This window comes from Kitasatospora sp. NPDC048298, assembly GCF_043201465.1.
GTDB lineage: Bacteria > Actinomycetota > Actinomycetes > Streptomycetales > Streptomycetaceae > Kitasatospora.
The window spans coordinates 277,918-334,944 of the sequence record NZ_JBICYZ010000001.1 but is presented as its reverse complement, the minus strand read 5'-3'; the positions used below and the strand labels follow the sequence as shown (position 1 = coordinate 334,944).

General features: G+C 71.8%; 49 protein-coding genes and 2 pseudogenes (1 of these 51 only partly in view). 27 read left to right on the top strand and 24 right to left on the bottom strand.

Going from position 1 to position 57,027, the window contains the following annotated elements:
* From ACGF0D_RS00800 to ACGF0D_RS00785, 4 genes are all read right to left on the bottom strand, one after another.
* Positions 1-1,063, bottom strand: the 5' portion of a protein-coding gene (locus ACGF0D_RS00800) for a serine hydrolase domain-containing protein (protein ID WP_392913363.1). 125 nt of this gene lie to the left of the window's left edge; only the first 1,063 of its 1,188 coding nucleotides appear in the window; its start codon is at positions 1,061-1,063; its stop codon lies off the left edge, out of view.
* 91 nt (positions 1,064-1,154) lie between these two features.
* The gene (locus tag ACGF0D_RS00795; protein ID WP_392913361.1) at positions 1,155-1,586 is read right to left on the bottom strand and encodes an erythromycin esterase family protein; all 432 of its coding nucleotides are present in this window, start codon (positions 1,584-1,586) and stop codon (positions 1,155-1,157) included.
* Between the two features lie 172 nt (positions 1,587-1,758).
* Positions 1,759-2,325, bottom strand: a complete 567-nt coding sequence (locus ACGF0D_RS00790) for a TetR family transcriptional regulator (RefSeq protein ID WP_392871085.1) — start codon at positions 2,323-2,325, stop codon at positions 1,759-1,761.
* Between the two features lie 316 nt (positions 2,326-2,641).
* Positions 2,642-3,133 carry a hypothetical protein gene (locus ACGF0D_RS00785; RefSeq protein ID WP_392913359.1) on the bottom strand — a complete coding sequence of 164 codons (492 nt, stop codon included), beginning with the start codon at positions 3,131-3,133 and terminating at the stop codon, positions 2,642-2,644.
* Positions 3,134-3,212: 79 nt separating this feature from the next.
* Here ACGF0D_RS00785 and ACGF0D_RS00780 point away from each other — a divergent pair, with 79 nt between their 5' ends.
* Positions 3,213-3,629 (top strand): PPOX class F420-dependent oxidoreductase, encoded by a 417-nt coding sequence (locus ACGF0D_RS00780; protein ID WP_392913357.1) that lies wholly within the window; start codon positions 3,213-3,215, stop codon positions 3,627-3,629.
* A 138-nt stretch (positions 3,630-3,767) separates the two neighbouring features.
* On the top strand, positions 3,768-5,270 hold the full coding sequence (locus tag ACGF0D_RS00775; protein WP_392871093.1) for an MFS transporter: 1,503 nt from the start codon (positions 3,768-3,770) through the stop codon (positions 5,268-5,270).
* A 437-nt stretch (positions 5,271-5,707) separates the two neighbouring features.
* Here the strand turns inward: ACGF0D_RS00775 and ACGF0D_RS00770 are convergent, their stop codons facing one another.
* Complete coding sequence (locus ACGF0D_RS00770) at positions 5,708-6,430, bottom strand: DUF4331 family protein (protein ID WP_392913355.1); 723 nt, start codon at positions 6,428-6,430, stop codon at positions 5,708-5,710.
* Positions 6,431-6,551: 121 nt separating this feature from the next.
* On the opposite strand from ACGF0D_RS00770, the gene ACGF0D_RS00765 reads away from it, so the two are divergent.
* The 13 genes and pseudogenes from ACGF0D_RS00765 (at position 6,552) to ACGF0D_RS00705 (ending at position 19,776) form a co-directional block, all read left to right on the top strand.
* Positions 6,552-7,049, top strand: a complete 498-nt coding sequence (locus tag ACGF0D_RS00765) for a hypothetical protein (protein ID WP_392871097.1) — start codon at positions 6,552-6,554, stop codon at positions 7,047-7,049.
* A gap of 167 nt (positions 7,050-7,216) precedes the next feature.
* Entirely contained in the window at positions 7,217-8,293 is a 1,077-nt protein-coding gene (locus tag ACGF0D_RS00760; protein ID WP_380454473.1) for a terpene synthase family protein, read from the top strand.
* Positions 8,294-8,356: 63 nt separating this feature from the next.
* Positions 8,357-9,748 carry a cytochrome P450 gene (locus tag ACGF0D_RS00755; RefSeq protein WP_224279314.1) on the top strand — a complete coding sequence of 464 codons (1,392 nt, stop codon included), beginning with the start codon at positions 8,357-8,359 and terminating at the stop codon, positions 9,746-9,748.
* Between the two features lie 287 nt (positions 9,749-10,035).
* Positions 10,036-11,112 (top strand): polyprenyl synthetase family protein, encoded by a 1,077-nt coding sequence (locus ACGF0D_RS00750; protein WP_392871103.1) that lies wholly within the window; start codon positions 10,036-10,038, stop codon positions 11,110-11,112.
* 317 nt (positions 11,113-11,429) lie between these two features.
* Positions 11,430-12,461 carry a mevalonate kinase gene (mvk, locus tag ACGF0D_RS00745; protein ID WP_392913353.1) on the top strand — a complete coding sequence of 344 codons (1,032 nt, stop codon included), beginning with the start codon at positions 11,430-11,432 and terminating at the stop codon, positions 12,459-12,461.
* Complete coding sequence (mvaD, locus tag ACGF0D_RS00740; RefSeq protein ID WP_392913350.1) at positions 12,454-13,506, top strand: diphosphomevalonate decarboxylase; 1,053 nt, start codon at positions 12,454-12,456, stop codon at positions 13,504-13,506. Before mvk ends, mvaD begins: the two co-directional genes overlap by 8 nt.
* A complete protein-coding gene (locus ACGF0D_RS00735) occupies positions 13,503-14,630 on the top strand; it encodes a phosphomevalonate kinase (RefSeq protein WP_392871109.1) in 1,128 nt (375 codons plus the stop codon). The genes mvaD and ACGF0D_RS00735 overlap by 4 nt, the downstream gene beginning before the upstream one ends.
* Entirely contained in the window at positions 14,627-15,718 is a 1,092-nt protein-coding gene (gene fni, locus ACGF0D_RS00730) for a type 2 isopentenyl-diphosphate Delta-isomerase (RefSeq protein ID WP_360348582.1), read from the top strand. Before ACGF0D_RS00735 ends, fni begins: the two co-directional genes overlap by 4 nt.
* Positions 15,715-16,776, top strand: coding sequence for a hydroxymethylglutaryl-CoA reductase (locus ACGF0D_RS00725; RefSeq protein ID WP_392913347.1), 1,062 nt, complete (start codon positions 15,715-15,717; stop codon positions 16,774-16,776). Before fni ends, ACGF0D_RS00725 begins: the two co-directional genes overlap by 4 nt.
* A gap of 2 nt (positions 16,777-16,778) precedes the next feature.
* On the top strand, positions 16,779-17,954 hold the full coding sequence (locus ACGF0D_RS00720) for a hydroxymethylglutaryl-CoA synthase (protein WP_392913345.1): 1,176 nt from the start codon (positions 16,779-16,781) through the stop codon (positions 17,952-17,954).
* 137 nt (positions 17,955-18,091) lie between these two features.
* Positions 18,092-19,072, top strand: a complete 981-nt coding sequence (locus ACGF0D_RS00715) for a 3-oxoacyl-ACP synthase III family protein (RefSeq protein WP_224279292.1) — start codon at positions 18,092-18,094, stop codon at positions 19,070-19,072.
* 93 nt (positions 19,073-19,165) lie between these two features.
* A pseudogene (locus tag ACGF0D_RS00710) lies at positions 19,166-19,477 on the top strand (transposase); the annotation flags it as partial.
* Entirely contained in the window at positions 19,474-19,776 is a 303-nt protein-coding gene (locus ACGF0D_RS00705; protein WP_392913343.1) for a hypothetical protein, read from the top strand. The pseudogene ACGF0D_RS00710 and the gene ACGF0D_RS00705, both read left to right, overlap by 4 nt.
* A gap of 129 nt (positions 19,777-19,905) precedes the next feature.
* Here the strand turns inward: ACGF0D_RS00705 and ACGF0D_RS00700 are convergent, their stop codons facing one another.
* Positions 19,906-20,709 carry an exodeoxyribonuclease III gene (locus tag ACGF0D_RS00700; RefSeq protein WP_392871119.1) on the bottom strand — a complete coding sequence of 268 codons (804 nt, stop codon included), beginning with the start codon at positions 20,707-20,709 and terminating at the stop codon, positions 19,906-19,908.
* 343 nt (positions 20,710-21,052) lie between these two features.
* On the opposite strand from ACGF0D_RS00700, the gene ACGF0D_RS00695 reads away from it, so the two are divergent.
* Positions 21,053-21,826, top strand: coding sequence for a GntR family transcriptional regulator (locus tag ACGF0D_RS00695; protein WP_392913341.1), 774 nt, complete (start codon positions 21,053-21,055; stop codon positions 21,824-21,826).
* Positions 21,827-22,033: 207 nt separating this feature from the next.
* On the opposite strand, the gene ACGF0D_RS00690 is transcribed toward ACGF0D_RS00695, so the two are convergent.
* The 3 genes from ACGF0D_RS00690 to ACGF0D_RS00680 all read right to left on the bottom strand — a co-directional run bounded on the left by ACGF0D_RS00690 (position 22,034) and on the right by ACGF0D_RS00680 (position 25,406).
* The gene (locus tag ACGF0D_RS00690) at positions 22,034-23,197 is read right to left on the bottom strand and encodes an ROK family transcriptional regulator (protein ID WP_392871122.1); all 1,164 of its coding nucleotides are present in this window, start codon (positions 23,195-23,197) and stop codon (positions 22,034-22,036) included.
* Positions 23,198-23,443: 246 nt separating this feature from the next.
* A complete protein-coding gene (locus ACGF0D_RS00685; RefSeq protein WP_392871125.1) occupies positions 23,444-23,821 on the bottom strand; it encodes a hypothetical protein in 378 nt (125 codons plus the stop codon).
* Between the two features lie 40 nt (positions 23,822-23,861).
* Entirely contained in the window at positions 23,862-25,406 is a 1,545-nt protein-coding gene (locus tag ACGF0D_RS00680; RefSeq protein ID WP_392913339.1) for a hypothetical protein, read from the bottom strand.
* A gap of 353 nt (positions 25,407-25,759) precedes the next feature.
* On the opposite strand from ACGF0D_RS00680, the gene paaK reads away from it, so the two are divergent.
* Positions 25,760-27,109: a phenylacetate--CoA ligase PaaK gene (paaK, locus tag ACGF0D_RS00675; RefSeq protein ID WP_392871131.1), complete on the top strand. Its 1,350-nt coding sequence runs from the start codon at positions 25,760-25,762 to the stop codon at positions 27,107-27,109.
* Positions 27,110-27,192: 83 nt separating this feature from the next.
* Entirely contained in the window at positions 27,193-27,864 is a 672-nt protein-coding gene (locus ACGF0D_RS00670) for a class I SAM-dependent methyltransferase (RefSeq protein ID WP_392913336.1), read from the top strand.
* Positions 27,865-28,048: 184 nt separating this feature from the next.
* Here ACGF0D_RS00670 and ACGF0D_RS00665 read toward each other — a convergent pair whose 3' ends face one another.
* Complete coding sequence (locus ACGF0D_RS00665; RefSeq protein WP_392913334.1) at positions 28,049-29,485, bottom strand: aminopeptidase P family protein; 1,437 nt, start codon at positions 29,483-29,485, stop codon at positions 28,049-28,051.
* Positions 29,486-29,596: 111 nt separating this feature from the next.
* Between ACGF0D_RS00665 and ACGF0D_RS00660 the strand changes: the two genes are divergently transcribed.
* The 3 genes from ACGF0D_RS00660 (at position 29,597) to ACGF0D_RS00650 (ending at position 31,697) form a co-directional block, all read left to right on the top strand.
* Complete coding sequence (locus ACGF0D_RS00660; protein WP_392913332.1) at positions 29,597-30,217, top strand: helix-turn-helix domain-containing protein; 621 nt, start codon at positions 29,597-29,599, stop codon at positions 30,215-30,217.
* A gap of 78 nt (positions 30,218-30,295) precedes the next feature.
* Positions 30,296-30,934: a DUF6461 domain-containing protein gene (locus tag ACGF0D_RS00655; protein WP_392913330.1), complete on the top strand. Its 639-nt coding sequence runs from the start codon at positions 30,296-30,298 to the stop codon at positions 30,932-30,934.
* A gap of 364 nt (positions 30,935-31,298) precedes the next feature.
* Complete coding sequence (locus tag ACGF0D_RS00650; RefSeq protein WP_392871145.1) at positions 31,299-31,697, top strand: hypothetical protein; 399 nt, start codon at positions 31,299-31,301, stop codon at positions 31,695-31,697.
* Between the two features lie 88 nt (positions 31,698-31,785).
* Here the strand turns inward: ACGF0D_RS00650 and ACGF0D_RS00645 are convergent, their stop codons facing one another.
* The 6 genes from ACGF0D_RS00645 to bioB form a co-directional block, all read right to left on the bottom strand.
* Complete coding sequence (locus tag ACGF0D_RS00645) at positions 31,786-32,439, bottom strand: response regulator (RefSeq protein ID WP_392871148.1); 654 nt, start codon at positions 32,437-32,439, stop codon at positions 31,786-31,788.
* Entirely contained in the window at positions 32,427-33,671 is a 1,245-nt protein-coding gene (locus tag ACGF0D_RS00640; RefSeq protein WP_392913328.1) for a histidine kinase, read from the bottom strand. Before ACGF0D_RS00640 ends, ACGF0D_RS00645 begins: the two co-directional genes overlap by 13 nt.
* A gap of 292 nt (positions 33,672-33,963) precedes the next feature.
* Complete coding sequence (locus tag ACGF0D_RS00635; protein ID WP_392871154.1) at positions 33,964-34,410, bottom strand: hypothetical protein; 447 nt, start codon at positions 34,408-34,410, stop codon at positions 33,964-33,966.
* A gap of 52 nt (positions 34,411-34,462) precedes the next feature.
* Entirely contained in the window at positions 34,463-35,221 is a 759-nt protein-coding gene (gene bioD, locus ACGF0D_RS00630) for a dethiobiotin synthase (protein ID WP_392913326.1), read from the bottom strand.
* Positions 35,218-36,528, bottom strand: coding sequence for an adenosylmethionine--8-amino-7-oxononanoate transaminase (locus tag ACGF0D_RS00625; protein ID WP_392913323.1), 1,311 nt, complete (start codon positions 36,526-36,528; stop codon positions 35,218-35,220). The genes bioD and ACGF0D_RS00625 overlap by 4 nt, the downstream gene beginning before the upstream one ends.
* A 27-nt stretch (positions 36,529-36,555) precedes the next feature.
* The gene (gene bioB, locus ACGF0D_RS00620; RefSeq protein WP_392913321.1) at positions 36,556-37,806 is read right to left on the bottom strand and encodes a biotin synthase BioB; all 1,251 of its coding nucleotides are present in this window, start codon (positions 37,804-37,806) and stop codon (positions 36,556-36,558) included.
* Between the two features lie 329 nt (positions 37,807-38,135).
* Here bioB and ACGF0D_RS00615 point away from each other — a divergent pair, with 329 nt between their 5' ends.
* Complete coding sequence (locus ACGF0D_RS00615) at positions 38,136-38,996, top strand: hypothetical protein (protein ID WP_392913319.1); 861 nt, start codon at positions 38,136-38,138, stop codon at positions 38,994-38,996.
* 71 nt (positions 38,997-39,067) lie between these two features.
* Here ACGF0D_RS00615 and ACGF0D_RS00610 read toward each other — a convergent pair.
* Positions 39,068-39,529, bottom strand: a pseudogene (locus tag ACGF0D_RS00610) (chloramphenicol phosphotransferase); the annotation flags it as partial.
* 291 nt (positions 39,530-39,820) lie between these two features.
* Here ACGF0D_RS00610 and ACGF0D_RS00605 point away from each other — a divergent pair.
* Positions 39,821-42,361 carry a collagenase gene (locus ACGF0D_RS00605; protein ID WP_392913317.1) on the top strand — a complete coding sequence of 847 codons (2,541 nt, stop codon included), beginning with the start codon at positions 39,821-39,823 and terminating at the stop codon, positions 42,359-42,361.
* A 176-nt stretch (positions 42,362-42,537) separates the two neighbouring features.
* On the opposite strand, the gene ACGF0D_RS00600 is transcribed toward ACGF0D_RS00605, so the two are convergent.
* The 5 genes from ACGF0D_RS00600 to ACGF0D_RS00580 form a co-directional block, all read right to left on the bottom strand.
* On the bottom strand, positions 42,538-45,030 hold the full coding sequence (locus ACGF0D_RS00600) for a DEAD/DEAH box helicase (protein ID WP_392871666.1): 2,493 nt from the start codon (positions 45,028-45,030) through the stop codon (positions 42,538-42,540).
* A 185-nt stretch (positions 45,031-45,215) separates the two neighbouring features.
* Positions 45,216-45,395: a hypothetical protein gene (locus ACGF0D_RS00595; RefSeq protein WP_392913315.1), complete on the bottom strand. Its 180-nt coding sequence runs from the start codon at positions 45,393-45,395 to the stop codon at positions 45,216-45,218.
* A gap of 23 nt (positions 45,396-45,418) precedes the next feature.
* Positions 45,419-46,129: a hypothetical protein gene (locus tag ACGF0D_RS00590; protein ID WP_392913313.1), complete on the bottom strand. Its 711-nt coding sequence runs from the start codon at positions 46,127-46,129 to the stop codon at positions 45,419-45,421.
* A gap of 42 nt (positions 46,130-46,171) precedes the next feature.
* Positions 46,172-48,403 carry a hypothetical protein gene (locus ACGF0D_RS00585; protein WP_392913311.1) on the bottom strand — a complete coding sequence of 744 codons (2,232 nt, stop codon included), beginning with the start codon at positions 48,401-48,403 and terminating at the stop codon, positions 46,172-46,174.
* Between the two features lie 32 nt (positions 48,404-48,435).
* Positions 48,436-48,888: a WXG100 family type VII secretion target gene (locus ACGF0D_RS00580; protein ID WP_392913308.1), complete on the bottom strand. Its 453-nt coding sequence runs from the start codon at positions 48,886-48,888 to the stop codon at positions 48,436-48,438.
* Between the two features lie 175 nt (positions 48,889-49,063).
* Between ACGF0D_RS00580 and ACGF0D_RS00575 the strand changes: the two genes are divergently transcribed.
* A complete protein-coding gene (locus ACGF0D_RS00575; protein ID WP_392913306.1) occupies positions 49,064-50,266 on the top strand; it encodes an 8-amino-7-oxononanoate synthase in 1,203 nt (400 codons plus the stop codon).
* Between the two features lie 26 nt (positions 50,267-50,292).
* Here the strand turns inward: ACGF0D_RS00575 and ligD are convergent, their stop codons facing one another.
* Entirely contained in the window at positions 50,293-51,300 is a 1,008-nt protein-coding gene (gene ligD, locus ACGF0D_RS00570) for a non-homologous end-joining DNA ligase (protein ID WP_392913304.1), read from the bottom strand.
* A gap of 66 nt (positions 51,301-51,366) precedes the next feature.
* On the opposite strand from ligD, the gene ACGF0D_RS00565 reads away from it, so the two are divergent.
* Positions 51,367-52,428, top strand: a complete 1,062-nt coding sequence (locus tag ACGF0D_RS00565; RefSeq protein ID WP_392913302.1) for an ATP-dependent DNA ligase — start codon at positions 51,367-51,369, stop codon at positions 52,426-52,428.
* 64 nt (positions 52,429-52,492) lie between these two features.
* On the opposite strand, the gene ACGF0D_RS00560 is transcribed toward ACGF0D_RS00565, so the two are convergent.
* Positions 52,493-53,923, bottom strand: coding sequence for a serine hydrolase domain-containing protein (locus ACGF0D_RS00560; RefSeq protein WP_392913300.1), 1,431 nt, complete (start codon positions 53,921-53,923; stop codon positions 52,493-52,495).
* A 662-nt stretch (positions 53,924-54,585) separates the two neighbouring features.
* On the opposite strand from ACGF0D_RS00560, the gene tdh reads away from it, so the two are divergent.
* Positions 54,586-55,614 (top strand): L-threonine 3-dehydrogenase, encoded by a 1,029-nt coding sequence (gene tdh / locus ACGF0D_RS00555; protein WP_392913298.1) that lies wholly within the window; start codon positions 54,586-54,588, stop codon positions 55,612-55,614.
* Between the two features lie 30 nt (positions 55,615-55,644).
* Positions 55,645-56,838, top strand: a complete 1,194-nt coding sequence (locus ACGF0D_RS00550) for a glycine C-acetyltransferase (protein WP_380704996.1) — start codon at positions 55,645-55,647, stop codon at positions 56,836-56,838.
* The last annotated feature ends 189 nt before the right edge of the window (positions 56,839-57,027 follow it).

Genomic DNA, 57,027 nt, shown 5'->3' with positions numbered 1-57,027 from the left:
CCGGGATGTTGCCGTTGTGGCCCCAGAAGACGCCTCCGCAGGGCAGGGGCATGCTCGACAGGCCCAGTCCGTAGCGGACGCCGGGGCCGGCGTCGTCGGCGGGGACGGTGGTGCGCATCTGGGCGAGCTGGGCCGTCGGAAGGAGGCGTCCGCCCAGCAGGGCGGTGTAAAAGCGGTTGAGGTCGGAGTCGGTGGAGACCAGCTGGCCTGCCGCCCAGGCCCAGGAGGGGTCCAGCTCGGTGAAGTCCCGCGGCGGTGCGCCCGGGGCGTCCCGGTAGTAGCCGTTGGGGTGGGGTTCTCGGATGGTCTGGTCGCCGGGGGCGGGGAAGTAGGTGTGGCGCAGCCCGATGCGCCGGATGACGCGCCGGTCGATCTCCTCGGCGAGGGGGCGGCCGGTGACCTGCTGGACGATCAGCCCGGCCAGCAGGTAATTCGTGTTGCTGTACTGCCATTTCGTGCCGGGGGCGAGGTCGGATTTCTGGGCCAGGGCCAGGTCGAGGACGTCGCGGGGTTCGAAGTAGTGGTGCCGGATGGCGGCGAGGTCGGCCATCCGAGGGGAGAGCATGTACTCGGGGAGTCCGCTGGTGTGTTGGAGGAGTCGGCGGACGGTGATCAGGCGGCCGTCGATCCCCTCGCCGCGGACCAGGCCCGGCAGGTAGGTGTCGACCGGTTCGTCGAGGCCGACCTTTCCTTCGGCGACGAGCTGCAGCATGACCACCGCGGTGAACACCTTGGTGTTGCTGCCGATCCGCACCTGCCCGTCGACCGGCACCTCGGCACCGGTGGCCGGGTCGGCGACGCCCGCGGTGTAGTTGCGGGTACGCCCGTCGTGGTCGGTGACGCTCGCCAGCGCGGCGGGTGCGATGCCGTCGCGCACCAGCGTGTTCAGGCCCTGCTGGACGGCGTCCGGTCGACCGGCGGCGAACGCGCCGGGCGGTGCCGTCGCCCCCGCCGTCAGGACGCCGACGGCCGCCACGGCTGCCACCGCCGCGGCCACTGCCGTCCGGCGGCGACCGCTGCGCCGCCGGTCGGCGCCCCGTCCTTGTCGTGCCTGCCCGTGCATACGTCAACTCCTTTGGAGCGGTGGGGAAATGATCTGACCGTCGGCCGGGTCGGGGCGTCCAGGGCGGCCCGACCCGGCCATCGGTGTGGTGCTACAGCGTGCCCGCCTCGCGGACGCTGTGGAGGTGGACCAGGACGTCGTAGGCCTGGCCGACGGCGAGGTCGTCACCCTTGTCGGCCGGGTATATCGCACCGAAGCTGTACGTCGGGCGCGCGACGTTCAGCCACTCCTTGGCGGCGGGCGGAGCCTTGCGCAGGTCGACGTAGTAGTCGCGGAACCGGATCTGGTCGAGCGTGTACTCGTTGGTGTCGGGAGCGGCCGGGCCGACGGTCCACTTCTTCCAGGGGGTATCGGCGACCGAGCCATCGTTCTTGTCCTTGGAGAGGAAGGAACCCTGGTCGAAGGAGGCGCCGATGACGAGGTAGTCCTTCTTCAGGATGCCGCGGAGGATCGAACCCTGGCTCTCCGGATACATCACGGGGTCGGAGGTCGCGTAGCCGGCGTGATCGTCGTGGGCCGACATCGGGACCACCCGGCGCTGCGGCGCCCGTGAACGCACCGCCCTGACGCCGGCACGGCAATGTAGCGGGTCAGGTGCGCGCATCCCGACCCATCCCCGCCGCGTGACCCGGCAACCCGGCGAACGTGTGCGGTCACCGCGGTACGTGGCGGAGGCGAGTGATGCACGCCGCCCCTCACAGGAGGCGCCGCACGGCCTCCATGATCGCGTTCCGGCAGTCCTCCGGGTCCGACGTCAGGACAGTCGTCGCCGGCATGCTCGCGGCATTCGTCGGGCTCCAGGCCGAGGCGATGGCCAGGACGAGGGTGAGAAGTGTGGCCGGGGTGAAGCCCGGTGTGCCCACTCCGCCCTTCCGAACCGCTTCCAAGGAGGCGAGCTTGTCGTCGTGGGTCTGCTTGGCGACGGCAGGGTCCCGTTCCACGGCAGTGCCGCGTTCCAGCCGGTGCCAGGTCGCCAGGCGGAGCACCTCGGGGTGCTTCTGGTAGAAGTCGAACAGCCGCCCGGCGTAGCCCGGCAGGTCGTCAGGTGTGAAGGGCACCATGTCGAGGCCGCGCCCGAGGTGTGCGTCGAAGACGGCGTCGAAGAGCCCGTCCTTGTTGCAGAAGTAGACGTAGATGAGGTTCTTGTTCGCCGAGGCGACCTTGGCGATCCGGTCGACGCGGGCTCCCGCGATCCCGTACGCCGCGAACTCCTGGGTCGCTGCGTGGAGGATGCGCGCCTTCGTGGCCTCGGCTCGGGACATGGGAGTCATGCTAACAGCGCCTACTGGATCTTGCCGGGGCGTAGGACCCGTTGCCCTCGCCAGGTGAGCGCGTTCGCCGCTGGAACCACGGTGGATTCGTTTGAGACATGAGGCGATTCGTTCGGGAGTCCCGTCGGTGGTCTTGCTCCGGGTGAACCGGTGAGGGGGAGAAGTGCCTCGCCGGAACGGTGAGTTGCCACCGCCCGGCGATGACCGGGCCGACGGTCGGCGCGATGCGCAGACCCACGACGAGGCAGGCCGGGGGACCGCGGCGACGTGCTCCTCGCGATCAGGGACCGGTACGCAGCGTGTGTCGTCACCGCAGTCCGAAGGCGTCGATCACTGCCTCGGAGGCGAGCAGCATGACGGTGCACCACAGGGTGACACCGGCCATCAGCCAGCCGATCAGCCGCCACCGGGGCAGGCCCAGCGCCGTGCCAAGCATGGCCGATCCCCAGGTGCCGAAGAGCGCAGGCCCGATGATGCCGAAGCCGATCACGCCGTACCGGTTCACCAGGCGCCGGGCCCGTCGGCCGGTGGGGCCGTCAAGGCGGTTCCGGCGGTTGCGGCGGTTGCGGCGGTTCTCGGGCGGCGGCCCGGCGGTGACGGGTCGCCGCTTCGAGCGCCAGAGCAGCCAGCGGGTACGCAGCCACCCGGCCGCGAAGACGGCGGACAGCAGGCATCCGGCCGCGCCGAGGAGTACGGCGACGAGCGCGACGGGCGGGGGGAGGGGGATCGAGAGGCCGAAGGGTACGGCCGGGGTGCCCAGGGCGAATCCGGCGAGCACGGCCAAGGCGAAGTTCAGCACGCAGCACTCCTCATCTGGGGGACGGGCGCCACGTCGGTTCGCGGCGACAGTGACTTAACTAACCAGTTATGCTATCGCGGTGACCACCTCACCATCCGCCTCAGCATCCTTGCCGGGCAGTTCGGTTGAACGACTGGCGGCATCCAGGTACGTACTTCTCACGACGTTCCGCCGGGATGGGCGGGCCGTGCCCACTCCGGTGTGGGTGATGGGGGACGGGGACTGCCTGGCCGTGTGGAGCGCGGCCGACGCCGGCAAGGTCAAACGGATCCGCAACAGCGGCCGGGTGACCGTCGCTCCCTGCAACTGGCGGGGAGTCCCGAAGGGGGAATCCGTGCCCGGTGTCGCCGAGTTGCCCGCCGACCGGGACACCGTCCACTACCTCGACCTGATGAAGCGCAAGTACGGCCTCGTCGCGCGGGTCGGCTTGCTGGGCAGCCGACTGAAGGGGTCCGGGTACCGCGCGGTGGGCATCCGGATCCGACTCGCGGAGTGACCCTCGCGGACCTCCGTCGCATCCGGCCATCGCTCTTTGCCCGAAGTCGTGTTGACGGTCCGTCGGATCTCGGGCAGCCTTGCCTCGGAATATTAACCATCCAGTTAGTCAATCTATTTCGAACGGAGTGGCACCGCCATGTCGGCATCCACCACTGAGCTCACCAGCATCCCGCCCGAATCAGGACCCCCGTCCCCGCGGTCCTCGCTGCGGTGGTGGGCGCTGGCCGTGATCGGCCTGGCCCAGTTGATGATCATGCTGGACGCCACCATCGTGAACATCGCGCTGCCGTCCGCCCAGGCCGACCTGGGCTTCTCCGACAACGACAGGCAGTGGGTCGTCACCGCCTACGCACTCACCTTCGGCAGCTTGCTGCTGATCGGCGGGCGTGTCGCCGATCTCTTCGGCCGCAAGCAGGCCTTCCTCGCGGGTGTCATCGGATTCGCCGCCGCCTCGGCGCTCGGCGGAGCCGCCGGCAGCTTCGAACTCCTGGTGCTGGCCAGGGCGATCCAGGGCATCTCGGGTGCCCTGCTGGCCCCGGCGGCCCTCTCCCTGCTGACGACCATCTTCACCGACGTCAAGGAGCGGGGCCGGGCCTTCGCGATCTTCGGTGCCATCGCGGGCGCCGGCGGCGCGCTCGGCAACCTGCTCGGCGGCCTGCTGACCGAGTACCTCAACTGGCGTTGGACCCTCTACATCAACCTGGCGTTCGCGGCGGTGGCGCTCCTGGGCGGTCTGCTGCTGATCGAGCGTCAGTCGCGGGCGGAGCAGCGCCCCAAGCTCGACGTCCCCGGTGCGGTACTCGTCACCCTGGGGCTCTTCGGCCTGGTCTACGGGTTCTCCAACGCCGAGTCGCGCGGGTGGAGTTCTCCCGCCAGCTGGGGTCTGCTGGTCGGAGGCCTCGCCCTGATCGCCCTCTTCGCGTACTGGCAGTCGACGACGGCCGGGCCGCTGCTGCCCCTGCGCATCCTCCTCGACAGGGATCGAGGCGCCTCCCAGATCGCCATTCTGGTCGCCACCGGAGGCATGTACGCGGTCGCGTTGTTCCTCGCCTACTACATGCAGCAGACGCTCAAGTACACCCCGGTCGAGGCGGGGCTCGCCTTCCTGCCCATCCCCGCCGCGCTGGTCGTTGCCTCCGCCCTGGCCGTGGGGGTCCTGATGCCCCGGGTGGGGCCGAAGATCGTGATTCCCCTCGGGATGGCGCTGCTGGGCGTGGGCATGGTCTGGTTCACCCGCCTGGATCTGGACAGCACCTACACGGGAGGCATTCTGCCGCCGCTGCTCGTCCTGGGCCTCGGTCTCGGCCTGGTCTACGCGCCGGCGATCGACCTGGCCACCTACCGGGTTCACGAGGATGACGCCGGGGTGGCCTCCGCGGCGGTCAACACCTCGCAGCAGATCGGTGGTTCGTTGGGGATCGCCGTTCTCAACACGCTCGCGGCGACCGCCGCGGGCAGCTATCTCAGCAGCCGGCAGGCCACGCCCGAGGTGATCGCCGGGGCGGCGTTGCACGGCTACTCCACCGCGTACTGGTGGGCGGCCGGCCTCGCAGCCGTCGGGCTCGTCGTGACCTTCGCGCTGTACCGTCCCGGTGTTCGGGAGAAGTCCCCCGACGCGGTGAAGGCCGTCGCCATGTGACACCTGCTCCACGAAGTCCCTCCATCCTTGAACCGCAAGCAGCCCCCGGGGCCGTGCCGCGCCCCTCGGGGGCCGGTCGCCGCCCCGGGGGCTGCTTGGTCGGGCCGCCCTTGAGCGACTGATGGCGGAAGCCGAGTACGGCACCCGCAGTCCTCCCCGGGCTCCGGGGGCGGCACGGCACGAAGCCGCCTCGGCCCGAAGCCCGGCAGGACGGTGCGTAGGGCCTGTTCGGCGGCCTGCGGGTCGTAGTCCCCGAAGTGCTGGAGGACGGCGGACCAGGGTTCGCGGTAGGTGGCCCAGTCGTCGGCGGGCTCGCCGGCGTTGTAGGCGTCCTTGACCTCTTCCGCGTTGAAGTACGCGGTCAGGGAGGGGTGGGCGCCGCGGTCCACGGACGTCAGCTGCCCGTTCTGGCGCAGGCTGACCCGGCCCCAGATGGGTCAGCCGATCTCGGGGTGTGCGCCGAGTTCGGCGTTCGGCACTTCCAGGACGATGGCGAAGACGTTCTTGTCGGCGCCCCAGTCCACGCCGGTCCACTGGAACTTGGCGACGATGCCGTCGAGGTCGGCGAAGAACGGGTCGCTGCGGAACCCGGCGTAGAACGTGTACGGCCCGGAGTGCGCCGCGGTGGTCTCGGCGCCGAAGTTCACCGGCACGTCGATGAAGAGCTCCTGGCCGAGGGCCTCGTGGGAGCGGGCCTGCTCGTCCGTGGCCCGCAGGACGGTGACGCCCTGCCGGCCGTCCTCAGGCGGGGAGAAGACGAAACTGTACGCCACGTCGGAGCGGTGGTCGCCGTCGGTGTCGACGTTGACGCGGTAGACGGCGTCCGGGTGGAACGCTTGGCCGCCGGTGGGGGCGACCGGGTTGACGTTCAGGATCAGCACGGTCCGGTCGCCAGGCACGGTGAAGGCGAACAGGTCCGTCATGTCGAGGCGGGCGTCGTCCAGGGGGAGCGGAGGTTGGGGCCGCTGAGGTGATGAGACATGCCCACCAGCATGAGCAGCCCTGCCCCTTCGTGCCCGGCTGGCGGGCTCTTCGTGCCGCGGATTCACACCGATGCCGCCCCGCCGCGTCCGTCGGGCCGTGCTGGTGGAGCGGGTCACCGAGCGGGCTCCCCGCCGCCGACGCTGACGGCCGCGCCTTGTTGCCGGCCCGCTGTCCATCGATTGTCTGCCGGGACGCCGGGCCCAGGCGCGACCCGGGGTGCCGCGGCCGTGTTGACCAGGGCGTTGACTGTGCGCCGACGAGGTCGTTGATCGCTCGTCTACCAGTCTCCCCGACGGTATGTCAGGTCCGGTCACGGGCTCGGCGGCTTCCGGGCGGGGCCGCCGGCAGACGACTCAGGAGGACTCGCATGTCCCGTATTCCCCTTCGCGTCCGCGCCGCGGCCGTCGCGGCCCTGGTGACGGCCGTCGCGCTGCCCTCGCGGGCACGGCCACCGCCTCGGCGGCGGTTCCCACCGGTGTCCAGAGCTCGCAGAGCTCGATCCTGGGCGCCGATTCGCCCACGACCTGGGCCGAGAAGAACGGCGGCTACATCCAGATCAACTGGACCCCGCCGAACAACGTCGGCAAGTACGACTGGATCGGCCTCTACAAGCGGGACCCGAACGCCATCGGCATCGACAGCTACGAGACCTGGCAGTGGGCCTACAACCACGGCACCTCGTACCTGACCAGCGTTCCGGCGGTCAGCGGCGACTACTGGACGGCCTACATCTCCTACGACTACGCCTCCGGCCAGTACCGGCTGATGTCCTCGCAGATGAACATCCTCGCCTGAGCGGTGGCCCTGCGCCGCTTTCCCTCAACATGTTCGGTCCGAAAGAAGGAGAAGACCATGAAGGTCTCCCGCCCAAGGCCGTCCAATGCTCCGGGTTGATTCCGAGGGCCACTCCAGAATTACTGTGACATTCCTGCCGCCCAGTCCTGCCCGAAGGGATTTTTGGCATGACAACCGTGCGCCGCACACTTGGCGTTCCGCCATTTTTCTGCCCTTTGCCCGACGCCGTGTACGACAAGCCGGAGGAAATAGATGCCGGCGCCGTCGCCTGGATGTTCCGGCAAGGGTTCCGCAAGGAGGGTGACTGGCTGCCGCGCATGAATGCGGGTTCGTACACCGCACACTGCATGCCGTACGTCCTCGACCGGTGCGCCGAGATCATCACCTATGTCATGTACTGGGGCGGCGCCTGGGACGACGACCTCGACGTGATCCCGGGGCTGGACCAGCCCGCACCGCTGACGGTCCACGTCAGCCGTCTCAAGCACATCCTCGCCTCGCCCAAGTCCGTCGTGCCGCCCGGAGACGCGTACCTCTCCTCTTTCCAGGACTTCTGGAACCACATCTCCACCGTGTCGACCCCGGGCCAGCTCGAGCACCTGCGCCAGGGTTTCTGCAGCTACTTCGACGGCGTGCTGTGGAAATGTGCGAACCAGAGCCTCGGTGAACTCCCCGAACTGGGCGACTACCTGATCATGCGTGGCAACGATGTGGCCGGCCCCTGGCTGACCGCACTCACTCCGATCGGCGGCGGCTACGAACTGACCGCAGCCGAACGCCTCGATCCCCGGGTGCGCGCCGCCTCCGAAGCCGTATCCGTCATCGTCGGTCTCGACAACGACCTGATCTCCATTCACCGGGAGAATCTCCAGGGCTTGTTCGACCAGAACGCCATCAGCATCATGGTGCGCGACCGGCAATGCACGCCCGAGGAAGCGGTCGCCGAGGTCCGCGCGCTGCGCGACCGAATCATGTCCCTTTATCTGAATCTGCGTGACCAGGTCTCCGCGACTGCCCGCCCGGAACTGCGGCGATACGTCCACGAGATCGGCTACTGGATTCGCGGGCACATCATCTGGGCGGACTTCACCACCCGTTACTGCGCGCCTGTCGACCCGGAGACCGGCGAAGAACAGGACTTCGGTGGCTACGGCCTGGTCTGGGCCGACGAGCCGGCTGACGCCAACCCTGCGCCCCTGCCGATTCCACAGATCGCCTGGTGGTGGGACCAGTTGGAGAAGTGACAGCGGCGACGCAAAGTCCGACAGGTCCACAAGTTCGCCACTAACCGCATGGAGGTTTGTTCCGTGACAGGCCAGGAAACCCGCAGTTACACGAAGGGCAGCGCACCGAATGCCCTGCCCGTGCTCGGGCACGCGAATCAGCTGCGCAGCGACCCGCTCACCTTCCTCCGATCACTGCCCGAGCAGGGCGATCTCGTGAAGATCATGGTGGGGCCGACCCCCATGTACATCGCGTGCCACCCTGATCTGGTCCACGAGATGCTGACCGACAAGGTCAAGGACTTCGTCAAGGGCGGTCCCGTGATGGACCGCGTGCGCACGGTCCTCGGAGACGGGCTGGTCACGGTCGACGGCCTCGTCCATCGCAAGCAGCGACGCCTGATCCAGCCGTCCTTCCACCCTGCGCGCATCGCCGAGTACGTCGGCATCATGCAGAAGCAGGCAGCCGTGTCGGCTCATGAATGGCCGGAAGGCAAGAACGTCGACCTCCTGATGCAGATGGGCAACCTCAGCGCCGACGTGGCGTTGAGCTGCCTCTTCTCCGAGCCCGGTGAGGGCGAGGTGCGCCGGGGCGGTCACCACGGTCTCCCGACGGCCCTGAACACCGTGATCGACGGCATGTTCTTCCGCATGCTCAACCCGCTGCCGGCGCTGTCCTTCCTGCCCACTCCCGGCAACCAGCGCTACAAGCGGGCGGAGGCGCAGCTGCACCAGGTGGTGAACGAGACCATTGACCGCTACCGCCGCTCGGGCGACGGCGGCGGTCTGTTGCGCACGATGATGACGGAGGTCGACGAGGAGGGGCACCGCTTCACCGACCAGGAGCTGCACGACCAGTCCATCACCCTGCTCCTCGGAGGCGCGGAGACCACCGCCGTCCTGATGTCGTGGATCTTCCACCTGCTGCACGAGAACCCGCAGGTCGCCGCCAAGTTGCACGCGGAGCTCGACGAGGTGCTGGCCGGCCGCCCGGTGACGGCCGAGGACCTGAAGAAGCTGCCGTACACCCGCAACGTCGTCGCCGAGGGTCTGCGCCTCTACCCGCCGGCCTGGCTGCTCAGCCGTCGTGCCGCTGTCGACACCACGCTCGGCGGGCTGCCCGTGCCGGCCGGCACCGAGCTGTCGTACAGCCCCTTCCTGCTGAACCGGGACGCCCGCTACTTCGACGCCCCCGACAGCTTCGAGCCGGACCGGTGGCTCACCATGTCGACCACTCCGCGCAAGGGCGCCTACCTGCCCTTCGGCGCCGGGAACCGCAAGTGCATCGGTGACGCGTTCGCCCTCACCGAGGCCCAGGTCATCGTGGCCACCGTGGCCCAGTACTGGAAGCTGGACCGCGCCCCGGGCACCCGCCCCACGCGCGCCCTCGTGCGGATGAGCCTGCGTCCCGACCAGCTCACGGTGGTGCCGACCCGTCGGCAGCCGGCACGCGAGCCGCAGTCCGCCGCGAGCTGAACCCGTTCCGTTCGACCGACAGGGGCCCGGCGGGTGCCGCACCGGGCCCACCCCTGCCCGGCATGCCCTCCACCATGTGAACCCGCATGTACGGAGGGCATGCCATCCGGCGCGGCCCGAACACCCACCGCTCGCCCCTCCCTCGGCGACCCGCACCTGCGGTGCGGCCCGGCGACTGCCGGGACCCTCCTTCGCCCGGCCGGAAAGTGATGCCTCTCGGCGCTTTCCCTCCCATGCCACGTCCTTGCGGACGCGGCCACATGGTCTTGACGAACAGGAGTAACGACATGAACCCGACCACCAGCCTTCGCGAGCCGGGAGCCGACGCCCTGGACTCGGTTCATCTGCGCGGCCTGATAGACGAGCGATTGAACGCCTTCCTCGACGCCAACTGCGACAGGCAACCCCACCTGGTCTCGCTCATCGAGCACCTGCGTGGCTTCCTGACCGCCGGCGGCAAGCGCATCCGGCCGCTCTTGTGCATGGTGGGCTGGCACGCGGCGGGCGGATACGGCGACACGGGGCCCGTCATCGGCGCGGCGGCCTCGCTCGAACTCTTCCACGCCTTCACCCTCATCCACGACGACGTGATGGACGCCTCCGACACCCGGCGTGGCCGTCCGACCCTCCACCGGACGCTGGAGACGGGTGCGGACGCCACGACCGCCGAGCGGTTCGGCACCAATAGCGCGATCCTGCTCGGCGACCTGGTCATGGTGTGGTCGGACGAGCTGCTGTACTCCAGCGGCATCGACCACGAGCGACTGGTCGCCGTCCGACCGCTGCTGGACGCCATGCGCACCGAGGTGATGATCGGTCAGTACCTGGACCTGCTGGCCACCGGGAAGCCCAACGAGGACGTCGAACGGTCGCTGGCCGTGATCCGCTACAAGACGGCGAAGTACACCGTGGAGCGGCCGCTGCACATCGGCGCGGTCCTTGCCGGAGCGGACCAGGCCCTGCTGGACGTCTTCACCGCCTACGCCCTTCCGATCGGCGAGGCCTTCCAATTGCGCGACGACCTCCTCGGCGTCTTCGGCGACCCGTCCAAGACCGGCAAGTCGGTCCTGGACGACCTGCGGGAGGGCAAGGCGACCGCTCTGATGGCACACGCCCTCCACGTCGCCGGCGCCGAGCAGGCGCGGGTGCTGAGGTCCCTGGTCGGCGACCCGGACCTGGACGAGGCAGGTGCCGAGACGGTTCGCGGGATCCTGCGGGCCACGGGCGCCGCCGACAAGGTAGAGCAGATGATCACCGATCGTGTGCAGCGTGCCCGGCGGGTCCTGGACGAGACCCCGTTCCCGGACGAGGTCAGGAAGACCCTCGAAATCTTCGTCACCACCACGACACTCCGGACCACCTGAGCACCACGTCGGCGCGGGTCGCCACCGTCCCGGCGCCGCCACACGCGTCGCTCGCCTCGCGAGCCCACCCCGTCCGGAACCCGCTGCCGGGGGCGACCGGGGGAGAACCGGCCCGGCACCCGCCAGGGACGCGGTTCCGCGAGCACGCACCGTCGGGTGCGGCTCGACGCCCTGGCCCGCCCTGCGCGATGACATCGCTCGCGCCGGCGGCCGCGACCGCCGGCCACGGTGGTCCGGGGGTGGCCCGGGCATGACGCGGCGCGCGGTCGAACGGGCTTACTTCATTCCTTCCTAGAAATCTGGATGACGCGATCTCAATGGAATTTCGACAAGGGGAGCTGAGCACGTCGACTCCACCGGCCTCGGCGGCAGGGACAGCGGACAGCCGCCGTGCTCGCTCGGTCGGCACCGGCCACGCCCATGCCAAGGCCATTTTGCTGGGGGAGCACGCGGTCGTCTACGGAGCCCCGGCGCTCGCCCTGCCCGTTCCGCAGCTGTCGATCACCGCCAGCGCCGGGTTCTCCACCCGTGGTGAAGAACCGGCAGGTGTGTCCTTCACGATGACCGGATCCGCCTGGAAGGAGGTCGGAACGCAGGCATCCGAGGGGCTGCGTCGGCTGACCACCGACTTCAGGGCATCCACGGGCATCGACGACGGCCGGCATCTCGATGTGATCATCGACGGTTCGATCCCGCTCGGCAGGGGGCTCGGCTCCAGCGCGGCCTGCGCCCGTGCCGTCGTCCTCGCCCTGGCCGACCTCTGCGGCCGCGAGGTCTCGCAGCGGACGGTGTTCGACCTGGTGCAGACCGCCGAGAACGTGGTGCACGGCAAGGCCAGCGGCGTCGATGCCATCACCGTCGGCGCGAGCGCGCCGTTGCTGTTCCACGCGGGCGAGGCCCGCACGCTGCTGGTGGGCTGCGACGCGCTGTTTGTCATCGCGGACAGCGGCACCGTCGGCAGCACCAAGGAAGCGGTCGACAAGCTGCGGGAGAGGTTCCGACTCCACGCCGGAGCACAGGAGCGGTTCGTCCGCCGGGCGTCGGAACTGACCAGCGAAGCCGTGGCCACCCTCGCCGCCGGCCGGCCGGAGGAGCTCGGCTTCCTGCTGACGGAGTACCACGGAATGCTCCGCGAGGCCGGGCTGAGCACTGACCGGATCGAGGGGATGGTGAGTGCCGCGCTCGCCGCAGGAAGCCTCGGCGCCAAGATCACCGGGGGTGGGCTGGGCGGCTGCGTCCTCGCTCTGACCCACCCCGAGCAGGCGAGAGAGGTCACCCGGCGGCTGCACGAAGCGGGGGCCGTGCAGACGTGGATCGTCCCACTGAGGAGGCTCGTCACGCATGTCTGAGCAACAGATCACCGTGCGCCGCCCGCAGGACCGGCAGGGCGCGAACGGGGCCACCGCCGTCGCGCACCCGAACATCGCGCTGATCAAGTACTGGGGGAAGCGCGACGAGCGCCTCTTCCTGCCGTGGACCAGCAGTCTGTCGATGACTCTTGACATCTTCCCCACGACCACCCGGGTCCACCTCGACGCCGAGGCTTCGGACGACGAAGTGACCTTCAACGGCGTACCCGCGGCGGGCGAGGAGCGGCGGCGCATCGCCGGGTTCCTCGACCTGGTGCGCCGGCGGGCCGGGCTCACGCACCGGGCCGTCGTCGACACCCGCAACACCGTACCCACCGGGGCGGGCCTGGCGTCCTCCGCCAGCGGCTTCGCCGCGCTCGCCGTCGCCGCCGCCGCCGCGTACGGACTGGACCTCGACGGCACCGGTCTCTCCCGCCTGGCCCGCCGCGGTTCCGGCTCGGCCTCGCGGTCGATCTTCGGCGGCTTCGCCGTCTGGAACGCCGGCAACCCCACGGCGCCGCCCGCGGAGGCCGACCTCAGCTCCTACGCCGAGCCGGTACGGACGGGCGACCTCGACCCCGCACTGGTCATCGCGGTGGTCAACGCTGGCCCCAAGGAGGTGTCCAGCCGCGCGGCGATGCGCCGCACCGTCGAGACCTCGCCCCTGTTCGAGCCTTGGGCCGCGTCGAGCCGGGACGACTTGACCGAGATGAGGGCGGCGCTCCTGCGCGGCGACCTCGACGCGGTGGGTGAGATCGCTGAGCGCAACTCTCTCGGCATGCACGCGACCATGCTGGGCGCGCGCCCTGCGGTGCGCTACCTCGCGCCCGCCTCGCTCACCGTCCTCGACAGCGTGCTGGGGCTGCGGCGCGACGGCATACCGGCCTACGCGACCATGGACGCCGGACCGAACGTCAAGGTGCTCTGCCGTCGTACGGACGCCGACCGGGTCGCCGAGGCCGTGCGCGACGCTGCCGCGGGCGGCACCGTGCACATCGCCGGGCCCGGACAGGGCGCCCGCCTGGTGGACGCGGGCGGACGATGACCTCCGGGCGAACGGTCGTCCGCAGTGCGCCCGGCAAGCTGTTCGTCACGGGCGAGTACGCGGTGGTGGAGCCCGGTACCCCGGCCATCGTGGTGGCCGTGGACCGGGAGATCACCGCCACGGTGACCCTCTCCGAAACGGCCGACATCGTGATCTCCTCCGATCTCGTCCCCCGGGCGGTGAACTGGCGATGGCTCGACGGCCGGCTCCACGCTCCCGGCACGGAGAACGGGGAAGCCGACGGACACGGCGCGCGGGGCGCACTGACGCACGTGGTGGCAGCGGTCGAGACCGTGGGACGACTGCTGGCCGAACGCGGCCTGCCCATGCCCGGGCTGGACCTCTCGATCGGCAGCCGGCTGCATGACAACGGCCGCAAGTACGGCCTGGGGTCGAGCGGCGCGGTGACCGTGGCCACGATCGACGCCATCACGTCCTTGTGCGGACTGGACCTCTCGCCCGACGCCCGGTACCGCCTGGCCGTGATCTCCTCGGTCGGGATCGACCCCGTGGGCTCCGGCGGTGACCTCGCCGCCAGTACCTGGGGCGGCTGGATCGCGTACCAGGCACCCGACCGGGCCTTCGTGCTCGACCTCACCCGCCGGCACGGCGTCGAGGAGGCGTTGCGCACGCCCTGGCCGGGCCACTCGGTCCGGAGGCTTCCGGCCCCGCGCGGCCTCGCCCTCGAAGTCGGCTGGACCGGCAACCCGGCCTCCACCGCCTCGCTCGTGTCCGGTCTGCACCGCCGGATCTGGCGCGGCACCGCGTCGCACCGCGCGTTCGTGGAGACCTCCACCGACTTCGTACGCGCCTCGATCACCGCTCTCGAGGCCGGCGACGACCAAAGCCTGCTGTACCAGATCCGCCGTGCCCGGCGGGAGTTGGCCCGCCTCGACGACGAAGTCGGGCTCGGCATCTTCACACCCGAGCTGACGGCCCTGTGCACGGTCGCCGAAACCGTCGGCGGTGCCGCCAAGCCGTCGGGCGCGGGCGGCGGCGACTGCGGCATCGCGCTGCTCGATGCCGAGGCCATGCACGACATCTCACATGTACGGCAGCGGTGGGCCGCGGCCGGGGTGCTGCCCCTGCCCGTCCGGCCCGCCCCGGAAGGGACCGAGAAATGAGCGCTCAGCGCAAGGACGACCACGTCCGGCTCGCCATCGAGCAGCAGGACACCCGCAGCGGGATCAACCAGTTCGACGAGGTGTCCTTCGTCCACCACGCCCTGGCCGGCATCGACCGGCCGCAGGTGTCCCTGGACACGACCTTCGCCGGGATCTCCTGGCAGGTGCCGCTCTACATCAACGCGATGACCGGCGGGACCGCCAAGACCGGCGTCATCAACCGGGGTCTGGCGATAGCGGCCCGCGAGACCGGGGTACCCATCGCGTCGGGCTCGGTGCACGCCTACTTGAAGGACCCGACGTGCGCCGACACCTTCCGCGTCCTGCGCCAGGAGAACCCCCACGGTTTTGTCATAGCAAATGTCAACGCGACGGCATCGGTCGACGACACCCGGCGTGCCCTCGATCTGCTGGAGGCCGACGCCCTGCAGATCCACGTCAACACGGCGCAGGAAACGGCCATGCCGGAAGGCGACCGGTCCTTCGGGTCCTGGGTCCCGCAGATCGAGAAGATCGCGGCGGCCGTTGACGTACCCGTGATCGTCAAGGAGGTCGGCAACGGCCTGAGCCGGGAAACCGTCCTGCTGCTGCGACAACTGGGGGTCCGCGCGGCGGACGTCGGCGGCCGGGGCGGCACCGACTTCGCCCGGATCGAGAACGGCCGGCGACCGCTCGGCGACTACGCGTTCCTCCACGACTGGGGCCAGTCCACCGCCGCCTGTCTCCTGGACGCTCAGAGCGCCGGTCTTCCCGTGCTCGCCTCCGGCGGCGTCCGCCATCCCCTCGACGTCGCCCGCGCCCTGGCCCTGGGCGCCTCCGGCGTCGGGGCCTCCGGAGTGTTCCTGCGCACCCTGCTCGACGGCGGTCCCGAGGCGCTGATCGAGCAGCTCACGAACTGGCTGGACCAGCTCGCGGCCCTCCAGACCATGCTCGGCGCGCGCACTCCCGCCGACCTCGCGAGCAACGACCTGATCATCCACGGCACCCTCCGTTCCTTCTGCGCCGACCGGGGCATCGACACGGGGCGACTCGCCCGGCGTTCCCGATCGGCCGACACCCTTCACAACGCGACAGGAAAAGCACAGTGACCGACACACACGCCATTGCCAGGGTCCCCATGAAGTGGGTCGGACCCCTTCGAGTCTCCGGGAACGTCGCCAACACCGAGACCCACGTTCCCCTCGCCACCTACGAGACACCGCTGTGGCCCTCCGTGGGCCGCGGCGCGAAGGTGTCCATGCTCACCGAGCAGGGCATCGTCGCCACCCTCGTTGACGAGCGCATGACCCGCTCGGTGCTCGTCGAGGCGACCGACGCCCAGACCGCGTACACGGCCGCCCGCGCCATCGAGGCGCAGATCGAGGAACTGCGCGCCGTGGTCCGCAGCTGTAGCCGGTTCGCCGAGCTGCTCACCGTCCGGCACGAGATCGCGGGCAACCTGCTGTTCATCCGGTTCGAGTTCAGCACCGGCGACGCCTCCGGCCACAACATGGCCACGCTCGCCTCCGACAATCTGCTGACGCACCTGCTGCGGACCATTCCGGGAATCTCCTACGGATCGATCTCCGGGAACTACTGCACGGACAAGAAGGCGACCGCGATCAACGGCATCCTCGGCCGCGGGAAGAACGTGGTCACGGAACTGCTCGTCCCGCGCGACGTGGTGGAAGGCGTCCTGCACACCACTGCCGCCAGGATCGTCCAGCTGAACATCCGCAAGAACCTGCTCGGGACCCTGCTGGCCGGCGGCATCCGCTCGGCCAACGCCCACTACGCCAACATGCTGCTCGGCTTCTACCTGGCCACCGGCCAGGACGCGGCCAACATCGTCGAGGGCTCCCAGGGCGTCACCCTGGCCGAGGACCGCGACGGCGACCTCTACTTCTCCTGCAATCTGCCCAACCTGATCGTCGGCACCGTGGGCAACGGCAAGGGCCTGGAGTTCGTGGAGACGAACCTGACCCGCCTCGGCTGCCGCGTGGACCGCGCCCCCGGCGAGAACGCGCGCCGGCTCGCCGTCATCGCGGCGGCGACGGTCCTCTGCGGCGAGCTCTCGCTGCTCGCGGCGCAGACCAACCCGGGTGAACTCATGCGTGCACACGTCGAACTGGAGCGCGACAACAAGACGGCAAAGGTCGGTGCCTGAACATGTCCAACGCCGCTTCCTTCGGAATCCACGATCTGTCCTTCGCGACGACCGAGTACGTCCTGTCGCACGCGGCACTCGCCGAGTACAACGGCACGGAGATCGGCAAGTACCACATAGGCATCGGCCAGCGGTCGATGAGCGTGTGCGCCGCGGACGAGGACATCGTGACCCTGGGGGCCGCCGCCGCGGCCCCGATCATCGCCCGGCACGGTTCCGAACGGATCCGGACGGTGGTCTTCGCGACGGAATCCTCGATCGACCAGGCGAAGTCCGCCGGCATCTACGTGCATTCACTGCTCGGCCTGCAATCGGCCTGCCGCGTCGTCGAACTGAAGCAGGCCTGCTACGGAGCCACGGCCGCCCTGCAATTCGCCATCGGACTCGTACGACGCGACCCCGACCAGCAGGTCCTGGTGATCGCGAGCGACGTCTCCAAGTACGAACTGGACAGCCCCGGCGAGGCGACCCAGGGTGCCGCCGCGGTGGCGATGCTGGTCAGCGCCGACCCCGCCCTGGTCTGCATCGAGAACGCCTCGGGCCTGTTCACCGCCGACGTGATGGACTTCTGGCGGCCGAACTACCGCACCACCGCCCTCGTCGACGGGCAGGAATCCGTCGAAGCGTACCTGCAGGCGGTCGCAGGCAGCTGGAAGGACTACGGCGAGCAGGGCGGGCGCACACTCGACGAGTTCGCCGCGTTCTGCTACCACCAGCCGTTCACAAAGATGGCCTACAAGGCACACCGCCACCTGCTCGACCACGCGGGCCACAGCGCCGACCAGGCCGACATCGAGCACGCCATCGGGCAGACCGTGGCCTACAACACCTCCATCGGCAACAGCTACACCGCCTCGGTGTACCTCGCTCTCGCCGCGCTGCTCGACCAGGCGGACGACCTGACCGACCGGCCCATCGGCTTCCTCAGCTACGGTTCCGGCAGCGTCGCCGAGTTCTTCGCGGGCACGGCCGTCCCCGGCTACCGCGAACACCTGCGGACCGCAGCGAACCTGGCGGCGATAGCCAGGCGCAAGCCGGTCGACCACGCCCGCTACCGCGAGCTGCACGAGTGGTCCTTCCCGGCCGACGGAGGAGACCACCCCACCCCGCAGCAGACCACCGGGCCCTTCCGGCTGGCCGGCGTCAGCGGTCACAAGCGCATCTACCAGGCGCGCTAGAACACCTGCGATCCCGAACACCTGCGGTCCCATGCGTGCGGGGGCAGCCTCCGCGGCTGCTCCCGCACGCGCCCGCCACGGCCGCAGGCCAGTTCTACACACACCGTTCTCCATCCATTTGAGGGGAGGGCAGCCGTATGACCGACGTCAGAATTCTCGGTACGGGTGCCTATGTGCCGGAGCGAATCGTGTCCAATGACGAGGCCGCGGCGGCGGCGGGGGTCGACGACGCGTGGATCACCGACAGGACCGGCATCCGGGAACGGCGATGGGCTGCCGACGGCCAGGCCACCTCGGACCTGGCCACCGCCGCGGGGCGTGCCGCGCTGCGGTCGGCCGGCATCTCCGCCGAGGAACTGTCCGTGATCGTGGTCGCCACGTCCACACCCGACCGGCCGCAACCGCCCACCGCCGCCTACGTCCAGCAGCGGCTCGGCGCGAGCGGCGCGGCCGCGTTCGACGTCAACGCGGTCTGCTCCGGCACGGTGTTCGCGCTCTCCGCGGCCGAGGGCGTACTCGCCCGCACCGGCGGCCATGCGCTGGTCATCGGTGCGGACCTGTACTCCCGCATCCTGAACCGGGCCGACCGCAGGACCGTGATCCTGTTCGGGGACGGCGCCGGAGCCGTGGTCCTGGGGGCGCCGGTCGACCACGGACCACGTGTCCGGCACCTCTCGCTGCACTCGTTCGGCGAACTGTCGGGGCTCATCGAGGTGCCCGCCGGCGGCAGCCGCATGCCGGTGGACCAGACGGTCCTCGACGCAGGGCTCCAGTACTTCGCGATGGACGGGCGAGGCGTGCGGAACTTCGTCGGTGACCACCTGCCGCAGCTGGTCAAGGGATTCCTGCACGAATGCGGTGTCGCGCCCGACGACATCGACCACTTCGTACCGCACCAGGCCAACGGCACCATGCTGGACAGCGTCTTCGCCGACCTGGCACTGCCTCGCGCGACCATGCACCGCACCCTGACGCACTACGCCAACACGGGAGCCGCCTCCATCCCGATCACCCTGGACGCGGCCGCCCGCGCCGGCGCCTTCACCCCCGGCGACCTGATCCTCCTGGCCGGCTTCGGCGGCGGTATGTCGGCGGGATTCGCGCTGGTCGAGTGGTGAGAAGGTCCGGGCCGGTGGGGAAAGCGCCGTAGCCGAGGAACGGGCCGGCGGCCCCCACCGGCTCGGCGCGGAACGCCGAGCCGGCCCGTGTCGCGGGCCTCAGCTCCGTCCCTGGTGATCATCGACACCCAGTCCGTGCGCGTGGCAGCCGGGGTGCCGAAGGAGACCACGGGACTGGACGCGAACAAGAAGACGCCCGGCAGGAAGCGGGGACTCGCCGTTGACGTGCTGGGCCTGATCATCGGTGTGGTGATCCTCGCCGCGAGCGCGCACGACAACGAGGCCGGCATCGCCCTGCTGGACAACGCCGCCTCCCGCGCCTACTGGGCCTCCACCGCCGGCATGCTCCGCCGCCTCACCACCCCCAGCCCCGCCTGGCGCGACGAGGTGGGGCTGGCCGCGTGAACGTCACCGAACTCCTGCGGCTGTTGCAGGCCGAACACGACGAGACCGCCGCACGCGCCGACGGCCTGCGAGAGCAGATCGAGCAACTCACCCGTGCCCTGGCCGATATCGAGGCCCGCCTCGCCGAGATCGTCACCACCCGCAAGGTCAGCGACAGCCTCGCCCTGCCCGACCACGCACAGGCCTGCGAGGAGCCCGCCATCGTCTATCAGCGCATCGTGACCGCCTTCAACGAGCACCCCCGGCGCGTCTTCCAGGTTCGCGACCTCCACGAACTCCTCGCACTGCCCACCGACTAGCCCTCGATCAACGTCACCCGCTCCCGCCTGGGACGACTCGTCCGCCAGGGACTCCTCGACCAACCCGGACGCGGCCGCTACCAGAAACGGACTTAACGTCCTCTTAGGAGCCCTGCCCATGGAGAGCGGTCAGAACTGGTGGTCGAACGCCACGGTCACTGGCGCGTGGTCGCTCCAGCGCTCGGCGTGGGTGTCGGCGCGCTCGACGTAGGCCTCGACGGCCTTGGCGGCGAGGCCGGGGGTGGCGACCTGGAGGTCGATCCTCCAGCCGGAGTCGTTGTCGAAGGCGCGGCCGCGGTAGGACCACCAGGAGTAGGGGCCGGTGCGGTCGGGGTGGAGGGCGCGGACGACGTCGACGTAGCCGGCCTCGTCGTAGACGCGGGAGAGCCAGGCGCGCTCTTCGGGGAGGAAGCCGGCGGACTTCTGGTTGGACTTCCAGTTCTTGAGGTCCTCGGGGCGGTGGGCGATGTTCCAGTCGCCGCAGACGACGACCTCGCGGCCGTCGGCGGCGGCGCGGGTGCGCAGGGCGGTGAGGTGGACGAGGAACTCCGCCATGAAGCGTTCCTTCTCGTCCTGGCGCTCGGTGCCGACCTCGCCGGAGGGGAGGTAGAGGCTGGCGACGGTCAGGCCCGGCAGGTCGATCTCGACGTACCTGCCCGAGTCGTCGAACTCCTCGGAGCCGAATCCGATCACCGTGCGCTGCGGCTCCTGCCGGGAGAGGACGGCGACGCCGGCCCTGCCCTTGGTGGCGGCGGGGGCCCAGACCGCGTGCCAGCCGTCCAGGTCGCGCAACTCCACGGGCAGCTGCGCGGGTTCCGAGCGCACCTCCTGCAGGCAGACCACGTCCGCCTCGGTGCCGGCCAGCCACTCGACGAAGCCCTTCTTGGCCGCTGCCCGGATTCCGTTCACGTTCACACTCGTCACCACGATCACCCGGGCAGCCTACCGACTGGTGGTTGCCGACCCGAATCGTGACGCGCGGGCCGAGGCCCCGGAGGGCGCGGATGCGGCCCCGGATACGGGCGCCGACGTGGATGGTGACAGCGGCTGACAGGAGCTGTCGTGAACGCGGCATGAAGATGTGCGGCGGCCCCATCAAGCCGCGCCATTGGTCTTGACCATCTCCGGACGGAGCGCCTAGGGTCACTTACTGCAAGGACCTTTAATAAAGAAGGACGGATAAAGGCCCGCTCTCCCACCTGCCGCGACAGCGGACAGTGGGCCCGGGATCCGGCCTCCTTGCCGCAGGGCGGACAGCATCAGGGTGGAGGACACGGTGGGGACGACAGGACAGCTTTCTGCGGTGCCGGAGCCGAAGTACTGGCACCTGCGCACGGTGCTGCTGCGGGCCATCGACTCGGAGTTCTCCACCGGTCAGGTCCTGCCCAACGAGCGCGAGCTCTCGGCCCGTTTCGGCGTCGCCCGGGCCACGCTGCGGCAGGCGCTCGACCAGCTGGAGCTGGAGGGCCGCCTGGTGCGCCGCCGGGGGATCGGCACCCTGATCGCCGCCCCGCGGGTCGGCGTCCCGGTCAGCCGGCAGGAGGAGGGCTGGCCCGGCGCCGCGCGCAGCCAGTCCTGGCGCACGATCGACTGCACCACCGCCCCCGCCCCCGCCCAGCTGGCGAAGGGCCTCGGCATCGCCGAGGGCGCGACCGTGCACACCGTGCGCCGGGTCCGCCTGGTCGAGGGCCGCGCGGTGGCCTCCGAGGCACTGCACGTTCCGGCCGCCGCCCTGCCGCACCTGCCGGGCTTCCGCGCCGAGAGCGACCGCGCCCGTTCGGTGCTGCGCCAGCTGGAGCGCCTGGAGGTGGACGGCGAGTCCCGCTCGGTGGAGCTGGGCGTCGCCGAGGCCGAGCAGGCCGCGCTGCTGGAGCGCCCGCCCGGCGCGCCGGTGCTGGTGATGACCACCCAGTACGCCTCGGCCGGCCGGCTGGTGGCGCTGGCCGTCTCCACCTACCGGGCGGACACCTGCAAGCTGACCTTCGGCGAGGCCGGACTCGTCGAGGTCACCCCGGTCGGCGCGACGGCCGAGGTCCGTACCGCCTCCTGAACCATTTTCCGAACACCCTCAGGTAGGGGCCCGGACGCCAACTGGCGTCCGGGCCTTTGCCGTTGGCCCGCGTGGCCCGCGTGGCCCGCATGGCATCGGAAGATCCGGCAGTGTGGCGGGGGAAGGGCGGGGTCGTGAGCCTTGGACGAGCCGCTCCGCCCACGAGGGAGCCGCCCTACCGACGTGACGGGCCGCCCCGCCGGGGCGTCAGGCCCGGGGTGGGTCGACCGCGAAGAGCTGCTCCTCGACGTGGTCGAGGGCGACGCGCAGGGCGCCCATCGCCACCACCTCCGAGCCGAGGGCCGCGAGGGCGACCTCCGGGGCGCGCAGGGTCAGCTGGGCGAGGCGTTCGCGCAGCGGGTCCAGGACGCCGTCGAGGCCGGCCGCCCAGCCGCCGATCACCACCAGCTGCGGGTCGATGGCCAGGACGAGCGCGGCGACGCCCTGGACGAGGCGGGTCAGGAAGCGGTCCATGGCGACCTTGGCGACCTCGTCGCCCTCCCGGGCCAGCCGCAGCACGCGGGCCACGGCGGCCTCGTCCAGCGGGTTGAGGGGCTTTCCGGTGGTGGAGAGCAGGCGCTCGGGGGTGACGTCCTGCCCGAGCAGGTGCAGGGCGCCGATCTCGCCGGCCGCGCCGCCGAAACCGCGGTGCAGCTTGCCGCCGATGAGGGAGCCGGCGCCCGGGCTGAGGCCGGCCATCACGAAGACGACGTCGTCGGCGCCGACCGCCGAACCCTGCCAGTGCTCGGCGATGGCGGCCAGGTTGGCGTCGTTCTCGATCAGGACCGGGCAGCGGAAGGAGCGCCGCAGCCGGGCTCCGAGGTCGAGCCCGGTCCAGCCGGGCATCGCGGTGCCCAGCCGGATGGTGCCCTCGCGGTCCACGATGCCGGGGGTGCCGATGCCGACCGACCACAGGTTGTCCCGGGAGATGCCGGCCTTGCGCAGCACCTCGGCGACGGCGGTGCGGACGGCGGCGAGCCGGTCCTCGGCGTCGAGGCTCTCGTCCACGGGCTTGAAGTGACTGCCCACCACCTCGCCGGTGAGGTCGGCCAGGATGACCCGGATGTCGTGCACGCCGATCTCGATGCCGAGGATGTGCCCGGCCTCGGCGCGGAAGCGGAACCAGCGGGCCGGGCGACCGCGGCGGCCGGTGCCCGGTTGGCCGTCGTCCCTCGGCTGGTCGACCTCGGCGACCAGTCCGGTCTCGACCAGGCCCTCGATCACGCCCTCGACCGTCGGGCGGGAGAGTCCGGTCTCGCCGACGAGCTGAGTGAGGGTCACGGAGTGGCCGTTGCGCAGCGCCCGGAGCGTGACCGCCGCGTTGATCCGCCGCAGCAGCGAGGAGTCTCCTCCGGTGAGCCGATCCGCCAATGCGATGCCCTTCGCCGTTCGCGCGACTGCCCTGGCGCGCGGTGTCGAGTGCGCGGTGCCCACCGAATGGCCCGCGGGGTTGCGCCCCCGGAGAACGCGGCAGGGCGGCAGGGGGCCGCCTGCGCGAGGGCCGGAGGACAAGCGGAGCCTACCCGGGGACCGGCCCGGGCGGCGAGGATCTTCGCAGCTCATCCCGGCTTCGGTATCGAAATGGTACGGATCGGGTGGCGGTGCGTGATCCGGACTTCACCGCCCGGCCACGGTGGGCGGGCAGGCGAGCCGCCGGGGCCCCGCCGACCGGCGGGAACGTTGCGACAGCAGCGAGTCGAGGCCGAGCCGGGAGCCGGCCGACAGGGCACCGAGGGTGGAACAGGCCGACCTGATCGAGCCGATGGAGCCGACGGACAGGATGGACCCGATCGAGCCGAGGGACCCGATCGACCCGATGGAGCCGATGGAGAGGACGGACCCGATCGAGCCGACGGAGAGGATGGACCCGATGGACCCGATGGACAGGACGGACCCGATGGACCCGATGGAGTCGATCGACAGTAGCGATCCGAGGGAGCCGAGGGAGGCGAGGGAGCCGCGGGCGGGTCGGGCCGGACGCGTGGAAGCGGTCATGACCCTTGAGCGTAGCCAGCCTTGCCCCCGGCGTCTCCCGTCAGTCCACCCGCGCCGCGAACAGTCGCTGTCCCAGCAGCGCCATCGGGTGCCCCTCCTCCGGCAGGGTCAGCACGGTCGGGCAGCCCGCGGCGGTGAGCGCGGCCCGCCAGTGCTCGGCCGGGCGGGCGGTGAGGCCGTGGGGGTCGCCGGTGATCAGCAGGTCGAGCTGTTCGGCGGTGGGCGCGAGCAGCAGAAGCCGGCCGCCGGGGGAGAGCAGCCGGACCAGCTCGGGGACGTCCCGCGTCGACTGCCCGGTCACGCTCGCGATGACGACGTCGTAGCGGCCGCCGTCGGGGGCGGTGTGGTGATCGGTGTTCGGTCGGGGCCGGGCGGCGAGGGCGCGGGCGACGGCGGGTTCGCCGCCCTCGGCGTCGAGTTCGAGGACGCGCAGTGGCCCGGGCCCCTGGTGGGCGTCGGCGCTGCCGCGCACCAGCGCGCCGAGCGCGGCGCCGAGGAAGGCCCGGGCGGCAGCCCAGCGGACCGGGGAGGCGGCCGGCCGGGGGGCCTCCGCGCCGGTGATCAGCCGGGGCAGCCGCAGGGCGCCGCGGCGGACCCGGTCCAGGGCGGCGGCCGGGCCGAGCCCGTCCGCCCAGGTCTCGACGGCCGGGCGCCAGGTCTCCCGGACCTCGGCGGCGGCCGGTCCGGGCCCGCCGTGGAAGACCGGGCCCTGGGCTCCGCCGTCCTGACGGGTGAGCAGGCCGTGCCGGGCGAGCGCGTCCAGCCAGCGGGTGACCAGGGGGCGCTGGGCGGGGGTGACCATGGCCGCGGCCAGGACCTCGGCCTCGGGGTAGCCGCGCGCGGGGTCGGTCAGCGCGCCGCTCTGCTGGAGGGTGTGCAGCAGCGAGGCGAGCACGGCCCGGTCGAGCTGGGCGCCGAAGTCACGGACCTGGGCGGCGGTGATGCCGATGCCGTACTTCCAGGCGGCGGCGGAGGCGCTCTCGGCGTCGGCGCGCAGCCGGCGGTCGGCGGCCTCGGCGTTGCTGTCCGGGGCGCGGACGTGGGCGAGGACGGCGCCGAGCGCGTCGACGGCGGCGTACACGTCCTCCTGGCGGGGCTCGGGGCCGACGTGCAGGACCAGGCGCAGGGCGCCGAGGTCGTGGGCGGCGAGGCCGGGCTGGCGGCTGAGCGGCCAGAGCAGGGCGGAGGGCAGGCTGAGGTGGGTGGCCCGGGCGGCGACGACGGCTTCGAGCTGCTGTTCGGGCTGCTGCTCGGGGTCGCCGCAGTGGACGGTGCCGCCGGCCAGCAGGGTGGCGAGGGCGAGTTCGACGGCGAGGTCGGTGACGGGGTGCAGCACGGTGTGCCGGATCGGGGGCGCGCCGAGGACGCCGGCCCAGTAGCGCAGCCGCTGCTCGGCGGCCCGGGCGGCGGAGGGCGCCAGCGCCGCGTGCTCGGCGACGCGCCGGGCGAGGGCGCGGGGCAGGCCGCCCGGCGGGGAGACGCCGAGCAGCAGGCCGATGCCGCTGATCGCGCGCCCGTCGGCGACGACGGCGGGTCGGTCGCCGAGTTCGCGCAGCGCGCTGACCAGGGCGGGAGTCGTGGGCACGGTGATCACTCCGGGGTACGGGGCAGAAACCGCACTACTGAACCACGGGGGCGGGGCGCGGAAGGCCGGTAGCAAGTCAAGCTTCTGTAATGATTTTCATATCAGACAGCCAAGCTGCCGAGGTGAAGTCGCCGCGAAGTGGTCGGAACCGCACATTCCGGAAGCTCTGTGCGATCCCTTGACAGGTGGTTCGGGTACTGGATCAATGGACCCGAACGGGCCTGACCGAACGATCGGTAGGCAGCCTGGGGCGGACGGGACACGGACAGAGCCCGGCAGGACACAGGCGGCGCCCGCCAGGACGCGGCCGGAGCCCGGCAGGACGCAGGCAGAGCAGCAGCGAAGGAGCGACGATGACCGGCACCGCACCCGTCCCGCGCCGACACCTCGGGGAGCCGATCCCGCCCGAGCTCCTGGACGCCGGTGAGCGGATGACGCCGGACGAACTGCGCGCCCACCAGCTCACCCGGCTACGGGCCACCCTGCGGCACGCGTACGACAATGTCGAGCTCTACCGCCGCAAGTTCGACGCCGCCGGGGTCCGCCCCGAGGACTGCCGCACCCTGGACGACCTCGCCCGCTTCCCCTTCACCACCAAGGCCGACCTGCGCGAGGGCTACCCCTTCGGCATGTTCGCCGTCCCGATGGAGCAGGTCCGCCGGATCCACGCCTCCAGCGGCACCACCGGCCAGCCGACCGTGGTCGGCTACACCGACAACGACCTCTCCATGTGGGCCGACGTGGTCGCCCGCTCGATCCGCGCGGCCGGCGGCCGAGCCGGCCACAAGGTGCACATCGCCTACGGCTACGGGCTGTTCACCGGCGGCCTGGGCGCCCACTACGGCGCCGAGCGGGCCGGCTGCACCGTCATCCCGGCCTCCGGCGGCATGACGGCCCGCCAGGTGAGGCTGATCCTGGACTTCGAGCCCGAGATCATCATGGTCACCCCGTCCTATCTGCTGACCCTGCTGGACGAGTTCGAGAAGCAGGGCGTCGACCCGCGCAGCACCTCGCTGCGGGTCGGCATCTTCGGGGCCGAGCCCTGGACGGAGGAGATGCGGCGCGAGATCGAGGAGCGGCTCGACCTGCACGCCGTGGACATCTACGGCCTCTCCGAGGTCGTCGGCCCGGGCATCGCCCAGGAGTGCGTGGAGACCAAGGACGGGCTGCACATCTGGGAGGACCACTTCTACCCGGAGGTCGTCGACCCGCTGGCCGATCAGCCGGGGGCCGACGCGGTGCTGCCCGAGGGGGAGAGCGGCGAACTGGTCTTCACCTCGCTCACCAAGGAGGCCCTGCCGATCATCCGCTACCGCACTCGCGACCTCAGCCGGCTGCTGCCCGGCACCGCCCGGCCGGCCTTCCGGCGGATGGAGAAGGTCACCGGGCGCAGCGACGACATGATCATCCTGCGCGGGGTGAACGTCTTCCCGACCCAGATCGAGGAGATCCTGCTGCGCACCTCGGGCGTCGCCCCGCACTTCCAGCTGCGGCTCGGGCGGCAGGGGCGGATGGACAGCATGACCGTCCGGGTGGAGGCCCGGCCGGAGGCCGCCACCGAGCAGCGGGAGTCGGCGCGGGCCGGTATCGCCCGCGCGGTGAAGGACGGGGTCGGGATCACCGTCGCGGTCGAGGTGGTGGACCCGTACACGCTGGAGCGCTCGGTCGGGAAGATCAAGCGGGTGGTGGACGAACGGGGTTGAGCCGGTGCGCGGGTGACGGGATGACGGGCGGAAGCGTGGCAGCGTGGCGGAGCGACCCCCGCGCGGGCTCTATGCTGCGGGGCATGCCGAGTGAGCTGCGCACTCTTCAGCCCGCCGAGGACCTCGCCTTCATCCGGCGGGAGACCGAGCTGAAGCCCGTCCCGTTCGTGCCCGAGATCCGCCTGCACATGGCCGAGGACGCCATCGCCCTGTGGGAGACCACCGAGCGGGCACGCGGGGAGGCCGGGCTGCCGCCGCCGTTCTGGGCCTTCGCCTGGGCGGGCGGTGTGGCGGTGGCCCGCTACGTCCTTGACCACCCCGAACTGGTCGCCGGCCGAACGGTGTTGGACGTCGCGGCCGGCTCCGGGCTGGTCGGGGTGGCCGCCGCGCTGCGCGGGGCCACGGAGGTGCGGGCCGCCGAGATCGACCCCTACGCGGTGGCCGCGATCGGGCTGAACGCGGGGGCCAACGGGGTACGCGTGGACGGCGCCCTGGTGGACCTGGTGGACGGCGACGGCGGGCCCGCCGAGGTGGTGCTCGCGGGCGACGTCTTCTACGAACGGGCCATGGCCGCCCGCTTCCTGCCCTTCCTGGAGCGGGCCGCGGCGCGCGGCGCGACCGTGATCGTCGGCGACCCGGGCCGGGCCTACCTGCCCCGGGAACGGTTCACCGCGGTGGCGGCGTACCAGGTGCCGGTGGTCGCGGACCTGGAGGACACCGCGGTCAAGACCACCACGGTGTGGCGCCTCGGCTGACGGCCGCCCACACCGAGGAGTCACCGTCCGAGCGCCGCGGGGCGGCCGTCCGAACGTCGTGGTCGGCCGGTCGAGCCGCTGCCGGCCCGACCGCCCGCCGGCCGCCGCACATCCGCTCGACCGAGCCCGGGGCCGGTACTCCCGCCCCGTCAGGACGGGAGCACCGGCCCCGGGCGTTCGTCCGTCAGCCGCGCAGGCGGGCCAGCCAGGCCTCGACCTCGTCGGAGCGGCGCGGGAGGTCGGCGGAGAGGTTCTCGTTGCCGTCCTCGGTGACCAGGATGTCGTCCTCGATCCGCACCCCGATGCCCCGGTACTCCTCCGGCACCGTCAGGTCGTTCTCCTGGAAGTAGATGCCCGGCTCGACGGTGAGCACCATGCCCGGCTTGAGCGGGCCGTCGACGTGCTCCTCGGTGCGGGAGTGGGCGCAGTCGTGGACGTCGATGCCCAGCATGTGGCCGGTGCCGGCCAGGGTGAAGCGGCGGTGCAGGCCCAGCTCGTACACCTTGTCCGCGCTCAGGTCGCCGAACAGGCCCCAGGAGGTGAGGTGCTCGGCGAGTTCGCGCTGGGCGGCGTGGTGGAAGTCGCGGAACTGCCCGCCCGGCCGCACGGCCGCGATGCCGGCCTCCTGGGCCGCGTACACGGCGTCGTAGACCTTGCGCTGGAGGTCGGTGAACCGGCCGGAGACCGGGAGGGTTCGGGTGACGTCGGCGGTGTAGAGGTGGTTGGTCTCCACGCCCGCGTCGAGCAGCAGCAGGTCCCCGGGGCGGGCGTGGCCGTTGTTGCGCACCCAGTGCAGGGTGGTCGCGTGCGGGCCGGCCGCGGCGATGGTGCTGTAGCCCACGTCGTTGCCCTCGATCCGGGCGCGGACGAAGAAGGTCCCCTCGATCAGCCGCTCGGCGGTCTCCGAGTCGGTGCCGAGGACGCGCACCACGTCCTCGAAGCCGCGGGCGGTGGCGGCGCAGGCGAAGCGCAGCTCCTCGATCTCGAACTCGTCCTTGACCAGGCGCAGCCCGGACAGGAAGACCTCGAACTCCTCGTCCCGCTCGGCGTCCGCCCGGTCCGCGAGGGCCGCCTCCACGCCCGCGTCGTGGCGGCGCAGCACCCGCGCCGGGCCGGTGGCGGCGCGCAGGTCGGCGCCGACGGTGCGCACGTCCCGGCAGGGCAGGCCGAACAGCTGCTCGCTCTCGGTCAGGCTGTTGCGGCGGCCGTCCCACAGCTCGCCGTGGCCGTCCAGCCAGAACTCGCCGTTGTCGACGCGGGAGCGGTTGCGCAGGTAGAGCGCGGCCTCGTGGCCGTTCTCGCCGGTGGGGGTGAGCACCAGGACGCCGTCCTCGGACTGGTCGCCGGTCAGGTAGGCGTAGTCGGAGGAGGGGCGGAACGGGTAGTCGGTGTCGTTGGCCCGCACCTTGGGGTTGCCGGAGGGGACCACCAGCAGCTCGCCGGGGAAGGCGGCGGACAGCTCCGCGCGGCGGCGGGCGGTGTGCGCGGCCTGCGGGACCGGCTCCAGGGCGGTGCGCTCGGTGTCGGCCCAGCCCTGCGTCATGCTCTCGGCGAGTTCGTCCGTGACGCCGCGGGTCAGGCCGTTCTTCCGGTACTTGATGGTTTCGGCGGGCTCGGTCACTGCGGTCTCCTGGTGAGGTGAGGGAAGTGAGGCGTTTCGCTACGCTGCCCCGTCCGTCGGTGTGCGTCCCGTACGGTATATCGAACAGTGCCTGGTGAGAAGAGGTCGAGAGTGAACGACGCCGAGGAATCCGTCCGGGGCGTCCTCGCCGCCAATCTGAAGCGGGTACGGGCCCAGCGTGGCTTGTCCCTGTCCGAGCTGTCCCGGCAGGCCGGGGTCGGCAAGGCGACGCTCTCCCAGCTGGAGTCCGGGGCCGGGAACCCGACGCTGGAGACGGTGCTCGGGCTCTCCCGGGTGCTCGGCGTGCCGATCTCCGACCTGGTCGAGGCCCGGCCGGGCGGCGAGGTCACGGTGGTGCGGGCGGCCGAGACCGAGGTGCTCAGCGGGCGGGGCGTCGACCTGCGCCCGCTGCGCCGGATCGAGTCCGGGGACGCGGTGTTCGAGCTGTACGACCAGGTGGTGCGGGCCGGCGCGGCGCAGGAGTCCGGCGGCCACACCGGCACCGAGCACACCGTCGTCCAGGCCGGCCGGCTGGGCGTGCGGGTCGACGGCCGGGAGATCGAGCTCGGCCCCGGCGACTACATCGGCTTCGACGCCGCCCTCCCGCACGCCTACACCGCGCTGGACGGCGAGCGGGTCCGCTCGGTGCTGGTGCTGCAGTACCGGGCCGAGCAGCACGGGCACCTCGCCGAACCGGCCCGGCCGGCCGCCTCCTGGGGGCTCTGGCACTGAGCGGTCCGGGCGGTTCGGCGCACCGCCGGATCGTTCGGAATACCGAACGTGTCCGGCCCGTGGGGCAGGATGATCACCATGACGGACGCACTCAGCTGGCTGGCGGAACCCGAGTCGATCACCTACGGCGGCTACAGCGTCGTGCTGGCCCGCGGCCTGACGCCGGAGGAGCTGGTGGCCCGGATCGCCGAGGAGCTTCCGGGGCGCACCGCACGACCGCTCGGCGAACTCACCGCGGAGGACCTGGTCGAGGACTACGAGCTCGAGTTCGCCGGCGAGGTCGAGGACATCGCGCTGCACCACGGGCGCAGCGGCGACCTCGCCTTCGCGGTGGCGTACGGGTACTGGCAGGGCGAGCTGACGATCCCGCCGTCGGTGTCACGCGGCGGCGCCGAGGTCTTCCACCTGGAGTTCGAGGAGGAGAACGGCAAGCCGGTGCCGCCGTTCTTCAGCAGCTACCGGGACGGGCGGGAGCACTGCTACTTCAACCTCCACCTGGACCCCACCTGGGGCCCCGGCGACGTCCGGGGAGAGCCGGCCACGGCCGCCGCCCTGACGGCGGAGCTGGCCGCCGCCGGGCTGCCGGACCCCGAGCGCGAGAGCGGTGACCTCCACCGCACCTGCCTGGAGGTGCTCGGCCGCCACTTCGCGCTCACCCTGCCGCGCACCCTGGTGCGGGAGGCCGAACTCCCCGCGGTGCTGCTGGAGACCGACTGATCCGAGGCGCGCCGCCGGCCGGGTGCCGGAAAGGGCACGGGCGGCCGTAGCGTGGTGGGCCGGGAACTCGGATTCGACCACGTCAGGACCGGTGCCTCCTTCCAGGGCATCGGGTTCGACGGCGGTGCGGGCCTGCTTCTGCGGGCGGGCCCGCCGCCCCGCCCGGCACCGGAGTCCTGACGCCCCGGGGACCGTTCCCCGGACGCGTCGTCAACCGGGTGGGCACATCTCCCCCTTGGGGCGCGAACGGCGCGGGAACGGGCCGTGAATTGTTCCTCGGACGGGTGGCCGTCCGGCCGGTCGACGGGGCCCTGCGGGCATCATGGGCCGCGACACGGGACGTCGCGGAACAGGGAGTCGACCGATGGGAAGGCCGCTGGCGGAGTTCGGCTGCGCGAAGTGCTACGGCGAGGACGAACGGGCGGTGTGGGGGCGGCAGCGCGAGGGGTTCGAGCACGAGACGGCGGTGGTGGACGGCTCGCGCTTCGCCGTCAACCTCCGGCGCTGCCGGGAGTGTTCGCAGCGGTACGTCTGGATCTACACCGAGGTCGTCGACTGGATGGGCGGCGACGACGCCCAGTACGTGACGATCATGCCGGTGACCGACGGTGAGGCCACCGGCCTGACGGCGGGCACCCTGCGCCCGCGCGAGCTGGGCGCACTCGGCCGCGACCGCCGCCACCTGAACCACGACTGGCCCACCGGCGGCCCGGCGCGCCTGCACTGGCGCTCCGGCCGCTTCCTGGTCGCGCAGGACCGCTGAGCGGTGGGTTGCTCGGCGCAGCCACGCCGCCGCTCGCGCATTCCGAAGAAGCGCCGGGCTGTCCGCCCGTGCCGACGCCAGAGGCCGGTCAGGCCTGGGACGCTCCGAGGAAGCGCAGAACGGCGAGCACGCGGCGGTGGTCCGTGTCGATCACCGGCAGGTCGAGCTTGGCGAAGATGTTGTTGATGTGCTTGGCCACCGCGCTCTCGCTGACCGTCAGCGCCTCGGCGATGCCGGCGTTGGAGCGCCCCTCGGCCATGAGGCCCAGTACGTCCCGTTCACGAGGGGTCAGCCGGTCCAGCGGGTCGCTGTCCCGTCGCAGCAGCAGCAGCTGGGCGACGACCTGCGGATCCAGCGCCGTGCCCCCGTTCGCGACCCGCTGCACCGCCTCCACGAACTCCGTCACATCGGCGACGCGTTGCTTGAGCAGGTAGCCCACGCCGCTGGTGTTGGTCGCCAGCAGGTCGGCCGCGTACCGCTCCTCCACGTACTGCGAGAGCAGCACCACCGCCGTCCGCGGCCACCGCCGACGGATCACCATCGCGGCGCGCACCCCTTCGTCGGTGAAGCCGGGCGGCATCCGGACGTCGACCAGGGCGAGTTCGGGCCGGTGCTCCTCCACTGCCGCCAGCAGCGCTTCCCCGTCACCGACTTCCGCGGCGACCTGGAAACCACCCATCTCCAGTACCTTGACCAGACCGATCCGCAACAGCACCGAGTCCTCGGCGATCACCGCTCGCACGGCAACTCCGCCGCGATGGTCGTCGGTCCCCCGACGGGGCTGCTGAGGCGGAAGGTCCCGTCGACGGAGCCGATCCGCTTGGCCAGCCCGCTCAGCCCCGTACCGGCGGAGGCGTCGGCACCACCCAGCCCGTCGTCGGTGACATACACCCGCAACACCTTCCCGACCCGTCTGACGGTCACCTCGGCACGTGTCGCGCGAGCGTGCTTGGTCACGTTGGCCAGCGCCTCGGAGATCACGAAGTACGCGACCGACTCCACAGCGGGCACCACCCGCTCCTCAAGATCGACCCGCAGGCGCACCGGCAACGGTACCCGGGCGGCCAACCCGGACAACGCCGCGTCCAGCCCTCGGTCTTCGAGGACGGCCGGGTGCAACCCGCGTACCAGATCGTTGAGTTCGGCGATCGCCTCCTTCGCCTCGAGGTGCGCCTCCGCGATCACCTCGCGGGCCTCGCCCGGCAGGTCGGGGCGCGTGGCCATGGCCAGGCCAAGATTGACCGCGAGGGAGACCAGCCGCTGCTGGGTGCCGTCGTGCAGGTCACGCTCGATCCGGCGGCGCTCGGCGTCGACTGCCTCGATCAGGTCGGTGCGACTCCCGGCCAGGTACTCGACCCGCTCCTGGAGCCGCTGGGCCCGGCTGGGCCCGAGCAGCGCCAACGCGAATCGCGACTCCGTCCGGGCCACCGCCCCCGCAATCCAGGGCATGGCACACAGGAGGGCGATGCCGGCCACCGTGTAGCACGGCACCTGCGTCGCGTAACCGAACCAGTCCTGGCGGACCCCCACCGGCAGCGCCCACACCCAGCCGCAGGTGATGGCGCCCGCCAGGCCCGCGGCCGCCATCGCGAGCACCGACAGCTCCAACGCGGCCACCAGCGGGCCCAGGAGAAGGTGGTATCCGAGCTGGCGCCAGATACGCGTCAGGGGAAGCCGTCGGGCGACTGCCGCCCACGACCACCGCTCCGGCGTGGGCGTCGGCCGAGGGATGTCCACTCCGAGGAGTGCCCGGTGGCGGTACCGCTGAACGGCCGTCAGTACCGGGACACCGAGCAGGATCAGGGCGACCGACACGGTGAGCACCAGAGCCCAGTTCCTCGTCTCGGGGCCGACCGTCGCGGCCCAGGCCCACACGGGCACCAGGGCCAGGTGCGGCATGACACCGGCGGCCAGGAAGCCGGTGTCCCGCCGCACCCGAAGCGCCGAGCGCCTCAGCGCGGGTGGAATCATCATGATCAGACACTAGGACACCTCGACGGGGGTCTGCCATGAGCCTGGCACCCGAATCCATGGTGGCACCAGTGCCACCGTCGCTGATTCTGTCGTCGGACAGGAGAGGACCGCCAGGCCGTGATGCTTTCCGAGCGCGTCACCACCGCGGTGAGCGCCTGGTGTTCGTCCTCGCCGTCCTCGCCTTCTCGACAGGGGGATACATGCCCGTTGCCGGATGGCTGAGGGTACGGACATGGCGGTGCGGGCTTCGATTCGTCTCGAAGCCCGCACCGAATCGTCGGTCCCTCGTCCCTCAGGTGCCGTTGAGGGCGTAGCTGCGGAAGGTGGCCAGCAGCGGCAGCACCTCGGTCTTGCTGGGGTCCTCGGTGACGGCCCGCATCGCGTCGATCACCGTGTGGGCGATGATCTTCGTCACCGAGAGGTCGTCCGCGGGCGCCAGGGTGCCCCAGGCCTTCAGCGTCTGGGTCAGCAGGGCGCTCATCCTGGCGCCGATGTTGGAGCTGACGGCATCGGAGATCTCGGCGATCTCCTCGTCGCTCATGGTGGCGCGCAACCCGAAGGCGAGCGCCATCAGGGTGTCCATCGCGTGCTCGCCGTACGCGGCGACCAGCGCCGGCAGCGGCCGTTCACCGGTGCCGCCCGCCGCCAGGGCGAACAGTGCCTCGTCGTCGTCCTTCCACGCCGCCTCGAGGGCGGCCAAGGCCCGCAGGGCCTCGTCTGCGGTGAGCCCGTCTGTCATGGAAGGAACGGTATTGAGCCGTCCCGGCTTCCGACAGGTGCGGAAGCCGGGATCACCCCTTCGAGCGAAGCGGGGCCGATTCGGGCCGGTGGACGTGGGCGAAGTGCTCCGCGTCCCAGCTGCCGCCCAGCTCAGGGGCCAGCGAGGCGTGGGCGAGGGCGGCGAAGTCCGCCGCGCCGCCCGCCCGTTCCGGCAGTGCGCCGAGCAGCGGGGCGCCGGCGCAGCGGGGCAGGTCGGCCAGGTTGCAGCGCTCGGCGAGGCCCGGCTCGGCCGGCCAGGAGCCGACGAGCACACCCGCGAGCGGCAGGCGGCGGGCCGCCAGCGCCTCCGCGGTGAGGGAGACGATGTTGAGCGTGCCGAGCCCGGCCGAGGCGATCAGCAGGATCTCGGCCGGAAGCCCGGCGTCGAGCACGGCCCGGGCCTGGTCGGCGAGCGTGCGGCCCTCGTCGTCGTAGCGGACCAGCAGGCCGCCCGCGCCCTCCACCAGGACCAGGTCGTGCGCGCGGGCCAGTTCGGCGACCTCGGACACCACCTCGGCGGGGGAGAGGTACGCCATCCCGGCCCGCCGGGCGGCGGTGTCGGGCGCCAGCGGCTCGGGGTAGCGCACCAGCTCACGGATCGTCAGATCGCCTGCCAGGCGCCGCACTTCGACGGCGTCGCCCGGTTCGTCCGGCGAGACGCCGGTCTGCCCGGGCTTCAGTACCGCGACCCTCAGGCCCGCCCGCAGTGCCGCCGAGGCGACGGCCGCGGTCGCGACGGTCTTGCCGACGTCGGTGTTCGTCCCCGTCACGAACAGGATGCGCGCGCTCATCCGGCCACCGCCGCGGCGGTCACGGCGGCGGCGATCCGCGCCACGTCCTCGTCCTGCGTCACATAGGGGGGCATGGTGTAGATCAGGTCCCGGAACGGCCGCAGCCACACGCCCTCCCGCGCCGCCGCCTCGGTCGCCGCCGGAACGTCCACCGGGTGGTCCAACTGCACGACGCCGATGGCCCCCTGGACCCGTACGTCACGCACGCCGGGGACGTCCGCGGCCGCCGCGAGGCCCTCGGCCAGCCCGGTGCCGATCCGCTTCACCTCCACCGACCAGTCCTGCCCGAGCAGCAGGTCCAGCGAGGCGTTGGCGACCGCGCAGGCCAGCGGGTTGCCCATGAACGTCGGCCCGTGCGCGAGCACCGGCACCTCGCCGCGGCTGATCCCGTCCGCGACCTCGGCGGTGCACAGCGCCGCGGCCAGCGTCAGGTAGCCGCCGGTCAGCGCCTTGCCCAGGCACATCACGTCCGGCGAGACACCCGCGTGGTCGGCCGCGAACAGCGCGCCGCTGCGCCCGAAGCCGGTGGCGATCTCGTCGAAGACCAGCAGCACCCCGTAGCGGTCGCACAGTTCGCGCAGCATCCGCAGGTAGGCCGGCGAGTGGAAGCGCATCCCGCCCGCGCCCTGGACCACCGGCTCGACGATGACGGCGGCCAGCTCGTCGGCGTGCCGGGCCATCAGCTCCTCGAAGTGCTGCGCGTACTCCGGGTCGAGCGGGGCGTCGAACCCGGCCGGCGGCTCCGGGGCGAACAGCTGGCCGGGCAGCACCCCGCCCCACAGGTGGTGCATCCCGCCGTCCGGGTCGCACACCGACATCGGGTGGAAGGTGTCCCCGTGGTAGCCGCCGCGCCAGGTGAGCAGCCGGCGCTTGGCCGGCCGCCCGGTGGACTGCCAGTACTGGAGGCACATCTTCATCGCGACCTCGACGGCCACCGAGCCCGAGTCGGCGAGGAAGACGTGCCGCAGCGGCTCCGGGGTGATCTCCACCAGCCGGGCGGCCAGCCGGACGGCGGGCTCGTGGGTGAGCCCGCCGAACATCACATGGCTCATCCGCCCCAGCTGTTCGCGCACCGCCTCGTCCAGCACCGGGTGCCGGTAGCCGTGGATCGCCGCCCACCAGGACGACATCCCGTCGACCAGCTCGCGCCGCCCGCCCGCGACCGGCTCGGCCAGGCGCAGCCGCACCCCCGAGGCGGACTCGACCACGTACGGGGTGACGGTGCCGGGCATCGGCCCGTACGGGTGCCACACGTGGGCGCGGTCGAGGGCGAGCAGGTCGGACGCGGACGCGGACGGCTGGAGCATGGTGCGTTCTCCGGAGGGTCGGAACTGTCAGGCGTTGGGCGCGAGTTCGGTGCCGGCGCCGCGGCGGCGGACCTTCACGAGGTCGCTGCGGAGCCCGTCCTCGGTGCCGTCCTCGGTGCCGTTCCCGCTGTCGGGTACGGTGACGGCCTCCGGGGCGGGGGCGTCCGCGCCGTGGGCGTGCCCGCCGCACGGCCCGCAGCCGCCACCGCCGCTGCCGCAGGCCGAGGCCGCGGTGCCGCAGCCGCCGGCGGCCTGGGCGGCCTCGGCGACGTCCGCGCGGTGGCGCGGCAGGGTGGCCTCGCCGGCGCCCTCGACCTCGAAGCCGGCGTCCCTGATCATGTCGAGGTCGGCCTGCCCGGCCTGGCCCTCGCTGGTCAGGTAGTCGCCGAGGAAGATGGAGTTGGCGATGTGCAGGCCGAGCGGCTGCATCGAGCGCAGGTGCACCTCGCGCCCGCCCGCGATCCGCACCTCGGTGTCCGGGTTGACGAAGCGGACCATCGCCAGGATGCGCAGGCAGCGCTGCGGGGTGAGGTTCCACTCCTTGGCCAGCGGGGTGCCCTCGAAGGGGATCAGGAAGTTGACCGGGACGGAGTCCGAGCCGAGCTCGCGCAGTGCGAACACCACGTCGACCAGGTCCTCGTCGCTCTCGCCCATGCCGGCGATCAGACCGGAGCAGGCGGACAGGCCCGCGCCGTGCGCCTTCTGCACGGTGTCCACCCGGTCCGCGTAGGTGTGGGTGGTGGCGATGTCGCCGTAGGTGCCCTCGGAGGTGTTGAGGTTGTGGTTGTAGGCGTCGGCGCCGGCCGCCTTGAGCCGCTCCGCCTGGTTGTCGGAGAGCAGGCCGAGGCAGACGCAGATCTCGACCGCGGGGTCGGCGTCCTTGATGGCGGCCATGGTGTCGGTGACCCGGTCGATGTCGCGGTCCGTCGGGCCGCGGCCGCTGGCGACCAGGCAGACCCGCTTGGCGCCGCCGGCCACCCCGGCGCGGGCGGCCTCGGCGGCCTGGTCCGGCTTGAGCCAGGTGTACTTGAGGATCTCGGCCTTGGACCCGAGCCGCTGCGAGCAGTAAGAGCAGTCCTCGGGGCAGAGCCCGCTCTTCAGGTTCACCAGGTAGTTGAGCTTGACCCGGCGGCCGAACCAGCGGCGGCGTACCTTGCCGGCCGCGGCGACGACGTCGAGCAGCTCGTCGTCGGTGGTGGCGAGGACGGCCAGGGCCTCCTCGCGGGTCGGGACTTCGCCGCGCAGGCCCTTGGCGGTGAGGTTATCGAGAAGATCCATGGGGCCGATCCTGCCTGGTGGCGATCGAGCGGCGCCAGAGCAAACCCGCCAGAAGATCGGCGTGAGGATGTGCCGATTGCCACAGTGTCGAAGGTCACGGGCTCCGTTGCTGGTCATGGGCTTGACGAGGTGCCGGGCCAGAGGTTACCGGCGAGTAGTCAGCGGGTGGCGGGCGGACGGTGACCGGGGTGGCGGGCGGACGGTGACCGGGGTGGCGGACGGAGGGTGACCGGGCTGGCGGCCGGGCCGCGGACGGCTCCGGTGGACGATGATCCACAACCCCCGCCCCCGTGATCCACGCCACCCCGGGGGTGCTTAGAATCTGCGCCATGACCACGCAGGGGGAGCGCACCCCGACTCCGGGAGAGGGCCGGGACGGCCGGGCAGAGCAGCGGGTCGGCGGGGCCGCCGAGGCCGCCGACGCCGAGGGGGGAACGGACCGCGGGCGGGGCCGTCGGATGACGGCCCGTCGGGCGGCCGGCTGGATCGTCGTGGTCGGGGTGGTCGCGGGCGGGGGATGGATCATCACCCGCCCGATGCCCGGTGACTACATACCCGGGCTCGGCCCGTCCACCAAGGACGCGGCCGCGACGCCGCGGGTGGTGGGCGCCCCGCCGCCGCGCACCGACTCCGAGGCCCTCAACGTCGACACCCTCTTCCCCGCCCAGCGGCCCGTCGAGGTCGGCGCCTTCAAGGCGCGGCGCAACGGCGTCCGGCAGGGCGAGAACTGCGTCGAGGTGCTCCAGGACCGCACCCAGGACCCGCTGAAGGACACCGGCTGCCAGAGCTACCTGGCCGTCAGCTTCACCGGCCAGGACCACCCCGTGCTCAGCAGCGTCACCCTGCTGCGCTTCCCCGACCAGCCCTCCGCCGCCCGGGCCGCCGAAGCCCTGCGGGCCAAGCCCGGCGCGGTCGCCTTCACCCTCGCCGACGCCTCCACCGCCCCCACCCTGCCCCCCGGCGCCAAGCCGGGCGGCGAGCCGCGGATCGAGGCGGTCGGGCACTACGTGACGGTCACCAGCTCGCGGTCCGGCGACGGCCGCCCGGCGAGCGCCGCCCCGAGCGGCACCGGGGCGCCGACCGCGCCGCTCCCGACGACCACCGGCACGGCGCCGAGCACCGAACAGAACCTGGACGAGGCCACCCGCGCGCTCTCCTACGCGGCGGGCTCGCCGTTCGTCTGGATCTGACAAACCGCCGGAGACGACGGACTCCCCCTCGAGGACGCGGGCCGACGGGGGAGTCCGGGGCATCGCCGGCTCGGCTCCTGAGCGTCCGGCAGGAGCCGTCGGCGGAGGCGGGTGAAGGTGGTGGGTACGGGGCGGTGCGGGAGGAAATCCCTGATCTGCCGTGCGCATGCGCGCGGGCTCGCGGCGCCTGTGTCGCACTCCAGGTCGTAGTCGCCGTGGCGGTGCGCCAGCGCGTACCGGTGCACCGCGAGGCCTGACGGCCGGTCGTCGCGGGCCCGTTGGCCGGCCCTGGCCGTGGCCGCGATCGAACGGTGGAAGCCCCTCCTGGTCCGGCGCGGCGCCGCGTCCGACTCCTCGGCCCCGAGCGGCCGCCCGGTGCGCATCGCGTTGAAGTCGTCGACCGCCAGGTGGGAGAAGACGCCGTCGTCCGGGATGTCCGACAGCTCGCGGGCAATGCTCGATGTCCCGGAGCTGGACGGACCGTTGAGGAAGATGATCCGACCGGATGGCCTGACGTCATGGTGACCTGCCACCGAGGGTGCGGGTCGGCCACTACGGGCGGGCCGGCGGGCCGGGCCGCCCTGCCGAATCTCCCGGTTCGTGACGTGATGGGCCTCTGGTGGGCGTGGGTCGCGTCACTGTCGACGGCAAGTGCCGCAGGTCAGCCGGGTGGCGGGGACGGAGGCGGGGAGGTGGCCGAAACGTTCGTATCATATGACCTGTGACATTGTTCTGACCTTCAGTCAGTGACAGGATCCACGCCAAATCTCCTTCACTCAGCCCGACTCCCCGTCGGACTGCCCCCACTCGAAGAAGGATTCGGCGTGCTCCTGCGCACTAGACTCTCCACGCTCGCAGCCGGCGTCGTCGCCTGTTGCGCCACCGCCACCGTCGTGCTGCCGGCCCAGGCCCTCGCGGCACCCGGTGCCCTCACCGCGGCCCCCGCCGCCGCCCCCGCCAAGGCCGCGACCGACCCCAACGCGCCCTCCGCTCCCGCCACCGGCGCGCGGACGGGGTCCGAGGAGCCCGCCGCGCCCGCGGCACCGCTGCCCGCCGCGCTGATCGGCGAGCGCCTGATGACCGCGTCGGCCGACACCGCCGACACGGCCGCGGCAGACGCCCCCGTCGCGGCCAAGTCCCTGGCCGCGCAGCCCTGCACCCCGGCAGACTTCGCCGCGCGCAGCGGGGCCGACCTGGTCGCGTTCATCAGGAGCTCGACCCCGGACTGCGTCCGGGGCCTGTACAGCAGCGGCGGCACCGACCCGGGCATCTTCAAGCAGTCCCGGATGTTGTCCGTCGCCGCCGCCTTCAAGGAACTGGCCGCCGGCTACACGGGCGACAACTCGACCGGCATCCAGCAGCTGGCGCTCTACCTCCAGGTCGGCTACTACATCCAGTTCAACCACCCCGACGCCACCGGCCCGTACGCCGGCGAGCTCACCACCGCCGTCCGGGCCGCCCTGGACGCCTTCTTCGCCGGCTCCCGCTGGCACGACGTCAGCGAGAGCAACGGCATCGTGCTCAAGGACGTCGTGTGGCTCACCGACAGCGCCAACGTCCAGGCCGGCTACCTGAACGCCTACAAGCGGATACTCGACGACTACGACAATTCCTACAACGCGATCCCGAAGATGGTCGGCGCGGTCAACTCCGTGCTGCAGTACCCGCTTTGGCGCGGCAACTCGAACCCGGACTTCGTCAAGGCCGTCGCCGCCGACCCGAGCGTCGCCCGCTCGCTCGCCGACTTCGCGATCAACCACAAGGACCTGATCGGCGGGTCCAACGAGGTCCTGTCCACCAACGCCGGCAACGATCTTGCCCGGCTGGCCGGGAGCGGCGCCGCCGTCGAGCCCCTGGTCAAGCCGCTGGTCAAGAAGGTGCTGGACGCCGCGCCGCTGCTGACGCCCGCCGCGCCGCTGTACGTGCACACGGCCGTCCAGGCCAACTGGTACAACGGCGGCCAGTGCTCGTACTACGGCACCTGTAACCTGCCCGCCAAGCTCACCTCGGTGGTCCTGCCGAAGCAACTGGTCTGCGACAACCGCACCATCAAGTCCCAGGCGCTGTCCGCCGAGGAACTGGCCACCGTCTGCGCCAGCCTGCGCAACCAGGACGCGCTGTTCCACGACGTGGTCAAGGACAACGGGCCGATCCCCAACCAGTACGCCCAGAACGTCACCTTCGGGATCTTCGCCAACAAGACCGACTACACCACCTACTCGTGGGCGATCTTCGGCAACGACACCGACAACGGCGGCGAGACCGTCATGGACGCCACTGACCCGAACGTGCCGGCCGTGACGGTGATGTACCAGAAGTCCTGGAACGTCAACGACCCCGCCCGGGTGTGGAACCTGAACCACGAGTACACCCACTACCTGGACAGCATCTACGACCTCAAGGGCAACTACCCCACCCAGATGTCCGTCCCGGACATCTGGTGGGTCGAGGGCCTCGCCGAGTACGTCTCGCACCGCTACCGCGGCGCCACCGACACCGACGCGATGACCCAGGCCGCCAAGCACACCTACAAGCTCAGCGACCTCTTCCAGAGCACCCCCCGCAACTCGGACTCCACCCGCGTCTACCCGTGGGGCTACCTGGCCACCCGGTACATGCTGGAGAAGCACCCGGCCGATGTCCAGGCCATGCTGACCCGCTTCCGCGCCGGTGACTACCAGGGCGGCTACGCGGTCTACAACGGCCTCGGCACCTCCTACGACGCCGACTTCGACGCCTGGCTCGACGCCTGTGCCGCCGGCGCCTGCTACAACCCCGGCCCGACCGCCCTGTTCGACACCTCGGTGAACGGCGCGACCGTCACCGCGAACGACCGCTCCGTGCAGACCGGTTCCGGCCGCATCACCGCCTGGCACTGGACCTTCGGCGACGGCACCTCCTCCGAGGAGCGCAACCCGAGCCACACCTACGCGGCCTCCGGCAGCTACACCGTCGCCCTCACCGCCACCGACGACACCGGCCGGATCTCCACCACCCCGACCACCGTCACCGTCACCGCCGACCCCGTGACCCTGCCCGCCTGCACCGAGCAGCGTGCCGACGCGATGGGCCGCAACTGCTCGCGCACCGGCCGCACCGCCACCGCCGGCAACCTCGACTACCTGTACGTCTACCTGCCCGCCGGGACCACCACGCTGAAGGTCACCACCTCCGGCGGCACCGGCACCGCGCACCTCTACTACAACGCGGACACCTGGGCGTCGCCGAAGGCCTTCACCGCCTCCTCCACTGCCACCGGCACCACCCAGTCCCTCACCGTCACCAACCCCACCGCCGGCTACCGCTACCTCAGCCTGTACGCCGTCACCGACTTCAGCGGCGTCACGGTCAGCACCCAGTTCTGACCGCCGTCCCGCCACCTCGGCGAGCGCTCGGCCGGTCCTCCCGGCCGAGCGCTCGCCTTCGTCGTGTCGGGACGGCGGTCGACGGCGGCGGCACAGGGCCCCGCCGACCACCGGACGGACAGGTCGTCGAGGGCCGTGGCAAGGCCGGGCGGACAGGCATCCGGGCCAGCCCGGGCTCAGCCGCCGAGCCGGTCCACCGAGGTCACCCGGACCACCGCCCGGCCCTCCTCGTCCGAGCCGTACAGGTCGACCTCGGCGCTGATGCCCCAGTCGTGGTCGCCCTCCGGGTCGTCGAAGATCTGCCGGACCCGCCAGGCGGAGTCCTCCTCCTCGATGATCAGCATCTTCGGGCCGCGCGCGTTCGGGCCGGTGCCCAGGTCGTCGTACTCCTCCCAGTACCCGTCCATGGCGTCCGCCCAGCGGTCCGCGTCCCAGCCGTACTCGCCGTCCAGCTCGGCGAGCTCCTCGTAGTGCTCCAGCGCGCACAGCTCGACCCGGCGGAACATCTCGTTGCGCACCAGGACGCGGAAGGCGCGGGCGTTGGCGGTGACCGGCGCCGGCTTGTCGTCCAGCCGCACCTCGGCGGCCTGCGGCTCGCTCGGGTTGGCCAGCTGCTCCCACTCGTCCAGCAGGCTGGAGTCGACCTGGCGGACCAGCTCGCCGAGCCAGGCGATGACGTCCTTGAGGTCGTCGGTCTTCACGTCCTCGGGGACGGTCTGCTCCAGCGCCTTGAACGCGCCGGCCAGGTAGCGCAGCACGATGCCCTCGGTGCGGGCCAGCTCGTAGAAGCCGACGTAGTCCGTGAAGGTCATCGCCCGCTCGAACAGGTCGCGGACCACCGACTTCGGCTGCAGCTGGTGGTCGCCGATCCACGGGTGCGCCCGGCGGTACACCTCGTAGGCGTGGGTGAGCAGCTCCTCCAGCGGCTTCGGGTAGGTGATCTCCTGGAGCCGCTCCATCCGCTCCTCGTACTCGATGCCGTCCCGCTTCATCTCGCCGACGGCCTCGCCGCGCGCCTTGTTCTGCTGTGAGGCGAGGATCTGGCGCGGGTCGTCGAGGGTCGCCTCGACGACCGAGACGACGTCCATCGCGTACGAGGGGGAGGTCGGGTCGAGCAGCTCGAAGGCGGCCAGCGCGAAGGTGGACAGCGGCTGGTTGAGCGCGAAGTTCTCCTGGAGGTCCAGGGTGAGCCGGACGATCCGGCCCTCGGCGTCCGGCTCCGGCAGCCGCTCCACCACGCCGCCCTCCAGCAGCGAGCGGTAGATGGCGATCGCGGTGCGGATGTGCCGGCGCTGCGCGGCCTTGTCCTCGTGGTTGTCGGTCAGCAGCTTGCGCATCGCCTCGAAGGCGTTGCCCGGGCGGCCGATCACCGACAGCAGCATCGCGTGGCTCACCTTGAACCGGGAGACCAGCGGCTCCGGGTCGGCGGCGATCAGCTTGTCGAAGGTCTCCTCGGTCCAGCCGACGAAGCCCTCCGGCGCCTTCTTCCGCACCACCTTGCGCTTCTTCTTCGGGTCGTCCCCGGCCTTGGCGATCGCCTTGTCGTTCTCGATCACGTGCTCCGGCGCCTGGGCGACGACCTGGCCGACGGTGTCGAAGCCGGCCCGGCCGGCCCGGCCGGCGATCTGGTGGAACTCGCGGGCGCGCAGGATGCGCACCCGCTGCCCGTCGTACTTCGACAGCGCCGTGAACAGCACCGTGCGGATCGGCACATTGACGCCGACGCCGAGGGTGTCGGTGCCGCAGATGACCTTCAACAGGCCCGCCTGGGCGAGGCGTTCGACCAGCCGGCGGTACTTCGGCAGCATGCCCGCGTGGTGCACGCCGATGCCGTGGCGCACGAAACGGGACAGGTTGCGGCCGAACTTGGTGGTGAAGCGGAAGTTGCCGATCAGCTCGGCGATGGCCTCCTTCTCCGCCTTCGAGCACATGTTGATGCTCATCAGCGACTGGGCCCGCTCCACCGCCTCCTTCTGGGTGAAGTGCACGACGTAGACCGGCGCCTGGCCGGTCTGCAGCAGCTCCTCCAGGGTGTCGTGCATCGAGGTGCGGCGGTACTCGTAGAACAGCGGCACCGGGCGGGTCGCGTTGCGCACCACCGTGGTCGGCCGGCCGGTGCGGCGGGTCAGGTCCTCCTCGAAGCGGCGGACGTCGCCGAGCGTCGCGGACATCAGCAGGAACTGCGCCTGCGGGAGCTCCAGCAGCGGGATCTGCCAGGCCCAGCCGCGGTCCGGCTCGGCGTAGAAGTGGAACTCGTCCATGACCACCTGGCCGATGTCGGCCCGGGTGCCGTCGCGCAGCGCGATCTGGGCGAGCACCTCGGCGGTGCAGCAGATGATCGGCGCGGTCGGGTTCACGCTCGCGTCGCCGGTCATCATGCCGACCTGCTCGGTGCCGAACATCTTCACCAGGTCGAAGAACTTCTCCGAGACCAGCGCCTTGATCGGGGCGGTGTAGAAGGTCCGCTGCCCCTCCGCCAGCGCGGCGAAGTGCGCCCCCGCCGCCACCAGGCTCTTGCCCGACCCGGTCGGCGTCGCGAGGATCACGTTGTTCCCCGACACCAGCTCGATCAGCGCCTCCTCCTGCGCCGGGTACAGCGTGATCCCCCGCTCCTCCGCCCAGGCTGCGAACGTCTCGTACAGCGCGTCGGGGGTGGCGGGCTTCGGCATCAGATCAAGGAGGGTCACCCGGCTATCTTGCCTGCTCGCCGCCACCCCGGGCAAAGCCCGGAGCCGAGGGGAGCAGGTCGCGGGAGTGTGACGGGCACCCGTCCGCCCGGCCGCGGGCGTCCCGCGGCACCGGGACGGGCCCGTCCGGACGCCACCCCGGACGTCAGGAACCGGCGCGGGGGCGGTCAGAAGGGCGCGGCGGGCGCCTGCGCGACCAGCTGCGGGGCGTTCGTACAGCCCTGGGCGCGGACGAACTCCCTCGCGGTGCGCAGAGCGGCATCGACCCGGATCTGGTGGACCCTGACGGCGGGGGTGTCCACGGACGCCCAGTCCCCGCTGAGGCCGATCATGCGGAACGGCAACACGGCCGGGCGTCCGTCTCGGGGTGTCAGGAACCGACGCGGGGGGCGGTACCGGCCAGCGTCACGGGGTTCCGGCACTCGTACGCGGTCGCGGCGGCCCGGCCGATCTTGAGGGCGATGTCCGCGTAGGCCTGATGTGCCTTGCCGAGCGAGGCGCCGTGGACGACGTCCCCGGAGACCAGGACGCCGATGAACTTCGGCGGGGGCTGGTCGCTGCCGTCGCTCGGGGCGTCGTAGTCGCACGGAACGTAGAGCCGGACCGCCGCGTTCCCGGGGACGATCGTGCTGGCCGTGATCCACCCGGTCGTGTCGGCGCCGAAGTCGAGCGGGGTGACCGATCCGCTGCCGGCATCGCTCTTCCGGTCGGCGTCGATCCGGTCGCGCGCCGGTCGGACGTCCGCGTCGAGCAGGATGGTCCCGCCGGGCCAGGAGACGAGGCACCGGGAGTCGCGGCTCCCCGAGGCGGGCTTCGCGGGGGTGGCGATCTCGCGGGACGGCGTGGGCTCGGTGGCCTCCCCGTCCGGGCCCGCGAGCGGCTTCAGGTCGTTCGCGCTGAGCACCCCCCAGCACGCGCTCTGTGGCAGCTCCACCGACTGCCAGGGTTTCCAGGCCCACAGCCCGCCGCCCACCGCCGCGACCACGGCGAGGGCGACGACTGCGTGCCAGGGGCGGACCCGGGACCGGCGCGGGGGCGGGTCGTCCGGGGACGGCGGGATGATGTGGGCGACGTCGGCCATTCCTCAGCGCTCTCGGTCGTGGCAGGTGGTGGGCTCGGGCGGTCAGCTCTTGGGGTAGACCGTGTCGTACGAGGTCTTGCCGCTGCTGTAGCCGGTGTTCTCCTCCTGGGCGGCTCGGCGGGCCACGTCGTTGATGTAGTTCGGGTCGGCGCCCGCGTTGCGGCCGGCCTCGCGGACGGCGTCGATGATCGCCTGCTGGGACTTGAGCTCGGCCGACTCCTTCGCGGACCCGGCCTCGTCGCTGGCGTCGTTGTGGGTGTCCACCTTGTAGCCGTTGGCGACGTCGTCCATGATCTGGTTGACCACGCTGTCGACGCCCTCACCGATCAGGGGCGCGCGCTCCTTGAGCGCGTCGCCGGCGAACGACCAGATCTGGCCGGCGATCTCCCTCTTGGTGTCGATGGCGGCGTTGAACTCGGCGTCGCTGGCGGAGTGCTTCTGGTAGACCGCGTCGACCATCGCGCTGGTGATCAGGCCGTTGACCTGCCCGGCCGGCTTGGCGATGTTCTCGACCGCCACCGCCAGGTCCTTGTGCAACTCGGGGTGGGCCAGCACGTCCTGGATCTGGGCCGTGGTGTAGGCCTGCTGCCCGGCCGCGATCGTGGCGTAGGCGTCCGGGTCCTGGCCGAGTGTGCCGAGCAGGCGCTCGACCTGGCTCTGCTTGAAGAGGTGGGAGTCGGCTCCCGCCCCTTCCAGGGCGCCCTGGACGTCGCCGATGTAGTTGGCGGTCATGTTCCCGAGGCTGCCGTTGAGGTTCGCGAACAGGCCGCCCTTGAGCAGGTCCGGGCCGTCCTTGGTGCCGAACCTCTCCACCACGTGGGACATGATGTCGTTCATCGCGGCGGTGTGCTGGGGGAACTTGCCGTCGATGTCGTCGTACGCCCTGCCCGTCGTGGCCGCCTCCAGGGCGTGGCCCAGCGCGCTGACGTCGAACGGGTCGGCGGTGCCCGGGTTGGGCCGGGGCGGGTACTGCTGGTCGATCAGGATCGACCGCGGGCCGGTGTCGGTGAGCATCTTGAGGTAGGTGTTCTCGCCACCGGTGCTCTTGACGGTGCCGTCCGGGTTGAAGGCGGCCGGCGCGTCGTGGAAGAACTTGGTGGCGGCCTCGGGGCTGTGGCCGAGACCTTCCAGGATCGCGGACATCGGGTTGATGCCCCTGATGTTCCCGTCCTTGTCGGGCACGCCGATGAACTTGAGCTCGGTGAACGGGTACGTGGCCTTGGCGGCCGCGTCCCAGCGCATCGGGTTCTCCTGGGTGAGCTGGGTGATGTGCTGGGCGACCGGGACGAGGAAGTGGTCGTCGTACTTCCCGTTCCGCAGCAGGTTGGCCATGATCTGGTAGCCGTACGGGCTGTGCGCGGGGTTGCCACCCGCCGGGACGGGGATCTGCGTGGCGCCGGCCGCGCGGAACCGCTTCTCCCACTCGTCCGAGACGTGCACCGACTGCTTGGTGTCGGTCGCGGTGGCCAGGGTCAGGCCCAGGCCCTGCTGGATGCCCTTGATGGCCGAGCTGCGGGCCGGGCTGTTGGCGAAGTCGCCGCTCTGCGCCATCGCGCCGTACTTGGCCATGAACGTCGCCGGGTCCTGGTTGCCGTAGAAGGAGGTGGCGAACCGCGGGTCGTTCTTGTGGTGGTCCAGGATGTCCTGGAGGTGCTTGAGCTGGGCGTCGGAGGCCTGGGCGCCGAGGCCCAGGATGTAGGTGGCGGCCTTGGCCTCCTCCTCCGCGATGCCGCCGACGGGGTTGGCGTTGAACGCGGTGCCGTCGCTGCCGGTGTCGTCGCCCAGGGCCCTGGAGGCGTCCTGGTCGGCCTCGGTGGCGCGGTCGATCGCGTCGCCTATCGCCTTGGCGGCGGTCTCGGCCTTGGCCTTCCAGCTGTTGGCGTACTCGGGGTCCTTCTTGTCGGCCGGGTTGGTGGCCGGCGGCCAGTGCACGGCGCCCTGGTCGTCGACGGTGAGGCCCTCGTGGGTGGCGTTCTGGACGGCGGTGGTGAGGTCCTTCTTCGCCGCCGTGATCTCGGTGTGGGCGTCGCGGAGCGTCTTGGCCAGGGCCGAGGCCTCCTCGAAGGCCGCGTGGATCTGGTCGCGGGCCCAGGTGAGCTTGGCGTCGGCGAGGCCGGCGGCGTCGCCGTGCCAGCCGGACTGCTGGATGGTGCCGATGACCTCGTTCTGCATCCGCTGGGTGAGGTCCCACTTGCGGACGAGGGTCTCGAAGTCGCCCGCCGCGGAGGCGAGGCCGCCGAGGTCGACCTGCTGGAGCTGACTGAATGTGACCATGGTGGTGCGGTGTCCCCCCGTTTGCGCCGGCGTTAGCTGCCGGCGCCCTGCGGCTTGTTGAAGTTGGCCTGGATGTCCGAGTCGGTCTTGCTGTAACTCTGGGCCGTGGTCTGCAGGTTGGTGCCGATGTCGCCGACGGTGGTCTGCAGTCCGCCGGACTGGCTGGTCCAGGTGCCCCAGGCGGCGGTGAGCGCGCCGCCGAGGTTCCAGCCCTTGAGGGAGCCGGCCGCGGCGTTGACGTGCTCGCCGGGCTGGTCGCACTCGGTCTTGACGGCGTCCCGCAGGGCGAGGGCGTTCTGCGCGGCCTGCTGGAGCACGCCGGCGTTCACGGCGACGGTCTTGCCGCCGCCCGCCGGGTTCAACGAGACCGGCGCGGAGTTGGCCCCGGCGAGGTCCGGGAACTGCTTCTTCGCCTCTTCGGTCAGATTGCCCTTGTCGTCAAAGAGCCACGGATTCATGCGACGCTCGAATTCGAGGTCGGTCATTGTTTGCCCCCCGGATAAAGATCGGCATGGATCGTACTATTTTTGCGGCGCGGATTTCGGTGAATTGAATATTGATACTCCGTTAACACCTGGTGAATCACCACAAGAGTGGCCCGTCCGCAATGTGCCGATCCGCACATTGCCCCGCACACGACGGCATGCCAGAGTGCCGAGCATGAACCATCCGCTCGCGGCCGAGCCGCGCCCCGCCGCCACCGACCTCGCCCCCGCGCGCGTCTTCGACTGGCTCGACGAGACCGCCGCGATGCGCGCGGAGGCCGGGCTGACGCGGACGCTGCGCAGCCGGGCGGCGGACGACGCGGTGCTGGACCTCGCCGGCAACGACTACCTGGGGCTGACCAGGCACCCGGTGGTCACCCGGGCCGCCGCGGACGCGGCGCTGCGCTGGGGCGGAGGTTCGACGGGCTCGCGGCTGGTGACGGGGACGACGGCCCTGCACACCGAACTCGAGGAGGAGCTGGCCGAGTTCTGCGGGGCGGAGGCCGCGCTGGTGTTCTCCTCCGGATACACGGCCAACCTCGCGGCGCTGACGGCCCTCACCGACCCGGACACCCTGATCGTCTCCGACGCCTACAACCACGCCTCGCTGATCGACGGCTGCCGGCTCTCCCGCGCCGACGTCCACCGGGCCCCGCACAGCGCCCCGGCGGCCGTCGCCGAGGTGCTCGCCGGGCGGACGCAGCCGCGGGCGCTGGTGGTCACCGACTCGGTGTTCTCGGTGGACGGCGACGCGGCCCCGCTGCCCGGGCTGTCCGAGGCCGTCCGCGCGCACGGTGCCGCGCTGCTGGTGGACGACGCGCACGGGCTGGGCGTGCTCGGCCCCGGCGGCACCGGGGCGCTCGCCGCGGCCGGCCTCGCCGGGCAGCCGGACGTCGTGGCCACCGCCACCCTCTCCAAGTCGCTCGGCTCGCAGGGCGGCGTCGTCCTCGGCCCGCGCCGGGTGATCCGGCACCTCACCGAGACCGCCCGCACCTTCATCTTCGACACCGGCCTCGCCCCGGCCGCCGCCGGCGCCGCCCTCGCCGCCCTGCGGCTGCTGCGCGCCGAGCCGGCCCGCGCCGAGCGCGCCCGCGAGGTCGCCCGCACCCTGGCCCGGCAGCTCACCGCCGCCGGCCTGCACAGCTGCGAGCCCGAGGCCGCGGTCGTCTCCGTCCGCGCCCCGGGCCCGGAGGCCGCCGTCGCCTGGGCCGCCGACTGCCGGCGCGCGGGCCTCGCCGTCGGCTGCTTCCGCCCGCCGTCCGTCCCGGACGGAATCTCCCGGCTGCGGCTCACCGCCCGGGGAGACCTGACGGACGGCCAGATCGCCGAGGCCGTCCGCATCGTCGCCGAGCTGGCCCCGCCCGGCGCGCGGGCCTGAGGCTCCGCAGTGAAGGGGACGGCTGACTACTTCTTCTTCGCCCGGCTCGGCTGGACCCGGGGCGGCTCGCCCTTCGCCTTGGGGTGGTCGGGCGGGTAGGGGAGTTCGCCGATGCCCTCGTCGTGGAGCTGCTTCTCGTAGAGCTCCAGCAGGGCCTCCAGGCGGAACGCGTGCTGCTCCATCTCGGCGTTCAGGTCGCCGAGTTCGGCGAAGCGGGCCGGGACGGTGCGCAGGTCGAAGTCCTCGGGGGCGGCGTCGTCGAGTTCCTCCCAGCGCAGCGGGGCGGAGGCGGTGGCGCGGGGGCGGGCGCGCAGCGAGTAGGCGGAGGCGATGGTGCGGTCGCGGGCCATCTGGTTGTAGTCGACGAAGATCCGCTCGCCGCGTTCCTCCTTCCACCAGGCGGTGGTGACCTTCCCGGGCATCCGCTGCTCCAGCACCCGGCCGAGCGCGATCACGGCGTGCCGTCCGTCGGTGAAGGTCCACTCGGGCGCGAGCGGCACGTAGACGTGCAGTCCGCGCCCGCCGGAGGACTTGGGCCAGCCGCGCAGCCCGTACTCCTCCAGCAGGGCGCGCAGTTCGTGGGCGGCGCGGACGGCGTCGTGGAAGTCGGTGCCGGGCTGCGGGTCGAGGTCGATCCGCAGTTCGTCCACGTGGCCGGTGTCGGAGCGGCGGACCGGCCAGGGGTGGAAGGTGAGGCAGCCCAAGTTGGCCGCCCACAGCACGGCGGCCGGCTCGGTGGGGCAGATCTCGTCGGCGGAGCGGCCGCTGGGGAACTCGATCCGGGCGGTGGGCAGCCACTCCGGCAGGCCCTTGGGTGCTCGCTTCTGGTAGAAGAACTCGCCGTCCACCCCGTCCGGGAAGCGCTGCAGGGTGGTCGGCCGGTCGCGCAGCCCGCGCAGCACCCCGTCGGCGACGGACAGGTAGTACTGCGCGACGTCCAGCTTGGTGAAGCCGCGCTCGGGGTAGTACACCTTGTCCGGGTTCGACAGCCGGACGGTGCGCCCGGCGACTTCCAGTTCCACGGCTGAGCCCATGCCCCTCACGCTAAGCGCGGTACGCCCGGCGCGCGCCCCGAGGCGAACCGGGTGAGGATCGGTCGCATGGACCTGCCCGTGATGCCACCGGTGGCGCCGATGCTCGCCAAATCCGTCGCCGAGATCCCGCCCGGGATGCAGTACGAGGCCAAGTGGGACGGCTTCCGTTCGATCGTGTTCCGTGACGGCGACGAGGTGGAGCTCGGCAGCCGCACCGGCAAGCCGCTGACCAGGTACTTCCCCGAGCTGGTCGAGGCGTTGAGGCGGGAGCTGCCGCCGCGCTGCGTGCTGGACGGCGAGGTGGTGATCGCCCGGGACGGGCGGCTGCGCTTCGAGGAACTGCTGGAGCGCATCCACCCCGCCGCGAGCCGGGTGAAGCTGCTCGCCGAGCGGACCCCGGCCTCCTTCGTCGCCTTCGACCTGCTCGCCCTCGGCGACGAGAGCCTGCTGGACGAGCCGCTGTCGGTCCGCCGCCCGGCCCTGGAGGCCGCGCTCGCCGGCGCCGCCGACCCGGTGTTCACCGCCCCCGCCGCCACCGACCTCGACCTCGCCCGGACCTGGTTCGCCGAGTTCGAGGGCGCCGGGCTGGACGGGGTGGTCGCCAAGCCGCTGGACCAGCCGTACCGGCCGGGGGAGCGGACCATGTACAAGATCAAGCACGAGCGCACCGCCGACTGCGTGGTGGCCGGCTACCGGGAGCACAAGAGCGGCCCGGTGGTCGGCTCGCTGCTGCTCGGCATCTTCGACGACGACGGCAGGCTCCAGCACGTCGGCGTCTGCGCCGCCTTCTCGATGGCCCGCCGCCGCGAACTCGCCGAGGAGCTGGCCCCGTTGCGGATGGCGGACGTCTCCGGGCACCCCTGGGGCGCCTGGGCGGACGAGGCCGCGCACGCCGAGGGCCGGCTGCCGGGCGCCGTCAGCCGCTGGACCGGCGGCAAGGACCTCTCCTGGATCGCGCTGCGCCCCGAGCGGGTGGTCGAGGTCGCGTACGACCACATGGAGGGCACCCGGTTCCGGCACACCGCGCAGTTCCGCCGCTGGCGGCCGGACCGCACGCCGGAGAGCTGCACCTACGCGCAGTTGGAGGAGCCGGTCTCGTACGACCTCGGCAGGGTGCTGGGGATCTGACGCGACGCCGACGTTCCGCCGACGCACTGTCGGCGGAACGTCGGCGAAGCGCTTGGAACGTGCTTCAGGAGAGGTGCAGCGTGGCGGCGCCGGTGGGTGAGGCCGTGGGGGACGGGGTCTGCGTGACCATCGGATTCGGCGACGGCGAGGCGGTGGGCGACGCCGGCGGCGAGATCGTCGGTGACGTGGTCGGCGAGGTCGTCGGCGAGGGGGAGGCCGTCGGTGAGCCCGTCGGCGAGGGGGAGCCCGTCGGCGAGCCCGTGGCGGGCGCGGTGGGCAGCGCGTAGACGTTGTTCGGCGAGACGATCTGGGTGATCGCCCGGGCCACGAACGTCGAGGGTTCCGAACCGTCGTGGGTGATGTCGGTGTTGAGCAGGATGACCAGGCTGGCCTTCGCCTCCGGCAGGTAGAGCACCACGGCCTCGTACCCGGGCAGCGAGCCGTTGTGGCCGATCCAGCCGTGGGTGGTGAACACCCCGAAGCCGTAGCCCAGGTCGGGGGTGTCTCCGGTGGACTTGAACTTCAGCCGCTCCGCCTGGGTGGCGGGTTTGAGCAGCGGCTCGCCGGTGGCCAGCACCTTCGACCAGGTCTGCAGGTCCGCGAGGTCGGAGATGGCGGCGCCGGCCGCCCAACCCCAGGACGGGTTCCAGGTGGTGGCGTCCTCGACGGTGCCGCTGGCCGTCTGGTTGGTGTATCCGTGGGCGTGCGGGTCGGGGAAGGTCGCGTCGGTCGGCAGGCTGGTCTTGGTGAGCCCGGCCGGGGCGAACACCTGCTGGTCCAGGAAGTCCTGGAGCGGCTGCCCGCCGACCTTCTCGACCACCAGGCCGAGCAGGATCAGGTTGGTGTTGGAGTACTCGAACTTGGCGTCCGGCGCGAAGTTCGCCGGGTGCTTGAACGCGAACCCGAGCAACTGGTCCGGGCTGAAGGGCCGGTTCGGGTCGTTGAAGACCGCATTCTGGAAGTCGGAGTCCAGGGTGTAGTTGAACAGGCCGCTGCGCATCTCGCCGAGCTGACGCAGGGTGATGCCGTCGCCGCCGGGCACGTTCGGGACGTACTTGGAGATCGAGTCGTCCAGGCCGAGCTTGCCCTGGTCGACGAGCCGCAGGATGCCGGTGGCCGTGAAGGTCTTGGTCACGCTGCCGACCCGCATGTACAGGTCGGGCGACATCGGCGTCCCGGCGTCCTTGTCGGCGACGCCGAAGGTGCGCTGGTAGCTGCCGTCGGGGGTGGTGTAGCCGACGATCACCCCGGGGATGGCGGCCTCGCTCATCGCCTGCTTGATCGCGGTGTCCAGCCGGCTCATGACGTCCGGGGTGAGCGCCGTCACTCCGCCGGTGGGGCTGCCGGTCGGCGTGGCGGTCGGGCTGAGCGCGGCCGGTTCGGCGGTGACCGCCGGACCGGCCTGCGCGGGCGACGAGTCCCCGGAGCAGGCGGAGACGGCGAGCAGGCCGCTCAGCGCGAGGGCGGCGGAGGCCGCCCGTACGGACCTGGGCACGGCCGGACGCGGAGAGCGGGGTACCCGTACGGAGCGGGGAACGGCCGGTCGGGGCCGTCGGGTGTCGGTCATCGGCGCAGGCGCCTCTCTGGGGCGGGCGGCCCCTTGGCGACGAAGGGCCCCGGAGCGCGGCTCGGCCGGGTCGGAGCGCTGCTCCACGGGGCCGCGGGGGAGCGTCGCCACCGTAAGCACCGCCGCCGTCCGGCCGCGCGCGGGTCCGTGCCCGGCTGGACCGAACGGGAGCACCGTCAGCCGAGTGCCCCGCCCGGCTGGCGGCCCACCGTCAGCCACCCCGGGGCCGTGGTCGGCCCCCGTCGGAGTCGCGCCCGCCGTCTCTGCGCTCGGCCCCGTCTCTGCGCTCGGCCCCGTCTCTGCGCTCGGCCCCGTCTCCGCGCTCGCCCCCGTCGGAGTCATGCCCGCCGCCTCCGCGCTCGGCCGGACGGGTGAGCACCGGCACGCCGCAGCGGCCTGCGGGCGCGGCTCGGGCACGATCGTTCAGCCCAGCTGTGGCCGCCCTTAAGAATTCCTCGATGGACCGCGCCCCCTCCGACCAGGCAGATTGCTGCCTGCCCGGAGCGCGCCCCGTCAGGAGCGGCCGAACCGGGCCCCCTCGGCCTGCCCCCGCACCCGCAGGCCGTTCCACCCGCACGTCAGGAGCCGCCGTGAAGGCACTCGTCAAGCAGCAGGCCGAGCCCGGGCTCTGGCTGATGGACGTCCCCATGCCCGAGATCGGCCCCGGCGAGGTGCTGATCAAGGTGCTGCGGACCGGTATCTGCGGCACCGACCTGCACATCCGCAAGTGGGACGGCTGGGCCCAGCAGACCATCAGGACCCCGCTGGTGCTGGGCCACGAGTTCGTCGGCGAGGTCGCCGAGATCGGTGCCGGCGTCGCGGACATCGCGATCGGCGACCTGGTCAGCGGCGAGGGCCACCTGGTCTGCGGCAAGTGCCGCAACTGCCTTGCCGGCCGCCGCCACCTGTGCCGCAACACCGTCGGCCTGGGCGTCAACCGCGACGGCGCCTTCGCCGAGTACGTGGCCCTGCCCGCCTCCAACGTCTGGGTGCACCGGGTGCCGGTCGACCTGGACGTGGCCGCGATCTTCGACCCGTTCGGCAACGCCGTGCACACCGCGCTGTCCTTCCCGCTGGTCGGTGAGGACGTGCTGGTCACCGGCGCCGGCCCGATCGGCATCATGGCCGCCGCCGTCGCCAAGCACGCCGGCGCCCGCAACGTGATGATCACCGACGTCTCCTCGTACCGCCTCGACCTGGCCCGCGAGGTCGGCGTGACGCTGGCGCTGGACGTCTCCCAGCACACCATCGAGGAGGGCCAGCAGAAGCTCGGCCTGCGCGAGGGCTTCGACGTCGGCCTGGAGATGTCCGGCCGCCCCGAGGCGATGCAGTCGATGATCGCCAACATGACCCACGGCGGGAAGATCGCCATGCTCGGCCTGCCCGCCGAGCAGTTCCCGGTGGACTGGGCCTCGATCGTCACCTCGATGATCACCATCAAGGGCATCTACGGCCGCGAGATGTTCGAGACCTGGTACGCGATGTCCGTGCTGCTGGAGGGTGGCCTGGACCTCAGCCCGGTGATCACCGGCCGCTACGCCGCCACCGACTTCGAGGCCGCCTTCGACGACGCCGCGAGCGGCAACTGCGGCAAGATCATCCTCGACTGGACCGCCTGAGCCACCCCGCCGACGCAAAAGGAGCCTGCTGTGTTCGACAACGTGCGCGCCGACATCGCCACGACCCTCGACGAGATCCGCGAGGCCGGCCTGTTCAAGCCCGAGCGGGTGATCGGCTCCCCGCAGAGCGCCGCGGTCACCGTGACCGCCGGCGGCCGCCCGGGAGAGGTGCTGAACTTCTGCGCCAACAACTACCTGGGCCTCGCCGACCACCCCGAGGTGCTCGCCGCCGCCAAGGACGCCCTGGACCGCTGGGGCTACGGGATGGCCTCGGTCCGCTTCATCTGCGGCACCCAGGACGTCCACAAGGAGCTGGAGGACCGCCTCTCGGCCTTCCTCGGCCAGGAGGACACGATCCTCTACTCCTCCTGCTTCGACGCCAACGGCGGTGTCTTCGAGACCCTGCTGGACGACCGTGACGCCGTCATCTCCGACGCGCTGAACCACGCCAGCATCATCGACGGCATCCGGCTCAGCAAGGCCCGCCGCCACCGCTACGCCAACCGCGACCTCGCCGACCTGGAGAAGCAGCTCCAGGACACCCAGGACGCCCGCCGCCGCCTGATCGTCACCGACGGCGTGTTCTCGATGGACGGCTACGTCGCCCCGCTGCGCGAGATCTGCGACCTGGCCGACCGCTACGACGCCATGGTCATGGTGGACGACTCGCACGCCGTCGGCTTCGTCGGCGCGGGCGGCCGCGGCACCCCCGAACTGCACGGCGTGATGGACCGCGTGGACATCATCACCGGTACCCTCGGCAAGGCGCTCGGCGGTGCCTCCGGCGGCTACGTCGCCGCCCGGCGGGAGATCGTCGCCCTGCTGCGCCAGCGCTCCCGCCCGTACCTGTTCTCCAACTCGCTGGCCCCGGTGATCGCGGCCGCCTCGCTCAAGGTGCTCGACCTGGTCGAGAAGTCCAACGAGCTGCGCGAGCGGCTGGCGGCCAACACCGCGCTGTTCCGGACGAAGATGACCGAGGCCGGGTTCGAGATCCTGCCCGGCGACCACCCGATCGCCCCGGTGATGATCGGCGACGCGGCCAAGGCCGGCCGGCTCGCCGAGCTGCTGCTGGAGCGCGGCGTGTACGTGATCGGCTTCTCCTACCCGGTGGTGCCGCACGGCCAGGCCCGGATCCGGGTGCAGCTGTCCGCGGCGCACTCCACCGAGGACGTCGAGCGCGCCGTCGCGGCCTTCGTGGACGCGCGCGCCGCGCTGGGCGAGTAACCCCACCCCAGGCTGCCCGCGGGCCGGACCGCTCGGAACCGGACCGGCCCGCGGGCTCACAAGGCACGCCCGCACCGTGGGGGGGGGGGGGGGGGGGGGGGGGGGCCCCCCCCGCGCCCCCCCCCCACCCCCCCCCCCCCCCCCCCCCCGGGGGGGGGGCGGGGCGGGCCCCGCCGCCCCCCCCCCCCG

Excerpts from the sequence above, each read along its gene's own strand:
- ACGF0D_RS00795 (WP_392913361.1), bottom strand. The coding sequence starts at position 1,586 with ATGTCGGCCCACGACGATCACGCCGGCTACGCGACCTCCGACCCCGTG.
- ACGF0D_RS00565 (WP_392913302.1), top strand. The coding sequence starts at position 51,367 with ATGGACCTGCCCGTGATGCCACCGGTGGCGCCGATGCTCGCCAAATCC.
- ACGF0D_RS00600 (WP_392871666.1), bottom strand. The coding sequence starts at position 45,030 with ATGCCGAAGCCCGCCACCCCCGACGCGCTGTACGAGACGTTCGCAGCC.
- ACGF0D_RS00715 (WP_224279292.1), top strand. The coding sequence starts at position 18,092 with ATGACCGACGTCAGAATTCTCGGTACGGGTGCCTATGTGCCGGAGCGA.
- ACGF0D_RS00735 (WP_392871109.1), top strand. The coding sequence starts at position 13,503 with ATGACCTCCGGGCGAACGGTCGTCCGCAGTGCGCCCGGCAAGCTGTTC.
- ACGF0D_RS00625 (WP_392913323.1), bottom strand. The coding sequence starts at position 36,528 with ATGCTCCAGCCGTCCGCGTCCGCGTCCGACCTGCTCGCCCTCGACCGC.
- paaK (WP_392871131.1), top strand. The coding sequence starts at position 25,760 with ATGACCGGCACCGCACCCGTCCCGCGCCGACACCTCGGGGAGCCGATC.
- ACGF0D_RS00760 (WP_380454473.1), top strand. The coding sequence starts at position 7,217 with ATGACAACCGTGCGCCGCACACTTGGCGTTCCGCCATTTTTCTGCCCT.
- mvaD (WP_392913350.1), top strand. The coding sequence starts at position 12,454 with ATGTCTGAGCAACAGATCACCGTGCGCCGCCCGCAGGACCGGCAGGGC.
- ACGF0D_RS00615 (WP_392913319.1), top strand. The coding sequence starts at position 38,136 with ATGACCACGCAGGGGGAGCGCACCCCGACTCCGGGAGAGGGCCGGGAC.
- ACGF0D_RS00770 (WP_392913355.1), bottom strand. The coding sequence starts at position 6,430 with ATGGACAGCGGGCCGGCAACAAGGCGCGGCCGTCAGCGTCGGCGGCGG.
- ACGF0D_RS00580 (WP_392913308.1), bottom strand. The coding sequence starts at position 48,888 with ATGACCGACCTCGAATTCGAGCGTCGCATGAATCCGTGGCTCTTTGAC.
- ACGF0D_RS00575 (WP_392913306.1), top strand. The coding sequence starts at position 49,064 with ATGAACCATCCGCTCGCGGCCGAGCCGCGCCCCGCCGCCACCGACCTC.
- ACGF0D_RS00670 (WP_392913336.1), top strand. The coding sequence starts at position 27,193 with ATGCCGAGTGAGCTGCGCACTCTTCAGCCCGCCGAGGACCTCGCCTTC.
- ACGF0D_RS00655 (WP_392913330.1), top strand. The coding sequence starts at position 30,296 with ATGACGGACGCACTCAGCTGGCTGGCGGAACCCGAGTCGATCACCTAC.
- ACGF0D_RS00765 (WP_392871097.1), top strand. The coding sequence starts at position 6,552 with ATGTCAGGTCCGGTCACGGGCTCGGCGGCTTCCGGGCGGGGCCGCCGG.
- ACGF0D_RS00640 (WP_392913328.1), bottom strand. The coding sequence starts at position 33,671 with ATGATGATTCCACCCGCGCTGAGGCGCTCGGCGCTTCGGGTGCGGCGG.
- fni (WP_360348582.1), top strand. The coding sequence starts at position 14,627 with ATGAGCGCTCAGCGCAAGGACGACCACGTCCGGCTCGCCATCGAGCAG.
- ACGF0D_RS00750 (WP_392871103.1), top strand. The coding sequence starts at position 10,036 with ATGAACCCGACCACCAGCCTTCGCGAGCCGGGAGCCGACGCCCTGGAC.
- ligD (WP_392913304.1), bottom strand. The coding sequence starts at position 51,300 with ATGGGCTCAGCCGTGGAACTGGAAGTCGCCGGGCGCACCGTCCGGCTG.
- ACGF0D_RS00590 (WP_392913313.1), bottom strand. The coding sequence starts at position 46,129 with ATGGCCGACGTCGCCCACATCATCCCGCCGTCCCCGGACGACCCGCCC.
- ACGF0D_RS00650 (WP_392871145.1), top strand. The coding sequence starts at position 31,299 with ATGGGAAGGCCGCTGGCGGAGTTCGGCTGCGCGAAGTGCTACGGCGAG.
- ACGF0D_RS00775 (WP_392871093.1), top strand. The coding sequence starts at position 3,768 with ATGTCGGCATCCACCACTGAGCTCACCAGCATCCCGCCCGAATCAGGA.
- ACGF0D_RS00790 (WP_392871085.1), bottom strand. The coding sequence starts at position 2,325 with ATGTCCCGAGCCGAGGCCACGAAGGCGCGCATCCTCCACGCAGCGACC.
- ACGF0D_RS00685 (WP_392871125.1), bottom strand. The coding sequence starts at position 23,821 with ATGACCGCTTCCACGCGTCCGGCCCGACCCGCCCGCGGCTCCCTCGCC.
- ACGF0D_RS00635 (WP_392871154.1), bottom strand. The coding sequence starts at position 34,410 with ATGACAGACGGGCTCACCGCAGACGAGGCCCTGCGGGCCTTGGCCGCC.
- mvk (WP_392913353.1), top strand. The coding sequence starts at position 11,430 with ATGGAATTTCGACAAGGGGAGCTGAGCACGTCGACTCCACCGGCCTCG.
- ACGF0D_RS00585 (WP_392913311.1), bottom strand. The coding sequence starts at position 48,403 with ATGGTCACATTCAGTCAGCTCCAGCAGGTCGACCTCGGCGGCCTCGCC.
- bioD (WP_392913326.1), bottom strand. The coding sequence starts at position 35,221 with ATGAGCGCGCGCATCCTGTTCGTGACGGGGACGAACACCGACGTCGGC.
- ACGF0D_RS00720 (WP_392913345.1), top strand. The coding sequence starts at position 16,779 with ATGTCCAACGCCGCTTCCTTCGGAATCCACGATCTGTCCTTCGCGACG.
- bioB (WP_392913321.1), bottom strand. The coding sequence starts at position 37,806 with ATGGATCTTCTCGATAACCTCACCGCCAAGGGCCTGCGCGGCGAAGTC.